This is a genomic window from Leeuwenhoekiella aestuarii (assembly GCF_004104055.1).
Classification (GTDB): Bacteria; Bacteroidota; Bacteroidia; order Flavobacteriales; family Flavobacteriaceae; genus Leeuwenhoekiella; species Leeuwenhoekiella aestuarii.
In genome coordinates this window covers 115,343-173,013 of record NZ_QOVJ01000002.1, presented here as the reverse complement: position 1 = coordinate 173,013, position 57,671 = coordinate 115,343, and the positions used below count along the sequence as shown (strand labels likewise).

Sequence of the window (57,671 nt, the reverse complement as noted above, 5' to 3'; positions counted from 1 at the left end):
CGGGTATGCTTGTGCTTAAGAATTATAAAAATCACACCAATACAGTTTACACTTTAGATGGACCAAAAGCTATTGATTTTAAAGAAATCGCTTTGATTCTAAGCAAGATTACTAATGAAAAAATTGCATTTGTTTCTCCAGATTCAGAAACCTTTAAATCTACTATGGCTTCATACGGTGTTCCTGAAGAAGCTATAGGAATAATGCTCGTTTTCTCTCTTGGAATTGCTGCCGGAGAATTCAATTCAGAATCTAATGATCTTGAAGTATTATTGGGTAGAAAACCAAAACCTGTATCTGATTTATTGGAGCAAGTTTATGGGTAAGTACCAAAAAAATGCACAAAAAAGCTCTCAAGATTTTGATAGCTTTTTTGTGTTTTAGCATGATCTAGTTACGCTCCTTAACCTCCGGCCCGCCTTCTTTACCTACAATGATCAGGCTGGTTGTGTCTAAGAAAAGTCCGGTTTCTACGATTCCGGGGACTTTTAATAATTGAATCTCTAGACCTTGAAGATCATCAATTCCCGAAATATCAATATCTAAAATAGTGTTGTTCTCATCTGTTCGATACGAGGCATCTCCTTGCATACGCTGCAAGGGTTGTAACCCTTCGGCTTCTAAATAAGTCAAGATTTGTTTGGTTGCAAACGGAATGACTTCAACTGGAAGTTTAAAAGCTCCCAGCTTATTCACATCTTTACTACTGTCTGCTATAATGATGTTGAATTTGGTATTCCAGGCAAGAATCTTTTCGCGCAGCAAAGCTCCTCCTCCACCCTTGATCAGTTGAAATTTTCCATCAAATTCATCAGCACCGTCAATGGTAACGTCAATTTTATCAATCGCATCGAGGGCGACGATTTTTATACCCAATTCTTTTGCCAACTTTTCGGTAGCTATAGAAGATGGAACGCAAGTCAGGTTCATTCCGTCGGCAACTAATTTACCTACGGCTTCTATCATATGCTTAGCCGTAGAACCCGTACCAAGGCCTACAACCATATTGTTTTTTATGTATTTTACAGCTTCTAGCGCTGCTTGTTTTTTTTCCTGATCAGCAGTCATTATTTTAAACTTATGGTGGTTTAGCGTTTAAAAATAAGTTTATTTTTTCAGCAAACGGGCATAATCTTCAGGAGTATCTATATCCTGTATTTTATCTTGAGCATCAAGAGCGATTACCTTTTCTTCAGTCGCATTCAATAAATTTTTAGCTCCCTGATCTCCTTTTAAACTTAAGAGTTCTTCAAAATAAGTCTTTGGAAAAACTGCCGGAACTCCATTTCTAGTTCCATAATCTGAAGCAATACATTTGGTTTTATAGTGTACTGAAGTTTCAATAAGCAAATTCAAATAAAAGGTATCTATTTTAGGTTGATCTGCAAGCATAACTAATATAGAATCAAAACCCATCAGCCTAACCTTTTCAACCCCGCATGCAATACTACTGCTCAACCCATCTTGCCAACTTTTATTATGAATAAAGACCAGATCATTATTAATAATTTTCTCTATAGTTTCTGCATTTGCTCCCAGCACACAAAAAACCTGTTCAGCTACAGAATTTTTAGCTTGTGCTATTGTGTGCTCTAATAGGGTTTTAGTTCCGTAAGGCAATAATTGCTTCGCTTCTCCCATTCTGGTAGAATTTCCTGCGGCGAGTATGAGTATTGCTATTTTTGTCATTGAATTTATTAGCGTTTAAAGCTAAATAAATACCTACATATATTGCAATGCACACAAAATCCTTTTTTGAACGGGTATAAATTAGATGCTGTCAAATAGAATATCTTAAGATTTCATTAACTTAACACAAACAAAAAGAACAGTGCTATGCCGGTATATAATTTAATGGTAAACGGTAAATCCCTAAGTGTCGAAGCCGAATCGGACACTCCGTTATTATGGGTTTTAAGAGATGAATTAAACTTAGTAGGAACAAAATTTGGCTGTGGAATAGGTCAATGTGGAGCCTGCACAGTTCATATTGATGGTACTGCAACACGCAGTTGTCTACTTCAAATTAGCTCACTCGAAGAAGCAAAAATCACGACAATAGAAGGACTTTCTGAAGATGGTACACATCCTGTTCAGGTCGCGTGGAAAGAGCATGATGTACCTCAATGTGGATATTGCCAGGCTGGTCAAATTATGACTGCTGCATCTTTTTTAAACAGCAATGCTGCTCCTTCGCAATCTGAAATACGCGATGCGATGAGTGGTAATCTCTGTCGTTGCGCATCTTATAATCGTATAGAAAAAGCTGTAGCAGATGCTGCAGAAAAAATAGCTTAAAAACCTGCGTTATGAAAAAACAGACAAAAACTACATTTAGCAGACGCGGGTTTATACGTACTTCTGCCCTTGCGGGTGGCGGTATGTTGATAGGCTTTAATTTTTTAACGGCTTGTAAAGACGAGGTGAAACCTCCTGTAGATATCGCAAACCTTAACTTTAATGATTTCAACGCCTATATTAAAATTGCAGATAATGGGTATGTAACTATCTTTTCACCCAATCCAGAAATTGGTCAGGGTGTTAAAACTTCGATGCCTATGATCGTAGCTGAAGAATTAGATGTACCGTGGGAACACGTGCACGTTGAACAAGCCGGACTAGATACTGATAACTATCGCGGGCAGGTAGCTGGTGGTAGTCAATCTATACGTCAAAACTGGGACGTTTTACGTCAAACCGGTGCTACAGCAAAACAAATGCTTGTTAATGCTGCAGCGGCTAAATGGCAAATTGATGCTTCTGAAGTATCTGCAAAAAATGGAATAATCACAAGCAAATCTGGTAAAACCTTAGGCTACGGTGATGTTGTTAAAGAAGCGGCGGCTCTTGAAGTTCCTGAAAATGTACCATTAAAAGAACCTAAACATTTTAAAATAATAGGTAACGATGCCTTAAATGTTGATCTGGATAAAATAGTAACCGGGAAACCCCTTTTTGGACTTGATTATAAAAAAGATGGCATGCATATCGCTTCAGTGATGCGCCCGCCGTCTTTTGGTCAGACTTTAAAAGATTTTGATGATACCGAGTCTCGAAAAATAACCGGTGTTACTGATGTGTTTCAATTTGGTGATAAAATCGCTGTTTTAGCTAAAAACACCTGGTCTGCTGTGAAAGGTAAAAAAGCTTTAAAAGCAAACTGGGAAGACAATGCATTAGAAAGCACTGAGAAACATGACGAACTTTTACTAGGCTTGCTAAACAGTTCTGAAGGTGATGTTCGCAGAGAAGATGGTGATGTTGATAAAGCTTTTGCGGAAGCAGATCAAATAATTGATCGTATTTATGAATCTCCATTTTTACCGCACAACTGTATGGAACCAATGAACTTTTATGCAGACGTAACATCTGAAAAAGTACAGTTAGCCGGACCAATTCAAACACCTGAAGGAACTGCTAACCGCGTTGCTAACTTACTGGATCTCGCCCCTGAGGAAATTGAAGTAGAATTAACTCGTATGGGTGGAGGTTTTGGTCGTAGACTGTATGGAGATTTTGCTCTTGAAGCAGCCGAAATTTCAAGCAAAGCCGGCAAACCGATTAAACTCGTCTATTCGCGTGAAGATGATATGAATGCCGGAATTTTTAGACCTGCAATAAAATATCGTATTTCCGCATCTCTAAAAGATGGCAAAGTAACCGGATATAAACTGAAAGAAGCTGCTATAAACAGCAATATGTATGGACTGATTCCTAATTTTTTTCCGGCAGGAGCCATTCCTAATTTAAAAATAGAAAGTGCTAATTACAAAAGTAATATTACAACAGGTGCATGGCGAGCTCCTTACACAAACTTTCTTGCTTTTGCAGAACAAAGCTTTTTTGACGAAGTAGCAGAAGCTTTAAATCAAGACGCCGTACAGCTCCGTCTGGACCTATTGGACAATGTAGATGAGGGTGCAGATGATCGCATTCAATATTCTGCTTCTCGAATGAAAGAAGTCATCAAATTAGCCGCAGAAAAAGGCGACTGGAATAACACTCCAGATGGCATTTACAAAGGTTTTTCTGCTTATTACAGCCACAATACACACGTTGCAGAAGTTGCAGAAATCAGTATCCAAAACGGAATGCCAAAAGTAGAGCGTGTTACTGCTGCTGTAGATTGTGGAATTGTCATAAATCCAACCGGTGCCAATAATCAAGTTGTGGGTGGTGTTCTTGACGGGATTGGTCATGCAATGTATGGTGATTTTACCTTTGAAGCAGGAAAGCCTTCTGCAAGTAATTTTGACACCTATCGTTTAATAAGAATGAATGAAACTCCAAAAGTTGCTGTTCATTTTATAGATAGTGAAATTGCTCCTACAGGACTTGGAGAGCCCGGACTTCCTCCAGCGGGTGGTGCGGTTGCTAATGCAATTAAAGCTGCTACCGGCAAACGTCTTTTGAAACAACCATTCACAAAATACCTCGCAGAAACAGAAAGCGAAGTAAAAGGTTAAATCATAAGATTCTCCCATAAAAAAAGCCTCTTTGTACTTTATACGAAGAGGCTTCTTTAGTTAATCAAATTTATATTTAAGCGATATTAACACCAAAAAAGTGTCCGATTATAGCGGTTGCAACCATAGCTAATGTTCCCCAGATAGTAATTCTAAGTATTGCAGTAATCATATTAGAGCCGCCTGTTTTAGCAGCCAGCGCACCCAAAACTATCAAGAATAAAATTGCACAAGCGTATTGAATATATTCCATATACTCCACCGGGGCTAAAAAAGCTACAAGAACTGGTAATCCTCCACCCACGGTAAATGCTGCCCCGCTAGACAATGCTGCCTGTAAGGGCTTTGCCTGCGTTATTTCATGCATACCTAATTCATCACGAGCGTGTGCTTCTAACGCATTGTGTGCAGTTAATTGTTTGGCTACTTCAAGAGCTGTTTCTTCAGTGAGACCACGATCTATATAAACATCTTTAAGTTCTTGTAATTCTTCCTCAGGCATTGTAGCCAGCTCGTTTGCTTCGCGTTCCAGGTCGGCTTTTTCTATATCACTTTGTGAGCTTACAGAAACATACTCACCGGCAGCCATAGACAAAGCACCGGCTACGATGCCAGCTACTCCTGCTAATACTATAGGTTCGCGTGTTGTACTTGCAGCAGCAACGCCTATTACCAGACTCGCTGTTGAAAGTATCCCGTCATTGGCTCCTAAAACAGCTGCTCTCAACCAGCCACTACGTTGCGCATAATGTTGTTCGTTTTGCATACAACTAATTTAGAACAACATCGGGCCCGAGACAATGATAAAAGTCACTTTAGATAATTTCCAAATAGTAGCTTCCGGTAGTTTTAAATTCAATTTTAATAACTTGCAGCTTCCCAAAAAACTAATCAAATGACACTGATTTTCGCTACGCATAATCCTAATAAACTCAAAGAAATTCAGGCTTTAATGCCTGACTATATTCAGCTTAAAAGCTTAACTGATATAGGTTGTAATGAAGATATTATTGAAGATGCACCCACAATTGAAGGCAATGCACTTATAAAAGCCCGTTATATAAAAGAAAAGTACGGTTTTGATTGCTTTGCAGACGATACCGGTCTTGAAGTCAAATCCTTAAATGGTGCGCCGGGAGTTTACAGTGCACGGTATGCCGGTGAACAAAAAAATGCTGAAGATAACACTCAAAAACTACTCGCTGAGCTCAAAGTTAAAACCGATCGCAGTGCGCAATTTAAAACTGTAATCGCATTAATCCTTAACGGAAAAGAACGTCTCTTCGAAGGAATTTGCAAAGGAAGTATCATAAAAGAGAAAACCGGTGATGGTGGCTTTGGTTACGACCCGGTATTCAAGCCTGAAGGGTTTCCCTTAACTTTTGCCGAAATGCCACTTTCAGAAAAAAATAAAATAGGGCATCGCGGCAAAGCAACGCAAAAGTTATTAGATTATCTCAAAAAATAGGCTTAACTCGCGGAAGCTTCTGTATCAATAGCTTACAAGAATTGAATTAAACACATTTTAATTCTTTCAAACAATTGATTTACAATTATTTAAATCAATTTAGTCAATGCTCTGTTCTTACCTCAATTAACTGTATCTTTGCGCCCTCTTAAATCGACGTTGATTTAAGATAATTATTTTATATGAATACATTTAAAGCGTTAGGACTTAATGATGCCATCTTGCAAGCTGTAACCGATATGGGTTTTACAGAGCCTTCTGAAGTGCAAGAAAAAGCCATCCCGGTCCTATTACGCGAGGCAACAGACGTAGTTGCACTCGCCCAGACAGGTACAGGTAAAACGGCAGCATTTGGTTTTCCGCTTATTCAAAAAGTTGATGCAAACAACCGCAAAACACAGGGGTTAATTATCTCTCCTACTCGCGAATTATGTTTGCAGATCACAAACGAATTAAAAAATTACTCCAAACACGTTAAGGGTTTAAATACCGTTGCGGTTTATGGTGGTGCCAATATTCAAGAACAAGCTCGTCAAATTTCTCGCGGAGCTCAGATCATTGTTGCGACCCCCGGTCGTATGCAAGATATGATGCGTCGTAATCTGGTAGATATTTCAGGAATTGATTTTTGTGTGTTAGATGAAGCTGATGAAATGCTCAATATGGGCTTTTATGAAGACATCACAACCATTCTTGCTGATACTCCTAAAGGAAAGCAAACGTGGCTATTTTCGGCTACTATGCCTAAAGAAGTTGCTCGCATTGCCAAGCAATTTATGAATAACCCTATTGAAATTACAGTAGGAACCAAAAATATGGGTGCTGAGAATGTTTCTCACGAATATTATATGGTTAATGCCCGTGACCGTTATCAGGCTCTTAAACGTCTAGCAGATGCAAACCCTGAAATCTTCTCAGTTGTATTTTGCCGTACGAAGCGTGACACGCAGAAAGTAGCAGAAAATCTTATTGAAGACGGTTATAATGCTTCAGCATTACACGGAGACTTAAGCCAGAATCAGCGTGACCTGGTTATGAAAAGCTTTAGAGCACGTCAAATACAAATGCTCGTTGCGACAGACGTTGCTGCTCGTGGTATTGATGTTGATGACATTACACACGTTATCAATTACCAGTTACCAGACGAAATTGAAACGTATACACACCGTAGTGGTCGTACTGGTCGTGCCGGTAAAACCGGTATTTCAATGGTGATTGTTTCTAAAAGTGAATTACGAAAAATACGTACTTTAGAGAAAATCATCAACAAACAATTTGTACAAAAAGACATTCCGACGGGGATGGAAATTTGTGAAGTACAGTTGATGCACCTTGCAAACGATATTCGCAATACTAAGATAAACGAGGAGATCAATCCGTATTTGTTCAGTATTAATGAAGTGCTTGAAGGCTTGAGCCGTGAAGAAGTTATCAAAAAAGTATTCTCTGTAGAGTTTACACGTTTCTTCAATTATTACCAAAAGACTAAAGATCTTAATATTGCTGTAAAAGCTGATCTTAAAGAAGAATCTGGTGAATCTACCCGTTATTTTATCAACATTGGTGCTAAAGACGATTTTGATTGGATGAGTCTTAAAGACTTTTTAAAGGAAACTACCGGTCTTGGTGATGGAATTTACAAAGTAGACTGTAAAGATTCATTCTCATTCTTTAATACTGATACCGAGCATAAAGACGCTATACTAGCTTTATTTGAAGATTTTAAACTTCAGGGAAGACAAGTACATGTAGAAATCACTAAAGACACCCGTGGCGGTGGCGGAAAACGCAAACGCAATGATCGCAAAAGCGGCGGTGGTGGCGGAAGAGGTCGTGGTCGCAGAAATGATTCTGGTGGTGGCGGTGGCCGCAGATCAGATTCTGGAGATGGCTTTAGAGGAAAATCTAAAGGTAGTGGTGAGCGTCGCGGTAAAAGCAAGGCAGAGCCCAAAGAGAACAAAAGTCCTTTTTCTGGTAAACGAAGAAGAAGAGATAGATAATCTTTTATAAAATTGAGACGGATTTGTCACGTTTGGTATGATTTTTCCGTCTCTTTTTCTAAATTGGCATCCTCTATGAAAACTATTTTATTTGTCTTGCTGTTGTTAACAGCCCCTATTTATACTTTTGCTCAGGAAAATTCAACTTCTGCTGTTAGTCAGAACGAAGATAAAACTTATATAGAAGGGACCGTTCTCAATGCTTCAACAGATAAACCTCTAGATGGTGTTAATATTATCAACCTCAACACTGTAAAAGGAACGATCACTAAAGCAGATGGTACATTTAGATTACGAGCATCCTCTACAGATACACTCTATTTCTCTTTTTTAGGATTTAAAAGTCTGCAGATACGTGTTACAAATGACTGGAAACGTTTTGGAGATGTAAAAGTAAAAATGACTGAAACAGGTATTGCACTTGAAGAAGTTGTAGTTAAGGACGTTGAACTTACAGGTTATCTTGAGATTGACGCGCGTAATGTCCCGGTATATAAAAATGTTCGCTATAGTATTTCTGGTTTAGAAACCGGTTATGAAGCCGGAGATTCTCAGCCTGGAGCCATTAACAAAGTTCTTAGTGCCATATTTAATCCTGCAGATTTTCTCAATAAAGTTTTCTCTAATAAAGGCTCGCAGATGCGAAAACTACGCCAGATGAAAGAAGACGATAACATCAGAGATTTATTGATTACTAAATTTGATCGTGAAACATTATCTGCACTTTTGCAGATTCCGCGTGAAGATATTGAAGCTATTTTAGGTCGATGCGACTATTCTGAAAGCTTTGTAAAAACAGCTAATGATTTACAGATTTTAGATGCATTGAGCAGCTGCTATGAAGAATATAGGGTACTTAACCGAGATAGAGGTTAAAACTTTACAGGCAGGCAATTTAGTTTTTCTTTACGAGCTTTTTGAAAAGGCTAACTACCGAAACAAACATCCATACGCCTTCTAAAATCATAAAAGGCCAATAATTTAATAAAACACTTGCCAAACAAGCCATGTCGCCCCCCATTGTATTCAGAAGAATAATATGACTCAGATTTAATAAGTAAGCTAGTAAAATCTAAAAATACACAAAGAGCACCCAACTAATCAACTAAATTCATGAATGTTGAGAATTAAATTGATTCACTAAAGCTTCATAATCTTTCAGATTCCGTTTAAGCCATAACGCTTTTATTTCAGTGATATCAGAATCGTTCAATTTCCAGTCTAATGCTGAATTACGCATTCTAAATGTTAACTCTTGAAGTAAAATAGCCGCACAAACCGATATATTCAAACTTTGTGTAAAACCAAAAGTGGGTATATACACATAATCATCAGCTGCTTCAATAACTGTATCTGTTAAGCCATCTTTCTCACTTCCGAAGAATAACGCAGTAGGTTGGTCTAATTTAAAATCCTCTAATTTATGTGCAGTATGATGTGGAGTTGTAGCTACAATTCGATATCCGTTATGCTTAAGTTGAGCTAATGCATTTTTTGTAGAATCATATCTGTGAACAGTTGTCCACTTTTGAGCTCCCATCGCAATCTCCCTATCGATACGTTTTCCTTTCAATTCTTCAATGACGTGCACATCCTGAACTCCAAAAGCATCGCAACTGCGCATTACCGCGCTGGTATTGTGCAAATGCCCCACATCTTCTATAGCGACTGTCAAAAAGCGCGTACGCTCCGCTAAAACCTCTTTAAAAAGCTGCTGCCGACGCGGAGTAAGATAAGATTCTAGATAGTTTAGTGTAGCTGTATTCATCTGGCAAATATTCAAAGGATTCTTTCATTACCAAAATTTTGTCTTTGTATATTTAAAAAAATATTTGGTTTGAAAAAAATAGTAGTACTCACCGGTGCAGGAATCAGTGCTGAAAGCGGTTTAAAAACATTTAGAGATTCTAACGGACTTTGGGAAGGTCATGATGTTATGCAAGTAGCCAGCCCCGAAGGTTGGTTTAATAATCAGGCACTTGTATTGGATTTTTACAATCAACGTCGCCGGCAATTAAAAACAGTTGAACCCAACGCAGCTCACCAAGCCTTAGTAGATCTTGAAGAACAATTTCAGGTTGATATTATTACTCAAAATGTAGATGATTTACACGAGCGTGCAGGAAGTTCGTCTGTAGTTCATTTACATGGCGAACTTTTAAAAGCAAGAAGTACTGTTGATGAAAATCTGGTTTTAGATTGGAGTGATGATATTTGCGAAGGAGATCTGTGTGCAAAAAAAAGTCAACTGCGACCGCATATTGTTTGGTTTGGAGAGATGGTTCCGTTGTTAGACACTGCTGCTCAACTCACTTCTGAAGCAGATTATATTTTAATCGTGGGGACTTCTATGCAGGTTTACCCGGCTGCCTCTTTAATAAATTATGCTAAAAATGATACTGCTATTTACTTTATAGACCCTAAACCCAATATTAAATCACAAGCTAATCTTAATGTTATTGCTGAAAATGCCTCAACCGGTGTACCTACTGTGGTTCAAAAGCTTCTGAATAGTTAAGTCTTGCTGCTTTTGCCCAATTTAGTAAAGCTTCAGTTTGCGCTGCATCTAGCTTAGCGTCTGTATGAATGAGCGTATATGACTCTAAAGGCATCTCACCACTTTCAACTTCTTCTATTAATTCATCCAGTTTGTGATCTTTTCGCTTCGCAGAATAGGTATCCCATTCTGAAAAATTAAGATGTCTCTTTCCATCTTTTACGTGATCTGCTAAGAAAAAACTTGCAGGAGCTAGATTAGAATACCAAGGATATTCGGTTTGATTACTGTGACAATCGTAACAAGCTGTTTTTAAAATTGTCCCAACAGCGTCACTAGGTTTTGTTTCTGCTAAAAAGGAATCAAGAGATTTATAACCTCCCTCATTTTTTTCTACGGGAATAAATTGAATTACTACCAATGCGACCAAAGCAAGTATCAAAAAACGTTTTATCCAGACCATAATATTAATTTTAGAATCTTAATTTAAAAGTCAAATTAATCAATTAAAATGACCGAAGAAAAATGGGCAGTAAAAGTTTTGCAAATTTCATCGCGATTGAGCGACCGGAAAGCTCTTGGTCAAGAAATTTCAGCTGAACCAGAGCTTATAAACTATAGCTTAAAATTCATACAACAAGGTTCTGAGGAACTTGCTACAAAAGCTGCTTATGGTTTAGATATTGCATTACGTTCAGATATAAAACTTCTCAAGCCTTATCTGGATCCATTTCTAAATGCTCTTCAAAAAAATCAGATAGAAACTGTTTCCCGCATTTTTTCAAAGATCTGTGAACTGCTCACTTCTAAATTTCTAAAAAGTGAAAAGTTATCTAAGGCTGAACGTGAACAAATACTTTCAAAATGCTTTGATTGGTTAATAGGCAATGAGAAAATTGCGGTTAAGGTTTTTGCAATGCAAAGTATTTACAACCTTTCTGAAACAGAAAGTTGGATTCCCGGTGAACTCAAAGCGCAATTAGAACTTCAGTTTGATGCGAGCTCTGCAGCTTTTCAGTCCCGTGCTAAGTCTATTTTAAAAAAGCTTGAATCTTAACTAAAACCGTTTCAATTATCTAGATTAAGTCCTTTTAAGCCCGTACAAGGAGTTTACTTCAAATTCTGGTTTGTTGCTAGCAAGTAGCTGTGTATATTTGCGCTTTTAACTATAAAAGCAACTATGTCTTTATCTTCATTAGAAGCCGTTTCACCTATAGACGGCAGATATTCAAGTAAAACCGAATCACTTTCGGCTTATTTTTCTGAAAAAGCACTTATAAAATATCGTGTCAAAGTAGAAATCGAATATTTTATCGCCTTATGTGAAATCCCTTTGCCTCAACTTAGCGAATTTCCGAAGGAAAAATACCCTCAATTACGGGCGATTTATGAAGATTTTACAACTGAAGATGCACTTAAAGTAAAAGAAATTGAAAGCGTTACCAATCACGACGTTAAAGCTGTTGAGTATTTTATTAAAGAAAAATTTGATGGCCTTGGCTTAACTGAGTCTAAAGAGTTTATACACTTTGGTCTGACATCTCAGGATATTAACAACACTGCGATTCCGTTAAGTTTAAAAGATGCGACCAACCAGGTCTACTTACCACATCTTCTTGAAGTGGTAGATCATCTAAAGCAACTTACAGATGAGTGGGAAACAGTATCGATGCTTGCTCGTACGCACGGTCAGCCGGCATCTCCTACACGCTTAGGAAAAGAGATTGAAGTTTTTGTAGTTCGTTTAGAAGAGCAAATTCGTCTCTTAAAAGACGTGCCAAGTGCTGCAAAATTTGGTGGAGCAACCGGTAATTACAATGCCCATCACGTAGCATATCCGGAGATTGACTGGAAAGCTTTTGGTAACTCTTTTGTAAGCGGGACTTTAAAACTACACCACTCCTTTCCTACTACACAGATAGAGCACTACGATCATATGGCTGCTCTTTTTGACAACATTAAACGCATCAACACCATCTTATTGGATCTTGATCGTGATTTCTGGCAGTATATTTCTATGGAATATTTTAAGCAGAAAATTAAAAAGGGAGAAGTTGGTTCTTCGGCTATGCCGCATAAAGTAAATCCTATTGACTTTGAAAATAGCGAAGGAAACTTAGGGATAGCAAATGCTTTATTTGAACATCTATCAGCAAAACTACCTATATCCAGACTACAAAGAGACCTTACAGACAGTACTGTTCTGCGTAATATAGGCGTTCCTTATGGTCATACATTGATAGGTTTACAGAGTACCTTAAAAGGGCTGAATAAATTACTATTAAACGAAAGCAAATTTGCTAAAGATCTTGAAGATAACTGGGCAGTGGTGGCAGAAGCTATACAGACTATTTTACGTCGTGAAGGCTATGCAAATCCATACGAAGCTTTAAAAGGACTTACTCGTACTAATGAAGCTATCACTCAGGATTCTATGCATCGATTTATAGAAACTTTAGAAGTGAGTGATTCAATCAAAACAGAATTAAAAGCAATCACTCCGGCTAATTATACCGGAATCTAATGAACTCAAAATATTCGCTAAATCTAATTTTAGTCATTCTGCTTTATGCAGGAATTCTTATTGCGGGCCTCGCAGGAATTCTTACAAAAACAGCAGTGCTTTTAGGTTTAGCGATTATTTTTATTGCTCTTCTTTACAATTTATGGCGCACGCGGCGCGCTTGATTGATATTATTTCATCAGGTCAAAAACCTGAGTTGCAATTGCCAATTCTTCATTAGTAGGGATTACCATCACTTTTACTTTAGAAAAAGCAGATTGAATTTCGCGAAGTTTTTTAGAACGTTGCCCGTTGAGACTTTCATCCAGTTCAATGCCTATGTATTCCATCTCTTTACACACTTTACTGCGTATTGTGCTACTATTCTCTCCTATTCCCGCAGTAAATACAATAGCATCAACACCATTCAATGCTGCTGTGTAAGCACCTATAAATTTACGTATGCGGTAGGCATTCATCTCTAAAGCTAACGCACAAACTTCATCTCCTTCTGCGGCTGCAGCCTCTATATCTCGTAAATCGCTATAACCTGTAAGCCCCAACATTCCGCTTTGTTTCAACAGAATATCGCTCACTTCTTTTACAGAATACCCCAGATGTTCTTGCATATAGAATATTACACTCTGATCTATGTCCCCGGCACGAGTACCCATAATCAATCCGTTAGCAGGACCAAATCCCATTGAAGTATCAATAGCTTTACCTGCCTTAATTGCAGCCATGCTACAGCCATTACCCAGATGTATGGTGATCAATTTTGCATCAGGTTTGCCTAGATGCTCAAGGGCTTTTTCTGAAACATACTTATGACTTGTGCCGTGAAAACCGTATAAACGTATTCGCGAATCATCCATAAAATGTTTTGGTATAGCATACTGATAAGCTTTTTGAGGTATAGAAGTAAAAAATGCAGTATCAAAAACACAAACTTGCGATGCATTTTTAAATATATCTTCTGCAACTTCAATACCATTAAGATGCGCTGGATTATGTAGTGGTGCAAGCGAAAACAAGCGTCTTATATTGGCTTTTACTTCTTCAGTTACTTGAGTTGTTTCTGTGAATTGTTTCCCTCCGTGAACGATACGGTGTCCTACCGCATTAATTTCATCTGCACTGCCAATCACCCCAAGATCGCGGTCCATTAACAGCTCTGCTATCTTTTTTAAACCAGAAGCATGATCTGGAAAGTTTATTTTTTTTGAAAAATCATTACTAGCATTCTTATAAGAAATAGAACCACCTTCAATACCTATTCGTTCAACCATTCCGCTAGCTAAAACAGAAGCCTGTGGCATTTGAATCAATTGAAATTTTATAGATGAACTTCCAGAGTTTATTATGAGTATTTTCATTTTAAGTTAAATCTAATTATAGGCCTTGGGCCTGTATAGCTGTAATGATTACTGTATTAAAAATATCTTCTACTGTACAACCGCGACTCAAATCATTCACAGGTTTATTCAATCCCTGTAACATAGGACCTATAGCTAAAGCACCGGTCTCACGCTGTACCGCTTTGTAAGTGTTATTTCCGGTATTTAAGTCTGGAAAGATCAACACACTTGCCTGACCTGCAACTTCAGAATCGGGTAATTTACTTTTACCCACAGCTGCGTCAACAGCCGCATCGTACTGAATGGGTCCTTCAATCTTTAAATCTGGTCGTTCTTTCTTAACTATAGCCGTTGCTTCTCTGACGCGATCAACATCTGCACCTTTTCCTGATGTTCCTGAGGAATACGAGAGCATTGCGATTTTAGGTTCTATACCAAACGCCAGGCTACTTTCTGCGGATGAAATAGCGATTTCTGCTAATTCTGTTGCCGAAGGATTTGGATTGATCGCACAATCTCCAAAGACCGAAACGCGATCTTCTAAACACATAAAGAATACTGAAGAAACTACCGAAACACCAGGCTTTGTTTTGATAAACTGAAGCGCCGGTCTAATGGTGTGCTGGGTCGTATGCGCAGCACCACTTACCATACCATCTGCGTGACCTTTATAAATCATCATCGTACCAAAATAAGATACATCTGCCATCCAGTCTTTTGCGATATCACAGTTTACATTTTTATGTTTACGCAACTCATAAAAAGTTTCTACATAATCCTCAAAATGCTCTGACTTCACAGGGTCTATTATATCAATTTTACTTAAGTCAAGTGGAATACTGTACTGAACTGCCTTTTCTTTAACCTTTTCAAGATCACCAAGCAAGGTTATTTTTACAATATCTAACTCAACCAATTGTACTGCAGCGCTTAAAATTCGCTCATCTGTACCTTCGGGCATTACAATGTGTTTCTTTGCAGTTCTGGCGCGTTTCATCAAACCATATTGAAACATTCTAGGCGTAATTCCTTTAGGTTCTAAGTTGATAAAACGCTCGATGAGTTTATCAAAAGAAACTTCTTTTGCAAATACGGTAAGTGAAGTATCAATCTTAGGTTTACTATTTGCATAAATCTGTGATTTAATACTACCTACCCTATTAGTTACCGAAAATGTACCGTCATTAACCGACACAATAGGAACTATCTGAGAAAGACCTTGTATCAATTTTAGAATAGGCTCTTCAGGGATCAATCCTCCTGTTAAAATTATGCCAGAAATCCTCGGGTAATTGGTTGAAATATTGGCCTGTAAAGCCCCCAGTATTATGTCTGCTCGATCACCGGGAGTGATCACTAAACTGTCTTCTTTTAAATGCGTCAGGTAATTACGTAACTGCATCGCTCCTACCCCAAAATTACCAGTCTGATTATCTAAAAAATCAGAACCGAACAAGACTTTACCATCTAACTCTGCTACAATCTCTTTTATGGTAGGATGCGCTAATTTTTCGGTAAAGGGGATGGCAAAAACCTCAACCGTGTCGGGTAAGAATTTACTCAAACCTTCTTTAGCAATTAACAGGTTTTCTTCTTGAACTTTATTAGCAACCACTGCTAAAACTGAAACGTCTTTATCTAGAAAAGTGGTGTACGCAATTTGCATACTTCCCAGCAATTCATCTTCAGTCTTCCCTACTCCGCTACCAACTAAAATAACGGGTAATCCTAGGTTTTTAGCAATTAAGACATTAGTATCAAATTCAAAAATGCTTCCTTCTCCTGTGAAATCAGATCCTTCTACTAATACAAAATCAAACCGATCTTCCAGATTTTTGTATTTAGTAATAATCGTATCCAGAATTTCGCCAGATCTCCCTTTGTTTCTTTTTTTTATGATTTCACTACTCGTGAACGCATAAGCATCTTCATAATCCAGATCTATATCAAAAAAAGAAATCACCGTACTAATATGATTGTCTTTGCTGGTATTTTTGCTGTCATCTATTATAGGTCTGAAATAACCCACTTTTGCAGTTTTACCCAGAAGTGTGCGCATCAGGCCTAGTGAAACAATAGATTTACCACTATTAGGTTCTAGTGTGGCAATGTAAATTCCTTTGTTCATGGAGTGGAGAATTTGTTTATGCAAAAATACTATTTCATAAATTAAGAAAACACTGATTTAAGTCAGTGTTTAAAATAATTCTAAATAAAAAAGAGCGCATTTAGCGCTCTTTTAGGATTGAATATTTATAATTCTATTTACTTAAAAACGTCCATTATACCTTCAAAACCACCGGTGTTGAGAGCCGCACTGCTCGTATCCATAGTTTCAGCAAAACGTACCATATCAGCTACATTCATATTATCTCCTAGAACGCGGGCTAATAAAAACCCTTTGTTGTTATCCTGAGCAAAAACAACAACCTCATCTATAGCATCTTCATCTCCTTTAATAAAAACCCGCATACGTTGCTCTGGAGTTCCTAGTTTCATGAGTTCGTCGTAATTGTCCGCATTAAGAATACCATTTACCTTATTAGTCTCAGAATTGTAAAAGCTGGTATCTTTCATAGCATAAGCTAAAAGATTTACCTTTTTTACTGAAGCGATAATGCGTTGCTGATCTTCAGAAAGGTTTTCACTTTTAGGAGCAATAAGACTTGTAGGCAGATCAACCATAATAAACTTATCGTTCTCTTTGCTGTCTATATAATATTCTTGCAGGGATTGCTTATTATTACAACTTATACAAGTTGCAATCAAGAGTAGAACCAGACTCAGTTTTAAAGCTTTCATTTTAATTTACTTTTACATTGTTAAGTTCTTCACTTCCCTTGAAGTTGATACTACTTGCTATTTTACCTATATCTTTAAGATTTATATCTCCCGTTATTTTAATAAGTACAGTATCATCATTATTGCTTTCGCCATCAATAAACATTAAAAATTCACTTACAAAATCATCACTTTTACCAGGCTTATAATAGAAATTTACATTTTTACCATCGTCTTTAATACTCATTAATTGTTCAAGACGTTGACTGGTTTTATAAGAATTAAATTCAAGTTTCATCTGCTTTGATGCATAAGAACTTTTAGTGGTAAAAAGCTTAATATCCTTAAGACTTTTGACCATTTCATTGTAATTTTTCATCTCAGAATCTTCAAGATCAAGATCCATTTTAGATAACAGCCCAAACATCTTTTGATTAATTACCATTGAGGTAACGTCTTTCATATCTTCAAACTGATCAAAGCTATTTTGTGCAAAAGAGGTAAAGCTTAGACCTACTAACATAAGGGTAATTACTAATTTATTCATCGTTTTTTGATTTTGATTATTTTATAATTTGATTTGCGGTCTCTTCAAATGTTTCCAGTTTTTCTAACTGGCCGGTACCTTTATTCATAAAGCTCCCCATCATAAAGAGCGCTTGTTTTGTTTTTAAAGCTGCTACTTCAGGATCTTTATACGTACCTAAATCATTTTCAGAACCTTGCTTCTGATTATACGTTAAAAAGAGACCTATACACAATAAAACACTGGCTGCAACAGGTATCCATTTATACGATCTTTTAGTTTCTGGTAATTCTAAAGTACGGTTGAAACCGGTTTCTTTAGCTTTCGCAAAAGCGCCAAAGATAGGAACATACTCTTTCAGGTGCGGAGCTACCTCATCACTAGTGAAGTATTCCTGTAACTGCGCTTCTTGCTTTAAGGAAGTTTCTCCCTCAAAATAAAGCTCCAGCAGGTTTTCTATTTTATTTAAGTCCATAGTTATGTTTTTTTAACAATTGTTCGCGTATGGTTTTTCTTGCTCTCGACAGCGTTACACGCACCGCTGTTTCATTTAAATCTAATTCTTCTGCAATTTCACTATTGGTGTATTGCTCTACATCCCGCATATGTAAAACCAGGCGTTGCTGTTCGGGTAAGTCTTTCATCAATTTCAATACCCAATTGACACTGTCACTATTTTCGCTGGTTTTTACCGTGTTGTAGTGCTGATCTTCATAGTTAGTGTGTACTAACTGTAAATTGCTGCTACTTTTTGCTTTCAGTTTATCGTAACAATAGTTTTTTGTCATCGTTACGGCAAAAGCTTCTACACTTCTCAATTTTTTAATCTTTTTACGATTAGACCACAGTTTAATAAGTACCTCCTGAGTTGCATCTTGCGCCTCATCTTCAGAAACCAGCAGTCGCTTTGCTAAGCGATACAAACGATCCTGAACAGGAGTGACTTTTGCTAAAAACTCGTTTTGGTTCATATTTAATTGCGGTTAGTTACAAGGATGACGATCTAAACTAAATTTTGTTACATTAAAAACCACAAATACAATATAACCCTTAAATTTAGAGTTGATAACTAAAATGCTTTGATGAAAAAAATTACCCCAATCCTTATTACGTTCTGCGCGTTATTCTTACTGAATTCTTGCGCTACAGACCGAGATGATGAAATACAACCGTTATCTGAATTAGAAATTGAAAACTTCATCTATTCAGGGATGCAGTTGTATTACCTCTACAAGCCACAAATACCAGAGCTTGCAAACGATTTTTTTGAAACACAATCAGAACTTAACAGTTTTCTAGACGGTTTTGAGTCTCCTGAAGCGTTGTTTTATGACGGACTAGTGGCCGATGTAGATCGGTTCAGCTTTATAACAGATGATTACCGCGAACTTGAGAATAGCTTTGCTGGTATTAGTAAAACCAGTGGTATAGATTATGGACTTGCACTAGATCCCGGCGATCCTAACTTTGCATTCGCTTTTGTTCGTTATGTGTTGCCTAATACGTCAGCTTCAGAAAGTGGCATTCTAAGAGGCATGCTTTTTAATACTATTAATGGTGAGCGCTTAACTACAACTGCAAATGCAAACGGGACCTATTCTCTAAGTGCACGTTCTCGCGAACTTTTAGCGTTAGATTCTTTTACCATACAAACCGGAACTTTTGATGCTAACGATGTGTTTCAACCTAGTGAAACGAATTTTGACCTAATACAAGAAGAATATATAGAAAACCCAGTTTTCATTGCTAAAACTCTTGACCTAGAAGGAAAAAAAATAGGATACTTAATGTATAATGCCTACCGAAGAAATTTTGATCAAGAGTTGAATGCTGCTTTTGCTCAATTTCAAGCTGACGGTATTGAAGATTTGGTTCTTGATTTAAGATATAATGGTGGTGGTTCTGTAGAAACCGCTATAGATCTCACCTCGATGATCACCGGTCAGTTTGAAGGACAAATTGTAACTCAGCAGCAATGGAATCCTGAAATACAGGCCGCTTTTGAAGCAGAAGACCCAGAGTCGCTTATTGATCGTTTTGATAGTACTATCTCAAATGGTAATGCTATAAATAATCTTAATTTGACTCGATTATACGTTATAGGAACCGGTAGCACGGCATCTGCCAGCGAGCTTACAATAATAGGCCTTACCCCTTACATTGATGTACAAACTGTAGGGACAACAACTGTAGGTAAATTTCAGGCTTCAATCACACTTTATGATTCTGATAACTTTAGAAAAAATGATGAAAGCTTAAATCTGAATCACAGATACGCCATTCAACCTTTAGTTTACACCTATAGCAATAAAAATGGTGTCGTGGGACCACCTAGTGGCATCATCCCAGATTTTGAACTGAGTGAAGACCTCTCAAATCTGGGAACTTTAGGAGATCCTGATGAACCACTTTTAAACTTAGCTTTAAATCAAATTTTAGGAAAAAGTCTCGTTTCAACTAAAAATAGTCATGGTACAGTCTTTGAAGTTATTGGAGAACGGGAAAACCAAAAGCAAGATTATCAACGTATGTATATTAAAAACCTTCCTGATAGTTTTAAATAATAAATGATATATTACGCAATTATCAAAAAACACCCCTTTTATATGAAAAAGAATTTTCTAATAGTATTACTAAGTATTCTAGCGCTATCATCATGCTCAAAGGATGATGATGTTACAGAAGAGCTAGTCGAAGAACCCACTACTGAAGAACCGGAAGAGGAACCCGAAGAAGTCACTTTAGATAGAGAAGATTATCCTATTCAAGACTTTATTTACCAAGCGATGAATGTTTATTATTTATACAAAGCTGACATCCCTGAATTGGCTGATGGTTACTTTACTGATACAAATGAATATGTTACATATTTATCAGAGAATCCTGATCCTGAAAATTTTTATTACGATGAGTTGATTTCAGATCAAGATCGCTTCAGTTTTATAACAGATAATTATATCGAGTTAGAAAACAGTTTTTCTGGAGTAAGCAAAAGTAATGGACTTAAATTTAGTCTAGTTCGTTTTTCAAATTCTAATGATATTTTTGGTTATGTACGTTATGTTGCTCCTAATTCTAATGCTTCAAGCACAATTATTGAGCGCGGCGATCTTTTTATGGAGGTAGACGGTACCCAGATGACTATAAATAATTATCAAACCTTACTTAATCAAGATACCTATACACTGAATTTAGCTTCGGTTTCAGATAACACCGTGAGCAATACAGGAGAAAGTGTTACACTTACTAAAGAAGAAGGGTTTACTGAAAACCCTGTTTATATTGCTAAAACACTTGATGTAGATGGTCAAAAAATAGGCTATTTAATGTACAACTCTTACGTGTCTAATTTTGATAGCGAATTAAATGCTGCTTTTGCTGATTTCAAAGCCGATGGAATTACCGATTTAGTATTAGACTTACGCTATAATGGGGGTGGGTCTGTAGCCACTGCGATAGATCTCACCTCTATGATTACAGGCCAGTTTGATGGTCAAGTCATCACTAAACAACAATGGAATGCTGAAGCTCAAGCTTATTTTGAATCAGAAAGTCCCGAGAGTTTGATCAGTAGATTCAATTCTACGATCTACACCGGCACAGATCAAGAAGAAGCTATAAACAGTTTAAATCTAAACCGCCTGTATGTTATAGGAACCGGCAGTACTGCTTCTGCTAGCGAATTAACTATTATAGGACTCAGACCCTATATAGATGTAAAATTAGTAGGATCAACGACTGTTGGTAAATTTCAGGCATCTGCAACACTTTACGACTCGTCTAATTTTGGAAGAACTAATGCAAATCCAGACCATACCTATGCAATTCAACCCTTAATTTATACATACTCAAATGCAAATGATATTGTAGGGCCTGCAACAGGTATTATACCCGATTTTGAATTGGAAGAGGATCTTACTAATCTTGGGCAGTTAGGAAATCCTGACGAACCACTTTTAAGGTTAGCTTTAGATCAAATTTTAGGAAAAAGCCGAAGCACTAAACGTCGTGCAGGACCTGCTTATCAACTGGTTGGAGAAACCGATATGTTTTCTCCTACCTATCAGAGAATGTATGATAACAGACTTCCTGAAATTAAGAAATAGAACATTATTCTTATAACTAAAAAATCCGCTGAGTTCATCAGCGGATTTTTTATGCATTAAAGTGTAAGAAATTGTTTAGTTAAAATAGAAACCGTTCGGTCCTAACCCAACGGTTATATTTTTTAATAAACTTCCATTTGTTGAATAGATCTCAACAAAGCTATCAGAAGAAAAGTCTCCTCCGTCAGCGATGTAAATACGACCATCTTTTGCAGCAAAACCATACATTGCACCATATTGAGATGTAGAACTGTATGTTAGAAGTGCATCTGCAGGCTCTGTTGTACTGTTTTGTTCCATCACATAAACCGATCGATCTACAGTGAAATAAGCTTGGTCATCTTCTAAGACTAAATTTGATGCTCCCCTCAAATCTGCAAATTCTAAGATGCTTATTTGCTCTCCATTATCTTTATTAAACACTTCATAAGAATTACTAGAAAGTGCATAAATTAAACCGTCTTCAATTTCAAAAGAATTAACTCCAAACCCTGTAGTCACCGTTTGAATAACAGTATTAGATGAAGGGTTTATCACCTTAAGAGTGTTTCCGTAACCAAAAGAAGAACCATTAACATAAATTAAACCGTCTTCTTCTTCAATTTGCTCTGTATAACTATTGGTTTCAATTGTTGATTCAACAGATAAAGTTTCTAAGTCAATTACCGCAATGAAATCATCATAACTTGATGGAGGGTTATTATTGTCATAGGTATAATCATCAAATGTGTTATTATTAGTTACATAAGCTTTACCATTATATACGACTCCATACTTTGGTACAGTTAAACCTTCATCAATTACATCAATTAACTCAAAGGTGTAACGGTCTACCACAGTAATTAAATTTGATCCATTAGAAATAATATAAGCTCTATTATTATCATCAAAAAATATTGATTGCGCATACCCTCCTAAATCGGCTGCATTAGGATTAACGCTTGCAAAAACATCTTGATTTACTGTACTTAAATCGTCACTGATATAAGTAACCGTACCTATTCCTCCCTCATTCAATACAAAAAAACCATCGGTGTAATCACCTTCAGGAACAGGAAGTGGTTCTGAAACGTCGTCGTCATTTGAACACGAGTTTAAAATAAATACGCCTAAAAGCGCTAGAATTGTTAATTTGGTGATTTTCATTATTGGTTATTTATAGTTTAAAATTTAAATACATGGTATAGTTGCGACCGGGCATCCAGCGGTTTTCAACACTTTGGTATTCGGCGTCCAAAAAGTTATTAATTCGTCCTCCCAGTTCAATTTCTTTTGATTTACCGAAGCGATAGCCCATACTGAAGTTGCCAACCGTATAGGCATCCAGATTATAAAGGCTGTTATTATCACTGCGCGTAAATACCGCTCCTAAATATAAAAATTGAAGGTTAGTATGCAGTCGTTTATAGTTATAATTCAAACCCGCAGTTGCTTTGTGAAAGGGCACATAGATCAGTTGGTATCCGGTCTCTACATTCTCAGAAACCGTATACGCATAGGTCGCATTTAAAGAAAATCGGTGTTTATTTTTAAAAATTTCAGACCAGTTTAAACCCGATTCTAAACCATATATTTGCACTTCATCTTCATTAACCGGTCTCCAAACCCCATCGCTTCCGGGCAACCATCTGATCATATCTGTGATCGCATTGTAATATCCTGTGATATTTAAACGCAACGAGCGGTAATTAAACACAGCTCCTAACTGCCCTTGTAAAGATTTCTCCGGAAGTAAATCAGGATTTCCGGCAGAAGACCAGTACAGGTCGTTGTAGGTGGGAATTCTAAAGTTTCGGGAAGCGTTAACATTTAAACTGAAAAAATCACTAAAGTCTTTTATAGCTCCAACAGAAAACAAAAACGGACTTTCATAATTGGCTGTAACTTCTTTTCTAAACCCCAATTCGTATTTAAAGTCTGAAGCCCATTGATGTTTCATCAAAAATGCTGCAGCAAATACATTTCGATCATTCTCACCTAAACTTGAACCTTCACCGGTCGTGTTGGTATTGGTCAAAACGGTATTCAGAGTTAGATTATCTGTAACCGAATAACTCAAGTCATACTTGGCTATAACGGTTTTAGCCCTTCCAAAAGTGAACGAATCGTAATTAAGATTTCCGAAGTATTTATAGTGTTCATCTAAATATGCCACTCGAGTAACCGAAATAAAATCTCCGAAGCTACTTTCCCACTCCAATAAATTCTTACTATTTAGATCTTGATATTTTGTAGCAGTCTCTGAAGCACGTATTAATGAAAAATGGCGCTCCCCGTCAAAAAGTTCGCTAAAAATTCTGATGGAATTCTTGTTATTAATCTTAAATCCCAGACCTACGTTTAAAGCTGTATTTTCAAATTGACCATTTAAATTCTTACCGCCATTTGGGTAATCATAGTCATTATCGCTGCTGTTTCGGGACAATGCCAGATTTAAACTCCATTGGTCTGTACCTAATTTAAAATTGTATCGAGCATCACGAGTATTATAGCTACCATATTGAAGAAAGAGATTATGTTCATGTAATTTTTCAAAGCTTAGTGTCGTGTTTAAATGCACGCTACCGCCTATTGCACCCGTACCATAAACAACACTTCCACCACCACCACGCACTGATATTTCATTATATGCACCGGTGTTTATCGTATTAAAATCTAACTGACCGTTAAACTGAGAATTGATATTGATCCCATTCCACAACACAGCAGTTTGCGATGCAGTTGTTCCCCTAAATGATGGTGATGAGACCATTCCCAAGCCATTTTCTTTAAAATATATCGGCGTGTTATAATTGAGTGTATTGGTTAGTAAAGCTCTGTTTTGGTACAAAATCGAATCTGAAAGCGTCAAGACATCGCGACCGGTAGAATATTCTTTTAATTTAGAATCTGTTAAATACACAGAATCCAGAGGCGTCACCGTACGCTCTTGCGAATAAAGAAACCCTGTACACAACAGAATCCCTACAAAAATGTAGTTAAATCTAAAGTTCATAAGCCCTTTGACCTTTACCCCGAAAGTCTTCAGTTTATAGTTACTTCTGGCAGGTCTCCTGGCTCGCGTATAAAAAATCAACCTTCCCATCGTAAAGACAGTGGTGTAAGAGCGATTTTTACCGTTCGGTTAACCGAACAAAGCTTACAGTTGCGGGAACAGCTCAGGAATATTAAAAAAATTAAGCACCTGATTCCCTTTTAAGGTATTTCCTTTAGTAGAAAATAACCACCAAAATTCAAGCGCGAAGTTAATCAAATCACTTAGTCTACCTTACTTTTTTTAATTAATCTTACTTTTGAATTTCAATTACTACCTAAACACCAAATCAGACGATTTTGATAAAAAACCTATTTACAACTGTATTTCTCTTCTCTTTTTTAGTCTTTAACTCGTGTAAAAACGAGTCAAAACCTGAAGTTTCAGAGAATCAAGAAACGAGTAAATCTCAAGTAGAGTTTGCGACCGGATTTGATATTGAGGACTACGAAACCTATAAAATATTAAGTGTTTTTCAAGCCTGGCCGGGAAGTACAAAAACCTTCAGATATGCATTACTCAAAGAAGGACAAAATCTACCAGATAGCATCGAAGCAGACGCTATACTAACAATCCCGATTACATCAATCGTGGTAACTTCAACAACGCATATTCCTGCACTAGAACTGCTTGGTGTTGAAGAAACTTTAAAGGGTTTCCCAAATCTTGATTATATTTCTTCGCCCAAAACAAGAGCGCTTATCAAGGCTGAAAAAATTGAAGAATTAGGACAAAATGAATCTATAAATACAGAGAGAGCGATCGATTTAAATCCTGATGTTGTGGTGAGCTTTGGCGTTGAAGGTGAGAACAAAAGCTTAAACTCGTTGCAACGCGCAAATATTCCGGTATTGTATAATGGCGATTGGACGGAAACTTCTCCTCTTGGTCAAGCAGAATGGATTAAATTTTTTGCTGCACTCTACAATAAAGAAAAACAAGCTGATTCTATTTTCAACTCCATAAAAGAGAACTACAATTCTTTAAAAAAAGAAGCCCTTAAAGCGAAGAAAAAGCCTACAGTTTTAAGTGGTGCTATGTTTAAAGATGTATGGTATTTACCAAAAGGTGAAAGCTGGGCCGCACAACTGGTAGCTGATGCAAATGCTGAGTATTTATATAAAGACACCAAGGGAACCGGAAGCCTTTCTTTAAGTATTGAAAGTGTTCTGGATAAGGCACAAAATGCTGAATTTTGGATTGCTCCTAATGCTTTTGAAAGCTACCAATCTTTAAAAGAAACAAATGATGCCTACACACAATTTGCTGCTTTTAAAAACAAAGCTATTTACAGCTTTGCTGCTGCAAAAGGAGAAACCGGTGGAATGCTTTATTATGAGTTGGCTCCTTCTAGACCAGACTGGGTTCTTGAAGATCTGGTAACTATTTTTCACCCGGAACTTAACAGTAATAAAGCCTCTCACTTTTTCACACCACTTGAATAGTACCGGTAAACATAGCGTTCAATTTGTAATTCTAGGAACACTTTTGATTTTGCTGTTCGTAGTCAATATTGCTTTGGGTTCAGTACTGATTCCATTAAAAGCTATTATTCAAATTATTCTTGGAGACGATACTGTAAAAGAAGCCTGGCAATACATCATTCTCGATTATCGAATTCCAAAAGCCTTAGCGGCTATTATGACTGGAAGCGGACTAGCTGTTGCAGGTTTAATGATGCAAACGCTATTTAAAAATCCGCTGGCAGGACCTTTTGTATTAGGAATTAGTAGTGGTGCAAGTTTGGGTGTTGCTTTTTTTATTTTAGGAGGAAGTGCTCTGGGCTTATCTGCATTTGTTGTGCCTAATGGCTGGGGAACCATTCTCGCTGCCAGCTTGGGAAGTTTTGCTGTTTTGAGCATTGTATTGCTTGTTGCCTCAAGAGTTCGCGATGCGATGGCTTTATTGATTATAGGCTTAATGTTTGGGAGTCTTACTGCTGCAGTGGTAAGCATACTCGCGTATTTTAGTCCGGCAGAAGAATTACAGCGGTATATGTTTTGGTCCTTCGGAAGTCTGGGAGACATCTCTTGGGATGCACTAATAATTCTTTCGTTTTGCTACTTTATAGGAATGATTTTAGCTTTTTCAGTTACAAAAAGTCTCAACAGTCTATTACTTGGTGATCACTATGCTCAAACGCTTGGTGTTTCCTTACAAAAAAGCAGATTTATCATTTTAATAGCCACCAGCATTCTCGCAGGAAGTCTAACTGCTTTTGTAGGACCAATAGCCTTTGTCGGGCTCGCCGTTCCGCATTTGATCAGACAATGGTTTACAGCTTCTAATCACTGGACGCTGATGCCGGCTTGCGTTTTAGGAGGTGCTGTATTGATGCTTTTTTGCGATACATTGGCACAAATGCCTCTATTTGAATTCTCGCTACCCATAAACGCTATTACTTCAATTATAGGTGCGCCGGTTGTGATCTGGCTTTTAATTAGGAAGAAAAAACTCTTATTTTAAGTAATGTCAGATTTTAATAAAATATTGCTAAGCAGTTCAAAACTTTCCGTTGGATATAAAAATGGACAGGAAAAGATTATCATTGTTGAAGATGTGAATCTTTCTCTTAAAAAAGGAACATTTACAACAATGGTGGGTATTAATGGCTCTGGTAAATCTACATTATTACGCACACTAGCCGGACTTCAGAATCCTATTTCCGGAGAGGTTTTACTTGAAAAATCACCTATTAAAACTCTTGATGCTGAAATAAAAGCTAAACAATTGAGCGTAGTTCTAACCGGACAATATATTTCAAAAAACCTAACAGTTTTAGAGTTGGTTTCATTAGGAAGACAGCCGTACACTAATTGGTTAGGAAAACTTTCAGAAGAAGATAAAGTCCATATTTTAAATGCTATAAACGCAACTGAGTTAGAAGCTCTTAAAAATACAGCTTGTCATGCACTAAGCGATGGGCAATTTCAAAGAGCACTAATTGCTCGGGCATTAGCCCAAAATACGGAAGTCATTTTGCTTGATGAACCCACAACTCATCTTGATTTACATCACAAAGCTTCTATTTTTTCTTTACTGAAAACAATCGCTCACGAGCAACAAAAAACGATCTTAAGTACATCGCACGATATCGAATTGGTTTTAGGGATGTCTGATGAAATGCTGGTGATTCACAACGGAAAAGCAACGCAAGACACTCCGAAAAACTTGACAGAGTCTGGGATTTTTGAACAGTTATTCCCAGATAACATTATTGGCTTCAACAAAGAAAACCAGCGATTTTTTATTCGGTAATACCAAAGCCTTATCCCTATCTTTGAGTAAACTACGTCGGGGCAAGCCTACGAGTTATTTATTAGATATAATTTTTCAATATAAAGGCAAGACTCGGGGTATTAAACCCCTTGGGGGTGCCAATAAATCCCAGTTGCATGAATGATAGTCTCATCCTGATAATTAGTATTATAGTATGCTTAGGTATAGGCTTTTTTTTAGGTCAACTAATTACTGGTCTAAAAAGAAAATCTGAAACTGCGCGCTTACACGAAAGATTACAACTCAAAGAACAGCAACTAGAAGGTTTTGAAAAAGAAAAAGCTGATTTGCTCAAAAAACAAGAGCAACTTCAGGACGATAAAGAGTTTTTTCAAAATGAACTAACCAGCCGTAATGTAGCTTTTGAAAACTTAGAACATCGTATCTCAGAAAAATCTGCTGAACTAGAAAAACTTCAGGAGAAATTCACAAAGGATTTTGAGATTGTTGCTAATAAAATTTTGGAAGAGAAGTCTTCTAAATTTACATTTCAGAATAAAGAAAACCTAAACTTAATTTTAAAACCCTTACAAGAAAAGATCAACAGTTTTGAGAAAAAGGTTGAAGACACAAATAAGGAAAGTTTAGGCAGACACAGCGAACTGAGGCAGCAAATAAAAGGTCTGGCAGAACTCAATTTACAGATGAGTAAAGACGCAGAAAACCTTACCAATGCATTAAAAGGCGATACTAAAATGCAAGGTAACTGGGGTGAGCTAATACTCACTCGAGTTCTCGAAAAATCTGGACTTGAAAAAGATCGCGAGTACACGCTGCAAGACAGCCATACTGACGAAACCGGAAAACGCTTTCAGACTGACGTATTAATACATCTTCCTGACGGAAAAAAAATGATCGTAGACAGTAAAGTCTCTCTTACAGCCTTTGAACGATACGTTTCTGAAACTGAAGATAATTTAAAAAACACCTTTCTTAAACAGCATATCCTTTCGGTAAAAAATCATATTAGTACCCTGAGCTCAAAAAATTACCAGGCTCTTCTAGAAGAAAGCCCAGATACGATTTTTATGTTTATTCCCATCGAGCCCGCTTTTGCTATTGCTTCTGCCCATGCTCCGCAACTTTATGAGGAAGCTTTTAGTAAAAATGTAATCATTGTTACTCCTTCTACCCTGCTCGCCGCTTTAAAACTGGTAGAAAACCTTTGGCAAAACGATCGTCAAAAGAAGAATGCTATAGAAATTGCAACGCAGGCCGGCAGACTTTATGACTCCTTTACACTGTTAACAGATGAACTCATCAAAGTAGGAACGCAACTGGGAACGGTACAAAACACCTATGATCGCACGATGACAAAACTTACAGGAAAAGGCAATCTCATCAACCGTGTAGAACGTCTAAAAAAGCTTGGAGCCAAAACCAGTAAAGACATAGATCAAAAATTATTGAACAGCGCTACAGAAGATGACTCTATTGAAGCAGCTAATGACTAAATTTGAACTTAGACACTGTATTTTATGAAAAAAAATTTAGCTTTTGTTTTGGGCGGAATCATACTTATCGCCATTCTGTTTTACTCGTTTGTTTACTTCGTTCCTTATAGTGAAGGAACGCGTGCAGGCGAGTTGATCAAATTCAGTAAAAAAGGTGTTCTGTCTAAGACTTGGGAAGGTCAGATTAGTCAGGGTATTAGTGGTGCTCAGATCTTTGATTTTTCGGTGATGGGAAGTGAAGATGAAGTTATTCAAAAACTGAAAGATTATCAGGGAAGCTATGTGAAGTTGACTTACGTTGAGCGCTATGCAACCTTCATTTTCTGGGGCGATACAAAATATTTTGTTACTGATATCTCCAAAGAAAATTCACCACATTTTAATCGCGAATAAACAACCCTCTAAACCAAACCACTTGGAATCATTTAAAAATATTGAACAATCACAGGTAACTATTAGCGAACTGATGTTGCCTTCTCATACTAATTTCAGCGGAAAAATTCACGGAGGGTATATTTTGTCTTTGATGGATCAAATTGCTTTTGCTTGTGCTTCTAAACACTCTAGCAATTATTGTGTTACAGCCTCGGTTGACACTGTAGATTTCTTAAGACCCATTGAAGTAGGAGAACTTGTGGTGATGAAAGCTTCTGTAAATTTTGTAGGTAGAACCTCTATGGTTGTAGGTATCCGCGTTGAATCTGAAGATATTCATAGCGGTATTATAAAACATTGCAACTCTAGTTACTTTACCATGGTTGCTAAAGATGACAAAGGTAAAAGTGTTCCTGTCCCGGGACTTATATTAAAAACTGAAAAACAAGTAAGACGTTTTCTTAAAAGCTTGAATCGACAAGAAATGAAGAAAAATCACAGACAGGAAACTTCGAAAAAAGAAGAACTAAAAATTGAAGATCTTGAGATCTTGAGAAATTCTCACAAAGTACAACTCGAATATTAAAACAAAAAAAGGAGCCTTTAAAAGGCTCCTTTTTTATAGAACTATTTTTATAGAACTATATATTTTTTTAGTCTTTTATTAATTTTTGAGTAAAAGAACGCTCTCCATTATCTATCTGAACCAAATAAACGCCACGCTTAAGTCGGCTTACATCCATACCACTTTGCAACATATTAGAGTCGATAGAATTCCGTTTTACAAGCTTTCCTAGTACATCGTAGAATGTAATTTCTACTCCGTTGGAAGCTTTAGGATTCTTAAAAAATATTCTGTCTTTTACAGGGTTAGGATAAATCTTAAAGCCATCTTTAGTCTGCGATAAAGTAGATTTTGATTGGGTTACACGAATAGTTCCTTTCAAATCTTTATTTACAGCGCTCTGAAACGTATAGATACCTCTTTTTGCAAAAACATATTCATATATGGACCCCTTAGCTAAGACCTGCTGAATTCCAAAATCTGAAGATTCACCTAAAGAATTACCAATTAAATTCTGCGGTGTTGACTCCCCAAAAACCCATTGCACTTTATCTCCCACTTGAACCTCTAGTGGAGCTTGGAGGTCATCAGTCCCAGAAGCCCACTTGATTATGTGTGTCTCTTGAGCGCTTATAGATGCTCCTAATATGAATATAAAAATGTAAAGCCAAGTAAATTTCATGCCATATTACTGTGTTTGAAGTCTTTATGTAAAGATAAAATAAGTATAACTTAAAAATGCTAAAATTTTCTCATAATTATACTATACTTTACATAAAGACGTTGATCACAGCATTATGTTGCAAAAATTATTTACTTAAATACATTTTTCTTCTAGCGTATAAATCATAAAATGCGTCATCCTTCAAACTATCTATAAATAAGATACTTTCACCTGTACTTTTCATTTCTGGGCCTAAGGCTTTATTCACATTTGGAAACTTGTTGAAAGAAAATACCGGTTGTTTGATTGCATAACCGTCTAATTTTGGTTTAAAGTCAAAGTCGGTAACCTTTTTCTCTCCTAACATTACTTTAGTTGCATAATTAACATAAGGCTCGCCATATGCTTTTGCAATAAACGGTACCGTACGAGAAGCTCTAGGGTTTGCTTCTATGATATAAACTTTATCATCTTTAATAGCAAATTGAATATTGATCAACCCTACCGTGTTAAGGGCTAAAGCAATTTTATGAGTGTGATCTTTTATTTGCTGAATAACAAGATCTCCTAAATTGAAAGGAGGCAAGGTTGCGTTAGAATCCCCTGAGTGAATACCACAAGGCTCTATATGCTCCATAATACCGATGATGTATACATTTTCACCATCACAAATCGCATCTGCTTCGGCTTCTATTGCTCCATCTAAATAGTGGTCAAGAAGTAATTTATTGTTCGGTATTTTACGTAAAAGATCAACAACAGTCTCTTCTAATTCGTCTTTATTGATTACAATCTTCATTCCCTGACCTCCTAATACATAAGATGGTCTTACAAGAATTGGGAAATCTAAACGATCTGCCACAGCTAAAGCTTCTTCTGCAGTTTCTGCAACATCAAACTCAGGATACGGGATATTATTCTCTTGAAGCAATCTTGAGAAACTACCACGATCTTCAGCTAAATCTAGTGCTTTATAACTGGTACCGATGATCTTAACACCGTATCTGTCTAATTTTTCAGCTAATTTCAAAGCAGTCTGCCCACCCAACTGAACGATTACACCTTCCGGTTTTTCGTGACGGATAATGTCATAAATATGCTCCCAGAATACCGGCTCAAAATAAAGTTTATCTGCCGTATCAAAGTCTGTAGATACCGTCTCAGGGTTACAGTTGATCATTATAGTCTCATAACCACATTCTGCAGCAGCTAAAACACCGTGTACACAACAGTAATCAAATTCGATTCCCTGCCCTATTCGGTTAGGTCCAGACCCTAAAACAATTACTTTTTTCTTATCGCTTACTTTGCTTTCATTCTGTGCAAAACGCTCTCCGTTTGCCAGCTGCATATCGCTTTCGAAAGTAGAGTAAAAATAAGGTGTTTGCGCCACAAACTCAGCCGCACACGTATCTACCAATTTGTAAACACGATTGACTTTAAGTTCATCTCTTTTATTGTAAACATCACTTTCTAAACAATCTAGCATATGAGCAATCTGACGATCTGCAAAACCTTTTTGTTTAGCTTCTAATAATAAATCTCTTGAAAGAGTGTCTATTTTAAAGTTTGAAATCTCCTTCTCAAGAGCATTTAATTCCTCAAATTGCTTAAGGAACCACATATCTATCTTAGTAATATCGTGAATACGACTTAATGGAATACCCATCTGTATCGCATCATATATAGTAAAAACACGATCCCAACTTGCATTGGTCAGTTTTTCTATAATAGTATCGTAATTAGTATAACCTTTACCATCTGCTCCTAAACCGTTACGCTTAATTTCAAGCGACTGGGTTGCTTTATGTAAAGCTTCTTGAAAAGAACGACCTATACCCATCACTTCTCCAACAGATTTCATCTGTAATCCCAGAGTGCGGTCACTTCCTTCAAATTTGTCAAAGTTCCAACGAGGAATTTTTACAATTACATAGTCTAATGTTGGCTCAAATAAAGCCGAAGTAGATTTTGTGATCTGGTTGTCTAACTCATCTAATGTATATCCTATAGCTAATTTTGACGCTATTTTTGCAATTGGATAACCGGTAGCTTTAGAGGCTAATGCAGATGATCTAGACACGCGCGGGTTGATCTCAATAGCAATAATATCTTCTTTCTCATCAGGACTTACAGCAAACTGCACATTACATCCGCCTGCAAAATCCCCTATAGAACGCATCATGTGTATTGCCATATCACGCATTCTCTGAAATGTAGTATCACTCAAGGTCATTGCCGGAGCAACTGTTATTGAGTCTCCGGTATGAATTCCCATAGGATCCATATTCTCGATAGTACAAATAATAACTACGTTATCATTTTTATCGCGTAATAACTCCAATTCATATTCTTTCCACCCCATTAAAGCCTTATCAATCATCACCTCGTGAATAGGTGAAATCTCTAAACCATGGCTTAGTTGCTTATCAAAATCTTCAGGTTTGTAGACAATAGAAGCTCCTGCTCCACCTAGTGTGTAAGAAGCTCTAATTACTAATGGAAACCCAAACTGTTGAGCAATCTCCTTACCTTGAAGAAAAGAAGTAGCAGTAGCTTGAGGTGCCATACCTATACCTATCTTCAACATCAATTCACGGAACTTCTCACGATCTTCCGTAATATTAATTGCATCAATATCAACACCTATAATCTCAACATCAAAGTCTTTCCAAATTCCCTTTTCATCAGCTTCAATACAAAGGTTTAATGCTGTTTGCCCACCCATTGTAGGTAAAACAGCATCAATTTGAGGATGTTCTTTTAAAATTTTTACGAGTGATTTGGTTGTCAAGGGCAACAAATAAACATGATCTGCCATAACAGGATCTGTCATAATTGTTGCAGGGTTTGAGTTTATCAGAATGGTTTCTATACCATCTTCACGCAATGAGCGAAGCGCCTGAGACCCTGAGTAATCAAATTCACATGCCTGGCCTATAACGATAGGACCAGAACCGATAATTAAAATAGACTTAAGTTTATTATTTTTTGGCATTATACTGAGATTAGGAGTATTATCTAAAAATTCGGTTGTAGTATTTATAAAAAAAGGTGTTACTTATAAAAGTAACACCTTAATATTTTTAACAATGATAAATCACCAATTATCTTTTATGTCTTAATTCTGAAGATACAGACAATCTCTTTCTACCCTTAGCTCTTCTACGAGCAAGGACTTTACGACCATTAGCGCTAGCCATACGCTCGCGGAATCCATGTTTGTTTCTTCTTTTTCTTTTTGAAGGCTGAAAGGTTCTTTTGCTCATTTTATATCTTCTTTAATCCTTTTACTTTTCGATTATTAATTTGAGAATTACCTTCTCAAAAGCTGGGCGCAAATATACAAACAGTTTCTAAATCAACAAATAGATTCTATAAAATATTTTAGATTGTTTTTATTACATTTGCACGCTGATAAAAATAACATCTAGCTACTCTATAATTAGAGTTTTTTAATACGAATATTTATGTTCAATAAAAATATAAAATTAGTACTTGCTGCACTTGTTCTTGGTCTTGCGATCTGGCAGATTATAGATAGATCTATAGGTAATGGCATTATGCTAATTTTACTTGCTGCAATCTTTGTGCTCCTATATTTTAAAAATGAAATTCTTATCTTAGCTTTCCTTCGCCTAAGAAAACAAGATTTTGCCGGTGCTCAAAAATGGTTAGACAAAATTAAAAATCCTGAAGCTGCTTTGGTACGCAAGCAAAATGGCTATTACAATTATCTCAATGGATTGATGTTGTCTCAAACCAATATGATTCAGTCTGAAAAGTACTTTAAGAAAGCTGTTGAACTGGGCTTAAATATGGATGCAGATCTTGCCATGGCTAAAATTAATCTCGCCGGCATAGCAATGACTAAAAATCGCAGAAGAGAAGCAGATAAACTTCTTGCTGAGGCTAAAAAATTAGACAAAAACAATATGCTTGGTGAGCAAATTAAAATGATGAAAAAGCAAATGAAGCAAGCTGCAAATATGCCACGCCAACAATATGGTCGTGGTGGACGCAGATAATTTTTTCAACTCATCAAAAGCAGAAACATAAAAACCTGACAATCAACCCTAAAAATTAGTTTTTAATAGTCTTTAATCGGATTCTTAATTCCTTTTAACGATATCTTTTTTTTGCTTTTGTAGCATAAGGTAACTTTGACTTACGACCCCAAACGAACCTTATGACAAGACTTTTACTTTTCTTTTTTTTATTGAGTTTCAGTATTACAGCGCAAGAGGAAAGCGAAAAACTTTTTTTCTCTGAAGCTCTATCTCTCAATCTAAACAACTACAACACTAAAGTGGATAATGCTTTAGAACGTGGAGAATTTCATTATGCTAAATCTCTTTTTGATTCATTAGTTAAAAACCATCTTCAGGGAAGTTTTATTGATCCTTTAAAATTTGAAAGACTAAGTAGTTCTATCTCCTCGACAGAAGAAATAGAAAAACCCACTATTATTTTAACTTATGCATCCTGGTGTATTCCTAGTGAAGGTGAAATTCCTGTTTTAAATAAAATGGCTCAAAAATATGGCGACATGGTAGATTTTGTTGTGCTTTTTTGGGATCAGAAAAAAACCGTACGCAAATTAGCTAAACAGTTTAATACCAATATACATATTGTATATGTTGACGAAGTACAAAACAACCACATGCAAACAGTTAAACTTTTAAAACACGCACTGGGAATTTCTTTAAGTTTTGTTCTTGCTGCTGATGGTGAGATCCTAGATATCAATAGACGCCCTCCTAATAAAATGAATCTTAGTGAAAATCAGATTTTCAACCAAAATATCAATTTTTTAAGTCGTCAAATTGCAGCGATTAATATAGACTTGAATATCAATATCAATGAATTACCTGAATCTATAGCTACATTTTAATTTAACAGCTAAATAAGTAAATAAGGGAGCCAGCTGGCTCCCTTGTTTATTTATTTAGTTATGATTACATTTTTTTTATTACTGCCCCATACCAATATTAGCATTATATACTCCTTCTTTAGGGATCTCAATATGATACAATTTTCTTGATGCATTATTTAGATGATCTTCACGCAACCACGGATTATGCAGCTTTAAAATCTTATAATTAATACCAAAACTCTGAGCAAATTTTACAAAATCAGTCACCGCCGTATCCACTTCAACTTTATAAGAAGCTACATCTTTATATAAATCATCTTCAGTAAAGTTAAAACCAAAGGTTTCAGGATCAGACAATATTTGTTTTAAAGCAAGTATTCTAAAAACATAACGACCGGTCTCTTCGCCCAACAACAAATCATAATAGCCATTTACATCTTGACTATCTAACCTTCTACTTACACCTGCATTTCCTGCATTATAACCAGCAGCAGCAAGCGTCCAACTACCTAAATAAGCCTTTGATTTCTTTAAGTACTTACACGCTGCACGAGTTGAAAGTTCAATATTATAGCGCTCATCTACATTATCATTAACCTCAAGTCCTAGCTCTTTACCTGTACTGCTTAGTATCTGCCAGAAACCAGTAGCGCGAGCCGGAGAAACAGCCTGAGTCAAACCACTTTCAATCACAGCTAAATATTTAAAGTCATCAGGCAAACCTTCTTCTTTTAAAATAGGCTCTATTATAGGAAAATATTTCGCAGCTCTTTTGATCAGCAACAAACCGTTAGACTGCCAGTACGTATTAACCAAAAGCTCTCTATCCATACGCTCTCTTATATCAGGATTATCTAAAGGCACAGGTTCTCCTGCAAAATCTAAAGTTTCTGGTAACGGAATCGCATAAACATTATAATCGTTTACTAATTTTTCTTTTTTCTTTATTTCGGGATCCGAAGGTTTCTCTTGTTGTACAGCCTGCACACAAACAGCAGTTGTAGCAACTAAGCCAATACCGGCCAGTACATTTTTAAAATTTATCATAGCGCATTAGTTTTGAAGTTTGTAGCAAATTACCAATTAATTCTCAATAATTTTAGGCAGGTTTATGTTAAACCACTTGCATTTTGTGATGATCATTGCGTGTGTTCCTCCAGGGACGGGAATGCAATTATTTATATATCTATACGGAAAAACCGGATCACTGGTTCCGTGTATGTGTACTAGTCTGTTATCATAAGTTATTTGATCCCAACAGAGCATCTGCTCTAATGCCCAATTCAAATAAACAGGATCTGTAATCGATAAATATTTTTGATAAAGTGCAACTTTATGCTTAAACTTATCGCCTACCGCATAATTAGCCAGTGTATCTATATTGCGAGCTAGACTTACCGGTGCCAAACGATATAAACCTAAAGCAGCGCTGAAGCGCATTCGTTTAGGCAATTCAGATTTAGACTTAACACTGCTAACAATTATGAGCTTTCTAAATTCAATTTGCTTAGCCATTTCTTGTACAACAACCCCGCCAAAACTCACTCCTAAAAGCACCGGATTTTTTTCGGTTACTTCTTCAAGCATTCTCTTTGCATAATCTGAAAGTGACTCAGCCGTCTCAGGAATTTTCCAAGAAAGAGGATGTAACACAAACTTTTCTTTAGGAAGTTTTATATGCTCAAAAATACTGGGATTCGCCGCCATACCCGGCATTAAATATACGTGAATCATATACCTCAACATTAATGGTTTAACAGTTTAAAGCCCGAAAAACTGCTTATTTTTTTGTATATTTACGTTTATACGATGCATTTTCTTACAATTATGTTCAATGTTTATCAAAAGCTTTTTAGCAAAACTAAATAACTATTCGGTAAATGTGCGCAACATAAGTCGAGATATATTGAATATACCATTTTAATATCTCTATTATCGAGTAAACTATTTTCTTAAAACAATTTTATATGGATGTAATGACAGCAATTGAATTAACAGACAACGATTTTTTAAGACAATTTGAAACCACATTTGATGGTAAGTTGGCTAAAATTGAATATTCACTTCAGGATAGAAAAATCTTTTTAACTAAGATTCATATGCCGGAAGGCACTGAAGATAGAATGAACGACTTCATCGTTGCTGTATTCAAAGAAGTTGAAGATCGTAACATCAGACTGGTTCCTACAAGCCCAGAAATTGCGAAATTCATGAGGTCAAATCGTAGAAAGTACAAAAATTTACTACCCGTGGGTATTAATATTTAAAAGCTGCTTAATACATAAAAAAGTTGAACCTGCTCTAAGAGCAGGTTCAACTTTTTTATGCGATTTCAGGTTCACTTGCATATTCAAATCGTACTAAACCATCTTCATCTATATCACTCAGATTTATATGGTGCGTCGTATTTATTAACGCAGGATCCCAAGGCGTTTTAACTTTTACATAGTTTTCGGTAAAACCGTGTATGTATCCTTTTTTGTTTTCACCTTCAAAAAGAACCGTTCTATCAGTTCCTAATTGAGATTCATAAAAAACCCTTCTCTTTTTTGCCGAAAGTCCACGCAGCATCTTACTTCTCTTTTTACGCGTTTTAAGAGGTACTACACCATTCATATTTGCAGCTTTAGTATTGTCACGCTCAGAATAAGTAAACACGTGCAAATACGATATATCAAGCTCATTTAAAAACGTATACGTATCTAAAAAATGTTCGTCAGTCTCTCCTGGGAAACCTACGATCACATCTACTCCAATACACGCATCTGGCATAAGTCTTTTAATTTCGTGAACCCGATCAACATAGAGTTCACGCTTGTAACGACGGCTCATTTTACCCAAAATTTCATTATTACCACTTTGCAGTGGGATATGAAAATGCGGTACAAATGCTCGTGATTCAGCAACAACTTTTATGGTTTCATTTTTGAGAAGATTAGGCTCTATACTAGATATACGCAAACGCTCAATACCTTCAACCTGATCAAGCGCTTTCACAAGATCTAGAAAGGTATGCTCATGTTTTTTATTACCAAACTCTCCCTTACCATAATCTCCTATATTTACTCCTGTTAAGACAATCTCACGTATACCTTTCTCAGAGATCTCTTCAGCGTTTTTAAGAACATTCTCTAACGTATCACTACGCGAGATTCCACGTGCCAGCGGTATGGTACAATAGGTACATTTATAATCACAACCATCTTGAACTTTTAAGAAAGCACGTGTGCGATCACCTATAGAATAAGACCCCACATAAAAATCTGCATCTTCAATCTCACAGCTATGAACCTCTCCCATATCATTTTTAGAAAGATCATTGAGATAGTCTGTAATCTTAAATTTTTCAGTAGCTCCCAAAACAAGATCAACACCATCTACATCAGCAAGCTCTTCTGGTTTTAATTGTGCATAACACCCTACAGCAGCAACAAAAGCATCGGGGTTAATTTTCTGAGCTTGCTTAACAATAGTTTTAAAACGCTTGTCAGCATTTTCAGTAACACTGCACGTATTGATCACATAAATATCTGCTTCATCCGTAAAATCTACCCGATCAAAACCTTCATTTTCAAAACTTCTGGAAATGGTTGCGGTTTCAGAAAAATTGAGTTTACAACCCAACGTATAAAATGCGACTTTTTTACCTGCTTCGTTCATTAGAATCTTCTTCACAATTGGTTACTTTTGTTTTGCTTTCGCGAAAGCGAAAAATAACCGCATCTATTAAGGGTGCAAAGTTAACTACAATAATCCTATTGCTCAAGTCTGTAAAGCGATTCATACAACTGGCCTTGTCAATTAAAGAAATTTATTTGGCAATTGATGAAAGGAAGATACTTATGACCCTAAATAACAACCACCTTTTTACTTTTTTCCAAACGCGTTACAGGTATATGCTTTGGGCTATATTCTTTGTAGTATTCAGCTCTTGTAATTCTGAAAAAAACACTAAGAATGAACTTAAAGTTTTTAGATACAATGAGCATTATAATGTTGCTACTTTAGACCCTGCTTTTGCCAGAAACCCACCTATAATCTGGCCCACTAATCAATTATTTAATGGCCTAGTACAACAGGATGATAGTTTAAATATAGCTCCGGATATAGCTAAGAGTTGGGTTGTAAGTGAGGATACCAAAACATACACTTTTACCTTACGTGATGATGTTGTTTTTCACAAACACGCACAATTTAAAACAGCAGACAGCACACGCAAGGTCACAGCATTAGATTTTGTGTATAGTTTTGATCGCCTTAAAGATCCCAAAGTCGCTTCACCGGGAAGCTGGGTGCTGAGTAATGTGGAAACTTACAAAGCTGTTAACGACAGTACGCTTGTTATTAAACTAAAAAAAGAATTCCCGGCTTTTATGGGCTTGTTAACAATGCGGTATTGCTCAGTTGTACCAAAAGAAATTGTAGAATATTATGGAAATGATTTCAGAAAACACCCAATAGGCACTGGTCCTTTCAAATTTAAACGCTGGGAAGAAGGTGTGAAATTAGTGCTTCGGAAGAATTACAATTACTTTGAAACAGACGAAAACAGAGTTAAACTCCCCTATCTCGAAGCTGTAGCTATCACTTTCTTACCAGATAAGCAAAGTGAGTTTTTGCAATTTGCTCAGGGCAATCTCGATATGCTCAACAGCCTTGACCCTTCTTACAAAGACGAGTTACTCACTGCTACCGGAAAGCTAAAAGACAACTATAAAGATCAGGTAAAAACGATCACAGGCCCGTTTTTAAATACAGAATACTTAGGGTTTTTCTTAGAAAGCTCTTCAAAAGAAGTACGCTCTCCTTTACTTAGAAAAGCTATTAACTATGGATTTGATCGTGTCAAAATGATCAAATACTTGCGTAATGGGATAGGAGAACCTGCTAATTCTGGCTTTATCCCTAAAGGATTACCCGGTTATGGTGCTAAAGGATTTGAATATGATCCTGTAAAAGCCCGTAAATTAATTGAAACGTATATTAAACAAACGGGAAACCTAAATCCTATTATCAGCATAGGGACAAACAGCCAGTATCTTGATATTTGCGAATACATTCAACGGGAGCTGGGAAAATTAGGCTTGACCGTTAATATCGATGTGATGCCGCCCTCTACACTACGTCAATTGAAGTCAACTGGAAAACTGGATGCCTTCCGCGCCAGCTGGATCGCAGATTATCCAGATGCTGAAAATTACCTCTCTCTGTATTACAGTAAAAATTTTACTCCCGGGGGACCCAATTATACACACTTCTCTAATGAAGAGTTTGATCAACTTTACGAAGAAAGCTTTAAAATTTCAGATATAGAAAAGCGAAAAGAACTCTATCAAAAAATGGATTCTATTCTCATCTCAAAAGCTCCTTTTGTAACCCTTTACTACGATCAGGTGATCAAGTTTGTTCATAAAAATATTCATGGACTAAAGGCAAACCCGCAAGATTTTCTGGTTTTGAAACATGTTAGAAAAGATTAATGAAGGATTTTAAAATAGCTCCAACGTTTTTAACACCCAAAAACAGTAACATTTTTTAATTATAGTTAACGTATATCGTAAAGATAACTATGAGTTTTGGAGGTTCAGTTTCAGCAATGCTCGCCTCACTTAAACACAATAAGCGAGAACGCAAAACACGTTTTAATGCTAATGGACTGCACCATAAAGGTACCCAGAAACCTTTTGTAGATCATAAAAAACTTAGCCAAATTGAAGAGGTGCAACTTAAATCTCAAATTCAATTCAAAGCAAAACAACATCGCAAAAAAAACTTAGCTTATACTTTCATCGCCTTTATAACTTTGGGGTGTTTAATTTGGTGGCTTTTCTTAGACTCTGACAAATCTCTATTTTAAAGACTAGATTATTTCTACTATTTTCAGAATTTCGAAAACGTTTTCTGTTAAACAAGTGTTTAAATGTAATTAAACAAACGTTTAATTTAAACAAACGTTTAACTTTGTCTAACATTTTAAAAATGTTATGGAGTTAAACGAAAAACAATTACAAATTATAGCAGTTGCAGAAAAACTGTTTGCAGAAAATGGTTTTACTGGTACTTCTGTGCGCAACATTGCTAAAGAGGCAGGTATCAATATCGCGATGATATCTTATTATTTTGGCTCAAAAGAAAAATTACTAGAGCATTTAGTAGTGTACCGTATGGCAAACTTTAAGATCGATCTTCTAAGTGTTATCAATAAAGATGATGTTGATTTTAAGAAACGTCTAGACCAGCTTGTGAACTTATTTGTTATGCGCATTCATGAAAATCAGCGTATTTATAAAATAATTCATACTGAATTATCTAAAGAGTCCGGCTGTCTCACCTTTGAACACTATATCAATCAGAAAAAAGAAAATTATAAGACTCTTGAATCCTTTATTATTAAAGGTCAGCAGGCTGGTATTTTTAAAGAAAACATAGAAATTCCATTGATCATACCTACACTTATTGGAATCTACTTTCACTTCAACTACAATCAGGAATATTTCAATCAGATCTATTCTATAAAAAGCAAAAGACAAACCGATTCTTTTGTAAAAACTACCCTCACTAAGCACATACAAACTACGCTTAAAGCTCTATTGACTTATGAAAACTAAATCTATATTGGCAGTTCTACTCGTGCTGCTAAGTATAAAATTTACTCAGGCTCAGAATTCTGAAAATCTCTCGCTTGAAGAGGTTGTGCAACTTGCACTTCATACAAGTGATGCTTCAAAAATAAACGGATCTCAAATAGATCTGGCTAAAAATGAACTCACCATCACTAAGAATATGCAATATCCAGACTTGAATATTTCAGGTCAATATCGGTATTTGACAAATGCAAATGTCAATCTTCAGATTCCGTTAAGTTCGTCAGAAAGCAGCGATGGCTCAACAGAACAGGCCAGTTCTTCTCCTGATGTAAACGGATTATTAATTGGTTCGGCAGACGTATCCTTACCTATTTTTTCTGGTTTTAAATTAAAGAATAGTGTTTCCGCAAGTGAAAACAAGTTACAAGCATCCGTATATAATGCTGCTGATGAGCAGGAAAAACTCGCATTACAAGCTATTCAAATGTATCTGAATCTTTATAAGGCTAATGCTACTATAGATTTAGTAAAAGACAATCTTAAAAGCGCAGATCAACGGGTTAAAGATTTTACGAATATGGAAGAAAATGGTCTGCTTGCTCGTAATGATCTTTTAAAGGCTCAATTACAACAGGCCAATATAGAATTGTCACTGGCTAATGCTAAAAAAAATGCCCATATTCTAAATTATAATCTCAACGCTTTATTAAAATTGCCTGAAGACACTACAATTAATACAGACGTAAGTGCCATCACCCCTATTGCTGCTACTTTACCCAATATTTCTCAGCGTAATGATCTTCAGGCTTTAAATTATCAGGAAGAAGCTTTACAAGACCAAATAAAAATTGCAAAAGGGGACTATTACCCATCTCTAGCTCTGGTGGGCGGCTATATAGCTCTTGATCTAAATAATGCTCTTACTGTAACTAATGCGATGAATGTAGGTGTGGGTTTATCTTATAATGTTTCGTCACTTTTTAAGACCAAAGCCAAAGTGAAATTAGCAGAAAGTCAGGCTCTAGAAATGAATTATCGTATTGATCAGGCTACTTCACAAGCAAAAGTGAATGCTCAAAACGCATTAGCTGAATATAATCTGGCTTTAGAAACTTTTGAAGTCTATGAGGTTTCTGAAGAACAAGCTGTTGAAAACTACCGTATTGTTAAAGACAAATACGACAACGGTTTGTCTGATACTAATGATTTACTTGAAGCAGATGTACAACAACTGCAAACACGTATCAATCTCGCTTATGCGAAAGCAGATATTACCCAAAAATATTACGAATTATTAAGCGCTGAAGGCGCGCTCACCAATCAATTTTCTCAAAATTAATCCCCTCAAAAAATGGAACAGAAGAAAAAAACCAATAAAAAGTTTATCATCATTATCTCGGTTCTTGTGATACTTGGTGTTGCTTACGGAGGTTATAAGTTTGTACATTCTCTTTCTCACGAGGAGACAGACGACGCTCAGGTAGAAGCAAATATGAACTCGATCATTCCACACGTGGGTGGTTATATAGATAAAATTTACGTATCTGATAATGATATTATTAAAGCTGGAGACACGCTTTTTACTATAGATCAGCGTGATTATCTCGTTCAGCTAGAACAAGCAAAAGCTAATTTGGCTGCTGCTCAAAGTCAGGTTGCTGTTGCAGAATCTTCAATAGGTTCATCACAGGCTAATGCAAATGCATCCTATGCTCAGGTTTCTTCAACTTACGGAAGTATAGAATCTGCAAAAATTCAACTTAGAAGAGCTACAGATGATTATAGCCGTTATAAAAATCTTTATGACAATAAAAGTATTACCACACAACAATATGAGCAAGCATTAGCCGCAAAACAAGAAGCTGCTGCACGTCTTTCGGTTTTAGAAGATCAGCAGAAAGCTGTAAGAAGTCAGAGCCAGGCTGCTACTTCTCAGAGCAAGGTGACCGAAAAACAAGTAGCAGTTGCAGAAGCTAATGTTAAAAGTGCACAAGCCCAGGTAGATGCTGCACAACTCAATCTGGATTATACAGTAGTAACTGCTCCTATAGATGGCCAACTTTCTTCGGTTGAAATGCAGCAGGGTCAATTTGTGCAGCCAGGACAGGCTTTATTTTATTTGGTAAATACACAAAACAAATGGGTGGTTGCAAACTTTAAAGAAACGCAACTGAATGATATGAAAGTAGGTCAAAAAGTAGGTATTACCATTGACGCTTTTCCTGATGTAGAATTTGAAGGGGTTATTAGTAATTTTTCTCCGGCGACAGGAGCACGTTTCTCGCTTTTACCTCCTGATAATGCAACTGGGAATTTTGTCAAAACGGTTCAGAGACTTCCAGTGAAGATCAACTTTACAAATGCAAATGACGCAGCAAAACTGGCGCAATTGCGTGCTGGAATGAACGCCGAAATAGATGTTCATCTAAATTAAAAAATCATGGCTGAGGCTATTGAAGCACAAGACAGTCTGGTTGAGTACGGTTTTAGACGCGTGATTATTACGATTACCGCTATTCTTTGTGCCCTACTGGAAATAGTAGATACAACCATTGTAAACGTTGCGTTAAACGATATGCGCGGTAGTCTGGGTGCAACTTTAACAGATGTTGCCTGGGTAATCACCGCCTATGCGATAGCAAACGTGATCATCATCCCGATGACAAGTTGGCTTTCTAAGCAATTTGGTAGACGTAATTATTTTGCCGTTTCTATTGTCATATTTACGTTTTCATCTTTTCTCTGCGGGAACGCCACAAATATCTGGGAATTGGTAGCTTTTAGATTTGTACAAGGTTTAGGAGGTGGAGCACTTCTCGTAACTGCACAAACTATCATTACCGAAAGTTATCCTGCCGCAAAACGGGGTATGGCACAAGCCATTTATGGAATGGGTGTTATTGTGGGACCTACTTTAGGTCCACCATTAGGAGGTTATTTAGTAGATAATTACTCCTGGCCTTATATTTTTTACATCAATATCCCAATAGGAATCATTGCGACAATTCTTACGATAATGTATGTAAGAAGTCCAAAATATGGTGAAAAATTAAGAGCAAATCAAGTTGACTGGTGGGGAATTGTATTTCTAACTGCATTTATTGGTTCATTGCAATTTGTACTAGAACATGGGCAACAAGATGACTGGTTTGAAGACCATATGATTGTTACGCTAAGTGTTGTTTCAGTATTTGGCCTGGTGGCTTTTATCTGGAGAGAATTGGTTTATAAATATCCAATTGTAAACTTGAGAGTACTCCGTAACACAAATTTATGGACGGGTACCATAATGACTTTTATTTTAGGTTTTGGGCTGTACGGTTCTACGTTTGTAATCCCTATTTACACCCAATCTATCTTGGGCTGGACCGCTACAGATGCCGGACTCTTGTTAATTCCAAGTTCGATAACTACCGGGTTGATGATGCCTATCATTGGTAAGCTTTTAGAGCGCGGTATTCCTGCAAAGTATTTGGTTGCGGGTGGTTTTATAGGTTTTTTCCTCTATAGTTTGTGGATGCACAACTTGCTCACCCCAGACACTTCTAGCGAAGCCATGTTTTGGCCACTTGTGGTACGAGGAATGGGATTAGGATTGCTTTTTGTACCTATTACCACTCTAGCTTTATCAACCCTCAAAGGTGCTGAAATAGGTGAAGGAGCAGCTTTTACCGGGATGATGCGTCAGTTAGGTGGTTCTTTTGGTATTGCTATCATAACGACAATGATCAGCAGATTGAATCAACAACACCGCGTTGACCTGATACCAAATATTAGCGCTGTAAATACTCAAACTCAAGAACAGCTAAAAGGATTGCAGCAAATGTTTATTGGAAAGGGCTTCAGTTTTAATGAAGCTCTAGATCGTGCGTATCAGGTTTTAGAAGGAAAAATTATGCTTCAAGGTACTGTACTCACATATATGGATGTGTTCTTATACTTAGGAATTTTATTTCTTATTTGCGTACCTTTTGTTTTAATGCTGAAAAAAGGAGCCGGTAAAGTAGATACTTCTTCAGTTCACTAATACCTTCTGTACTTAGCAGTTTCTTCAAAAACATGTTCTAAGATCGCCGCTTCTTGCTCATCAAATGGTATGTTGCGGCGTTCCATGACCAGTTTTGCGGTCTGAAAAGCTTTTACTGTTTTATAAGTTGTAAAACCTGCAGCTCCACCCCAACTGAAAGATGGAATAAAATTTCGTGGAAATCCGGTTCCAAATATATTGACACTCACACCGATAACCGTACCGGTATTAAACATCGTATTGATACCACACTTACTGTGATCTCCCATAATTAAACCACAAAACTGGAGTCCGGTTTTTGCAAAACCTTCGGTCTCGTAATCCCAAAGGCGCACTTCTTCATAATTATTTTTAAGGTTACTGTTGTTAGAATCTGCACCAACGTTGCACCATTCCCCCAAAACCGAGTTCCCCAAATATCCATCGTGACCTTTATTAGAATAGGCCATCAAAACCGAATTAGTAACCTCTCCCCCTACCTTACAATATGGGCCAATGGTTGTCCCAGTGTAGATCTTAGCTCCCATTTTTACGGTAGCATGTTCACACATTGCAAAAGGACCTCTAATAAGAGCACCTTCCATTATTTCAGAATCTTTACCAATATAAATAGGGCCTTCTGAAGCGTTAAGCGTACAAAAGTTAAGCTTTGCTCCTTCTTCAATAAATATATTCTCAGGATTGAGAGTTTGCACAGTCGAAGGAATTTGAGCAGACTTTCGGTCTTCAGTTAACAAATCATAATCTAACCGAATCGCATCGTGATTTTTACTGAAAATACCCCAGTTATTTTCAATCTTAAAAATACCTTCAGCGGTAACTTCTAATTGCTCATATGTATCAAAATCTATTTCTTCCTGAGTATCTTTAGTATAAAAAGCAACGATATCATCCCCATCAAAAAGCGCTTGATTTTCCTGTAGATCCAGCACTTGTTCTACCAGAACTTCCGTTGGAATATAAGAAGCATTGATCATTACGTTCTCTTCAAACTCCACCATAGGGAATTTTTCTGATAAATACTCTTCAGTAATTGTAGAAGTTGTACTTCCCAGATGTTTTTCCCACTTCTCCCGAATGGTTAAAATTCCGATTCTGAGATCTGCAACAGGTCTAGTATAGGTAAAGGGTAAGAGCTTTTTACGCGCAGGACCGTCGAAGAGAATATAGTTCATAAGTGTAATGTTTCTGGGTAAGCGAAAATAACCATTTATAACCAACTTTAGAATCTAAATATTTTAGCTGCTACAAACACGTATACAGCAACACTCATTTATTATACTGAGTAAAAAATCAATAATACTTCGTGTAGTACTTCCAATTTTCTAACTCTTTTATTTTAAAACCATAGTCAATAAGAAATGAGATGGGTATACTCTCCTTCTTACTTACAAGTCCTTTAAAAACTTCGAAATGCATATGAGGTTCACTACCAAAATTCACATTGCCCGCATAACCTAAAAGTTGCTCTTCTTGAACACGATCTCCTACTTCTACTACAATCCCATTTTTCTTAAAATGGCTGTATTGAGCAAAGGTACCATCGTCGTGATACACCAGAAGCATATTACTTTTTACAGTACACGAATTTTCTTTAATCACCGTACTTAATGTATCTATAACCTGAACCACTATACCGGCTCGCATTGCTACAACTTCCGAATCATATTCCATGCGAAAATCAACAGCATGTTGATCTTTATGTCCTAAAACCCCATTAGGCCCTTGTACCACCAAATTTGAAGCCCCTAATGCAAAAGGTAAGTGATAACTATAATGAAGGTTAGCTCTATTGTTATTTTTAAATCCATAAAAATACCTATCGTCAAAATTTAAATTCGCCGGTAAGTTATTATCTATACGCTCAAGTTTAGTTAAAAGAATCTTTTTAGCGCGTGCGGGAATAAAATAAGAAGTATCATTAGGTTTCAACAGACGCAAATTTTGAAGCTTATAACTTAAATTCAAAGTCACTGGGCAGTATTGGTAATTGTCTACATAGAGTTTTATGATTTTATCAGAATGATCAACGTGCAGTTTAAACTTTTGCTCTTGAGCATAACTTGAAATTACAATAAGAAGAATCCAATAATATTTCATCTAAAAACAAACATTTATTGCTAATATAAATAACTTATAACATAACAAGGTAAATTATGTCAGGGAAATCTAGAAACTCGAAAGCACTAGCAAAAAAAGAGAAAATCCAAGATAAGCCCAAGCTATATACAAACAGGTAATTAAATAATGAAAACGATTATGATATAAGTCTATAATGCATTGGTCTTGTGAAAATCATCAACTTTTGAGCAATAAGGGGATTATCAAATACATTTTTAAGCTTAAATAAAAAAAGCCCTTTAGCAAATGCTAAAGGGCTTCTCTATATTAAAAATGTTAGGGCTTAGTTACCACCTTTTTCCATTTTCTTTTTCAATGCTGCAAGAGCATCATTAGCGTCTCCTAAAGTAGGTGCGCTAGCTGCTGCAGAATCAGCTGCTTTCTTAGCTGCCTGCTTAACAATCTTAGCTTCCTCTTCTTTAAACAATGCAGTATGCGATGCAACTACACGTTTAAAGTCTTTATTAAACTCAATAATCTGGAACTCTGCTTCATCACCTTTTCCTAGTTTGCTACCATCTTCTTTCTCTAAGTGACGTCCTGGAATAAATGCCACGATATCCTCGTTGAATTCTACAGTTGCTCCCTTATCTACAATCTCTCCAATTGTACCAGTGTGCTTAGTTCCTACAGCAAACTCAGCTTCATATTTATCCCAAGGATTGTCTTCAATCTGCTTGTGACCTAAGCTTAGTTTACGTCCTTCTACATCAAGCTCAAGAACTACAACCTCTAGTTTATCACCAATGTTTGTAAATTCTGATGGATGCTTGATTTTCTTAGTCCAAGAAAGGTCTGAGATGTAGATAAGACCGTCAATACCTTCTTCTAATTCTACGAATACACCAAAGTTAGTGAAGTTACGTACAATACCAGTATGACGAGATCCTACAGGATATTTAGTAGTAATGTCTGTCCAAGGATCTTGCGATAATTGCTTGATACCAAGAGACATCTTACGATCTTCGCGATCCATAGTAAGAATCTGAGCTTCAACTTCGTCACCAACATTTACGAAATCCTGAGCGCTACGCAAGTGCGTAGACCAAGACATTTCACTAACGTGGATAAGACCTTCAACTCCTTCTTCTACTTCTACGAAAGCACCGTAATCTGCGATTACAACTACTTTACCTTTTACTTTATCTCCTACGCTTAAGGTTTCGCTAAGAGCATCCCATGGGTGCTTCTTAAGCTGCTTAAGACCAAGTTGGATACGTGTTTTATCCTCATCAAAGTCAAGGATAACAACGTTTAATTTCTGATCTAGATCAACGATCTCATTAGGGTGGTTGATACGAGACCAAGAAAGATCTGTAATATGAACCAAACCATCTACGCCACCAAGGTCAACGAATACTCCGTAAGAAGTAATGTTTTTAACGGTACCTTCAAGAACCTGACCTTTTTCAAGCTGCCCAATGATTTCTTTTTTCTGCTCTTCGATATCTGCTTCGATAAGTGCTTTGTGAGAAACAACAACGTTTTTGAATTCCTGGTTGATTTTAACAACTTTAAATTCCATTGTTTTATTCACATAAGCATCGTAATCACGGATAGGCTTCACGTCGATTTGAGAACCTGGTAAGAACGCTTCTATACCAAATACGTCAACGATCATACCACCTTTAGTACGTGCTTTCACAAAACCGGTAACAATAGTACCATCTTCGTGAGCTTTATTTACACGCTCCCAAGCTTTGATTACACGAGCTTTACGGTGAGATAAAATTAATTGACCAGTTGCATCTTCACGCACATCAATTAACACCTCAACAGTATCACCTACTTTAAGATCTGGGTTGTAACGAAACTCGTTAAGAGAAATTACGCCTTCAGATTTTGCATTGATATCTATAATAGCATCACGATCTGTGATGTTGATTACGGTACCTTCTACAACTTCGTCATCAAGAGTGTCAACAAAGTTTTCTGCCACAAGCTTTTCAAACTCATCTAACTTGTCATCATCGATTGGGTCAATACCTTCCTCGTAGTTATGCCAGTTAAATTCTTTAAGAAATTTCTCAGGGTTTGCTTGTGCAGCACTTTCGTAACCTTTTGGCTCCTCAATTGCATCAGGAGTAGCAAGTTCTTCTGCTGCTGCAACATTTGTTTTAAGCTCTACTGCTTCTTGAGCTTCCGGGTTTTTGTTTTCTTCAGCCATTGCTGATTAAAAATTTGTATTTTACGCTTTCGTGGAAGCTAAACAACACAAAACCATAAAAGAGGTTTAGAATATTTGTTTTCAACAGCTAAGAATAAAATTCTTCTCTGCGCCTTTTGTGCTTCCTACTGTTGTCAAAAGGACTGCAAAATTACATAAACTTTTCATATTTTCAATTCTAAAATAAAAAATATGCAAGAAGAAATTTATGTGGAAACTTTCAAGGGACAAACTGCTAGACATGAGCTCTTTGGAAAGCTATGGAAAGTACCTAATCAAAAAGCAGTTGTGTGTATTATTCATGGTTTTGGCGAGCACCTAGACAGGTATGAGCACGTCGCTCAATTTTTCAATATAAAAAAGATAAGTTGTTATGCGGTAGATCTTCCCGGTCACGGTAAATCAAGTGGAAAACGCGGAGTGGTACGCTCGTTACAAGATTATATTCTTGCAGTAGATTTTATTTATGAAAAAGCAGTTGATGAAAACCCCGACACACCCGTGTTTCTATACGGTCACAGTATGGGAGGCGGTATTGTTTTAAGGTATCTCCTTCTTACTACTCTACCGCCTAAAGGAGCACTTGTTACTTCACCCTGGCTGAAACTTGTTAAAAATCCCGGAGCTTTTAAAATTATTCTAGGTAGAATGGCGCTCACTTTTGCATTAAATCCTGTTCAACAAACCAAATTAAATCCTGACGATCTTTCCCGCGATCCCGAAGTGGGCAAAGCATATCTTAAAGATGAGTTGGTGCACGGTGAAGCTTCTACCCGGCTTTTTTTCGGTCTGAATGATAACGGCGTTTATCTTATGGATAAAACTTTTGATTTTAAAGCTCCTGTTTTATTAGCACACGGCACAGCGGATAAAATCACAAATTACAAAGCATCTAAAATATTAGCATCAAGACATCAGGATCAAATTAAATTTAAGTCTTGGAAGGATTTGAGACACGAGACTCATAACGAACTCAACAAAGAAGAAGTTCTAACTCATTACACCGACTGGATTTTGAGTAAAGTTTGAAAAGCATAATCCTAAAATTTTAAAGCCGAACTGTTAAGCTTCAGCAGTTGCATTTTAATATTTTGTCGGGTGAGTTTAAACACCTCAACCGTATGTTTTTGATTGGGTTGCTGCCAGTTGTAATAAGATGTCACTTTTAAAAATGTAGGCTGAAACTGTTTATTTCCAAAATATTTGATATTCACCAGCCAATCACCAGCACCTAGATCATCGATCAAAAATTCTTCTGAAGTATATCCTTTTAACTTTTCATTTTTAATGCGCTCAGCATTTTGCTCTAGGGTATGATTAAAACTAAAGGGCTGATTCTGCGGATTTACAAATTCAATTTCAAATTCTGCTTCAGAGGTGTTCCATTCAAAAACTAAGCGTACGTCGTAGGTGAGCTCGCTTTTATCATCAGGCAAGGCAAATTTTGCATCGACATCTATCTGATTCTTATGCTTCAGATATAAGGCTTCCATCTCCCTATAGATCACAGCATCTACTCCACTCCCGGTTAAACCATCTTGAGTATTCATATATCCCATATACATCAACCATGCCTTTTGGTAATTTTCTACTTCAGAAAAAGCATTTCCTATATCCCGATATGATTGTGCATATTTGGGTCTTAATCTAAATATCTTTTTGTATACTGAAAGTGCTTCTTCCTTTTTCTTATGCTCTTCTAATGTATATGCTAGTATTTTTAAAACTTCAGCATTTGTTTCAAATTTAGTCTCCATATCAGACAATACAGTAATAGCTGATGTTGATTCACCGAGATCAAAAAAATAATTAGCAACATCTGCATAAAATTCAGGGTCATTAGAATTTGCCTTCAAATATTCTCTGTATAAAGTATTTGCTTTCTCAGAATCATTTATTTCTTCTAAATCTTTTAAATAATTTGGTATAGGAGTAATTACCTTAGAGATATCTAAAGCATCACCAGAATACACTTTTTTATTTCCGTAGGTTGCAGCTACTTCTTGTTTGCGTTGTGCGAAATAAGCACCTTTAGTTCGTACGACAATTACACCTCCGGAAGCTATATTTCCATACCTACTTGTTTGGCTTAATGATTTCAAAATCAGAACATCCTGCACATTTGCAATATCTATAAAAGGAGGCTCTGTATAAATCATCCCGTCTATATCCCAAATAGCAGGTACATCGTTATTAATAGAGTTACCTGCTCTAATAAAAATCTCACCTTCATTATTTACTTCCATTCCGGCAGCTCTACCATCTATGGCTCTTGCAAGATCTACAGCTGCCTGATTTAAGCTTTCACCCTTTACATAAGTCGAAGAACCTCCGGTACTTATATACCCCATTGCAGTTGGCATTTTTCGAGGACGACCATTGGGACCATTTTCTTCTTCAAAATCCTTTTGTACTTTACTCTTTCCAGTGACGGTAACCTCTTCCAAATCATTCACCTCGGGAAGTAATTTCACATTGAGCATACTCGTTACGTCTTCAACAATAATTTCTACAGTCTCAAAACCTATATATGAAAATTGAAGCACCTGTCTTGGTTTTACATTAATGGTGTAAAATCCCTTTGAATCGGTTGCTATTACATTATCTGTTCCTTTAACTGCAACCTGTGCATTGTTTAAGGGATTTCCTAAACTGGTAACATACCCTTTCACTTCTCTATCACTCTGAGAAAATAATCGATTCGAAACAAATAGAAACAACACCAAAAATAAAGGAACAATGAATTTTGTAAAATTTTCAGGTGTAGATTTATTCATAATCAGCTATTTGTCAGATTTTCAAAAGTTTAATTTAAATAAAAAATTTACCCAAAAATAATTAATGAACTAAAAATTTAGTGAAAACTATCCATTTTTAAATTATTCTTAAATTATCAAAATTTATATACCAAAAAATCAATATAAGTTTTCAAAAAATAATTATTTATGATAAACAACTGATTACAATACAACTAGTATTGTTTTTACTAAATTTAAAATACTAACTAAACTCAATTTCTGTATGAATACAAAAATTACTGTTCTAATTATATTATTTTGTTCGATAGGATTTGGACAAAAAATCCCCAAAGACAAAAAGCAGCTTATTGCTTCTGTCGAAAATCACAAAGAAGACCTCATTTCCATTAGCGACAAAATTTGGGCAAATGCCGAAATTGCTTTTCAGGAAACCGAATCTTCAAAACTCCTTGCTGATTATGCCGAAGCAAACGGTTTTACTGTTGAACGTGTTGTAGCTGACATTCCTACTGCATTTATTGCTACTTATGGTGAAGGAAAACCGGTTATTAGTGTTTTAGGTGAGTTTGATGCGCTCCCCGGAATTTCTCAAAAAGCGCAACCTACTAAAGAACCATTAGAAGCAGGTGCAGCAGGTCACGGCTGTGGTCATAACCTTTTTGGGACCGCAAGTTTAGGCGCAGCAATTGCCATTAAAGAAATGATTGAAGCCGGTGAAATTAAGGGCACCATAAAATTCATAGGTACTCCTGCTGAAGAAAAATTCTTTGGTAAACTCTGGATGTTGGAAGCCGGGGTTTGGGATGATGTTGATGTTAATGTAAGCTGGCATCCTTCTGCAGACACCAAAGCAGACGTGCAAAGTTCGCTGGCTATGGTAGACTTTATTGTAGAATTTTATGGCCAGGCGGCTCACGCTGCTGCAGACCCCTGGAATGGCCGCAGCGCTTCTGATGCTCTTGAACTTTACACAACTGGAATCAATTATTACCGTGAACATATAAAGCCTACAGTACGTATACATTATCATATACAAGATGGTGGACAGGTAGTGAATGTAGTTCCTGATTACAGCAAATTATGGGTTCGCGTACGCAATACCGATACAAAAGGAATGCTTCCGGTTTTTGAGCAGGTAAAAAAAATGGCAGAAGGAGCAGCTATAATGGCTAATGTAGATTACAAATATTCTTTAGTTTCCGGTATTCGGGAAACATTGGTAAACAGAACCGGTGGCGCCGTAATGCAAAAGAATCTGGAACTTTTAGGACCTTTAGAATACACTGAAGAAGAAATTGCTTTTGGTAAAAAAATTCAAGAAATGACAGATAAGCCTCAAGTGGGAATGGACAGTAAAATCTATCCTTTTGAAGAAACCCGAGAAAATCCCGGCGGCGGCTCTACAGATGTTGGAGATGTGAGCTGGAATGTGCCTAATATTAATCTTGGAGTAACCGTTGCTCCTAAAGATACGCCTTGGCATTCTTGGGCGGTTGTCGCCTGCGGCGGAATGTCTATAGGCCATAAAGGAATGATAATGGCTTCAAAAGCGATGTCGATGACGATGTTTGACCTTTTTGACGATGCAAAACTGGTTGAAGAAGTAAAAACCGAATTTAAAGAACGAAAAGGTGACGATGTCTACAAGGCGATGATTCCTGACGGACCACCTCCTATAGGTAATTAAAAAAGAAAATCCCCGCTCATCACTGAACGGGGATTTTTTAAATATCTAAATTTAATTTTAGCTATTGAGTCTCATTATCGCTTTCTCATTTACAAATTCTTTAATACCAAAACCACCATGTTCTCTACCATAACCTGATGCTTTTACTCCACCAAAAGGCATATTAGGCTGAGCCAGACCAAAACTGTTGATAAATACCATACCAGTATCAAAATGATTCTTAGCCAATTCAAATGCTGCATCTTCATCTTTAGAGAAAATACCCCCACCTAAACCAAATCGACTATCGTTAGCTATACGCATTGCATCTTTATTATCTTTAGCTTTTATTAAAGAAGCAACCGGACCAAATAATTCATCATCATATGCAGGTTGACCGGGTTTAACATTACCTAAAATAGTTGCTGGATAAAAATAGCCATCACCTTCTGGTAACTTGCCTCCACATAAAATTTCAGCTCCATTGGTAACACTTTCTTCTACCTGATCGTGCAGTTTTTCACGTAAATCTTTACGTGCCATTGGTCCCATATCTACAGCGTCATCTTTAGGATCCCCGTATTTTAATTCTTTCATTCCGGCGACAAACTTCTCTTTAAATTCGTCGTAGACTTTTTCGGTCACAACAAAGCGCTTTGCAGCTACACAAGTCTCGCCGTTGTTATACGTTCTACCCTTAATACTCCATTCTACCGCAACATCAATATCAGCATCATCTAACACCAAGTATGCATCGTTAGAACCCAATTCTAAAACAGTTTTCTTTAAAGCTTTCCCTGCTTTTTCGCCTACGACTTTACCTGCGGTTCCGCTACCAGTTAAAGTTACTCCACGTACTAAATCATTCTCAATGATATCATCAGATTGATCGTGAGAAATTCTCAGAACCGTAAATATGTTTTCTGGCAAACCAGCATCTTTTATGATCTTTTCAATCAATAACGCAGAGCCAGTAACGTTCTCTGCATGTTTCAGTAAAATACCATTACCTGCCATTAAGTTAGCTATCGTATAACGCATCACCTGATATGTTGGGAAATTCCAAGGTTGTATTCCATAAATTACACCTAAAGGCGAATACGTAATTAATCCCTTACCGCCTTGCGGTAATGTACGCTCCTCATCTTTCAACTCTTCCGGGCCATTCTTTGCGGTATATTCACAAATTGCGGCACATAGGTCAACTTCCTGCTCTCCCTGACTCGTGAGTTTCCCCATTTCTTCAGTCATCAATTTTACAAGACTGTCTTTGTGTTTGGTTAAGCTTTCGCCTATTTTCTTTATAAAATCTGCTCGTTCCTCTAACGATAGTGTTTTCCACCTTAAAAAAGCTTCGTGAGTTGCTTTGACAGCGTCACTAGCCTCCTGATCAGTCATCATTTTATAACTTTGAAGCGGTTTACCCGTTGTTGGGTTTATCGTTTGAATTGAATTGCTACTTGAAGCTTTTTGCGTTGCATTAGGCTTCTCTAAAATATCTGTACTCATAATTTTCTTTTAAATAGTTTTTCGGTTTTACTTGCATTTACAAGCTGCCGATCATTTTATTTAAAGTTAATGAGTAGTATCGCTCAACCAAGTGGTTTTAATAAAGCCTTAAGCACATCTTATGGGTAATTTAGCATAACAGATTTCTGAAAATCTCTAAAACTGAAAATTCATTGTTTATGCCTCCACCGAAATAAGAACTGAAGAATAATGATCAATACCGAATAAACCAGACCTAAAATCGCAACACCTGTCCACTGATAATGCTGCCAGGCATAGGCTCCGGTAACAGTACCTAATGCACCTCCTATAAAATAGATTACCATATAAATGGTGTTTACGCGATTGCGTGCTCCTGGATTCTTTTTAAAAATGATATTCTGATTGGTCACGTGTAAACACTGCAATCCAAAATCTACGAGAAGAACTCCTATTACTAAACCTATTAATGAACTTCCTGAAAATTGAAACACAATCCACGATACGATCAAAATACCAGAAAACATATAAATTAGATTTTGGGAATTGTATTTATCATTCAGTTTTCCCGCTAATGTTGCGCCTAATGCACCCACCATTCCCAATACACCAAAAAGTCCGGCTGCACCACTACCGTAACCAAAATTAGCTTCCATCAGAAAAACCAGTGTGGTCCAGAACGCACTAAAACCTGCAAAGCCAAGTGCACCTCTCAATGCAGCAATACGTACATCAGGTTTGGTTTTAAAAAGCTTCAGCAAAGAACGCATAAGTTGCACATAAGTTCCTTTAAAATCTGTCGCAACATCAGGAAGTTTAAAATACAGGAGTATGGCGTAAATAACCATAATTCCGGCAGCGAGGTAATACATAAACCGCCAGCCATAATATTCACCTATCATTC

At 36.7% G+C, this 57,671-nt stretch carries 53 protein-coding genes and 1 riboswitch (2 of these 54 running past the window's edge); of the genes, 27 read left to right on the top strand and 26 right to left on the bottom strand.

Annotation, left to right across the window (positions count from 1 at the left end):
* On the top strand, positions 1-326 hold the 3' end of the coding sequence (locus DSM03_RS06780) for an SDR family oxidoreductase (protein ID WP_128761180.1). 562 nt of this gene lie to the left of the window's left edge; 326 of the gene's 888 nt are visible here — the last part of the coding sequence; the start codon falls outside the window, past its left edge; its stop codon occupies positions 324-326.
* 64 nt (positions 327-390) lie between these two features.
* Here the strand turns inward: DSM03_RS06780 and rpiA are convergent, their stop codons facing one another.
* Positions 391-1,068: a ribose-5-phosphate isomerase RpiA gene (gene rpiA / locus DSM03_RS06775; protein WP_128761181.1), complete on the bottom strand. Its 678-nt coding sequence runs from the start codon at positions 1,066-1,068 to the stop codon at positions 391-393.
* Positions 1,069-1,107: 39 nt separating this feature from the next.
* On the bottom strand, positions 1,108-1,689 hold the full coding sequence (locus DSM03_RS06770; protein ID WP_128761182.1) for a nucleotidyltransferase family protein: 582 nt from the start codon (positions 1,687-1,689) through the stop codon (positions 1,108-1,110).
* Positions 1,690-1,836: 147 nt separating this feature from the next.
* Here DSM03_RS06770 and DSM03_RS06765 point away from each other — a divergent pair, with 147 nt between their 5' ends.
* Together DSM03_RS06765 and DSM03_RS06760 are read left to right on the top strand one after the other, a co-directional pair.
* On the top strand, positions 1,837-2,298 hold the full coding sequence (locus tag DSM03_RS06765; protein WP_128761183.1) for a (2Fe-2S)-binding protein: 462 nt from the start codon (positions 1,837-1,839) through the stop codon (positions 2,296-2,298).
* A gap of 11 nt (positions 2,299-2,309) precedes the next feature.
* Positions 2,310-4,466, top strand: a complete 2,157-nt coding sequence (locus DSM03_RS06760) for a xanthine dehydrogenase family protein molybdopterin-binding subunit (RefSeq protein ID WP_128761184.1) — start codon at positions 2,310-2,312, stop codon at positions 4,464-4,466.
* Between the two features lie 76 nt (positions 4,467-4,542).
* Here DSM03_RS06760 and DSM03_RS06755 read toward each other — a convergent pair whose 3' ends face one another.
* Positions 4,543-5,232: a VIT1/CCC1 transporter family protein gene (locus DSM03_RS06755; protein WP_128761185.1), complete on the bottom strand. Its 690-nt coding sequence runs from the start codon at positions 5,230-5,232 to the stop codon at positions 4,543-4,545.
* 129 nt (positions 5,233-5,361) lie between these two features.
* On the opposite strand from DSM03_RS06755, the gene DSM03_RS06750 reads away from it, so the two are divergent.
* From DSM03_RS06750 to DSM03_RS06740, 3 genes are all read left to right on the top strand, one after another.
* Positions 5,362-5,934 carry a non-canonical purine NTP diphosphatase gene (locus DSM03_RS06750; RefSeq protein WP_128761186.1) on the top strand — a complete coding sequence of 191 codons (573 nt, stop codon included), beginning with the start codon at positions 5,362-5,364 and terminating at the stop codon, positions 5,932-5,934.
* Positions 5,935-6,116: 182 nt separating this feature from the next.
* A complete protein-coding gene (locus DSM03_RS06745) occupies positions 6,117-7,934 on the top strand; it encodes a DEAD/DEAH box helicase (RefSeq protein WP_128761187.1) in 1,818 nt (605 codons plus the stop codon).
* A 75-nt stretch (positions 7,935-8,009) separates the two neighbouring features.
* A complete protein-coding gene (locus tag DSM03_RS06740) occupies positions 8,010-8,810 on the top strand; it encodes a carboxypeptidase-like regulatory domain-containing protein (RefSeq protein WP_128761188.1) in 801 nt (266 codons plus the stop codon).
* A gap of 19 nt (positions 8,811-8,829) precedes the next feature.
* Here DSM03_RS06740 and DSM03_RS19345 read toward each other — a convergent pair whose 3' ends face one another.
* Both DSM03_RS19345 and DSM03_RS06730 read right to left on the bottom strand, forming a co-directional pair.
* Entirely contained in the window at positions 8,830-8,964 is a 135-nt protein-coding gene (locus tag DSM03_RS19345; RefSeq protein ID WP_476703241.1) for a CBU_0592 family membrane protein, read from the bottom strand.
* Positions 8,965-9,045: 81 nt separating this feature from the next.
* Complete coding sequence (locus tag DSM03_RS06730; RefSeq protein WP_128761189.1) at positions 9,046-9,702, bottom strand: TrmH family RNA methyltransferase; 657 nt, start codon at positions 9,700-9,702, stop codon at positions 9,046-9,048.
* Between the two features lie 69 nt (positions 9,703-9,771).
* Here DSM03_RS06730 and DSM03_RS06725 point away from each other — a divergent pair, with 69 nt between their 5' ends.
* On the top strand, positions 9,772-10,452 hold the full coding sequence (locus DSM03_RS06725) for an SIR2 family NAD-dependent protein deacylase (RefSeq protein ID WP_128761190.1): 681 nt from the start codon (positions 9,772-9,774) through the stop codon (positions 10,450-10,452).
* Here the strand turns inward: DSM03_RS06725 and DSM03_RS06720 are convergent.
* Positions 10,421-10,894 carry a heme-binding domain-containing protein gene (locus DSM03_RS06720; RefSeq protein WP_128761191.1) on the bottom strand — a complete coding sequence of 158 codons (474 nt, stop codon included), beginning with the start codon at positions 10,892-10,894 and terminating at the stop codon, positions 10,421-10,423. The genes DSM03_RS06725 and DSM03_RS06720 overlap by 32 nt on opposite strands.
* A gap of 48 nt (positions 10,895-10,942) precedes the next feature.
* Between DSM03_RS06720 and DSM03_RS06715 the strand changes: the two genes are divergently transcribed.
* Both DSM03_RS06715 and purB read left to right on the top strand, forming a co-directional pair.
* Positions 10,943-11,488: a hypothetical protein gene (locus DSM03_RS06715; RefSeq protein WP_128761192.1), complete on the top strand. Its 546-nt coding sequence runs from the start codon at positions 10,943-10,945 to the stop codon at positions 11,486-11,488.
* A gap of 123 nt (positions 11,489-11,611) precedes the next feature.
* The gene (gene purB / locus DSM03_RS06710) at positions 11,612-12,955 is read left to right on the top strand and encodes an adenylosuccinate lyase (protein WP_128761193.1); all 1,344 of its coding nucleotides are present in this window, start codon (positions 11,612-11,614) and stop codon (positions 12,953-12,955) included.
* Positions 12,956-13,125: 170 nt separating this feature from the next.
* On the opposite strand, the gene DSM03_RS06705 is transcribed toward purB, so the two are convergent.
* From DSM03_RS06705 to DSM03_RS06680, 6 genes are all read right to left on the bottom strand, one after another.
* Complete coding sequence (locus tag DSM03_RS06705; protein WP_128761194.1) at positions 13,126-14,310, bottom strand: acetate/propionate family kinase; 1,185 nt, start codon at positions 14,308-14,310, stop codon at positions 13,126-13,128.
* Positions 14,311-14,326: 16 nt separating this feature from the next.
* Positions 14,327-16,420 carry a phosphate acetyltransferase gene (gene pta / locus DSM03_RS06700; RefSeq protein WP_128761195.1) on the bottom strand — a complete coding sequence of 698 codons (2,094 nt, stop codon included), beginning with the start codon at positions 16,418-16,420 and terminating at the stop codon, positions 14,327-14,329.
* A 137-nt stretch (positions 16,421-16,557) separates the two neighbouring features.
* The gene (locus DSM03_RS06695; RefSeq protein WP_128761196.1) at positions 16,558-17,094 is read right to left on the bottom strand and encodes a DUF4252 domain-containing protein; all 537 of its coding nucleotides are present in this window, start codon (positions 17,092-17,094) and stop codon (positions 16,558-16,560) included.
* Between the two features lies 1 nt (position 17,095).
* On the bottom strand, positions 17,096-17,620 hold the full coding sequence (locus DSM03_RS06690; RefSeq protein ID WP_128761197.1) for a DUF4252 domain-containing protein: 525 nt from the start codon (positions 17,618-17,620) through the stop codon (positions 17,096-17,098).
* A 16-nt stretch (positions 17,621-17,636) separates the two neighbouring features.
* Positions 17,637-18,074 (bottom strand): hypothetical protein, encoded by a 438-nt coding sequence (locus tag DSM03_RS06685; RefSeq protein ID WP_128761198.1) that lies wholly within the window; start codon positions 18,072-18,074, stop codon positions 17,637-17,639.
* Entirely contained in the window at positions 18,061-18,570 is a 510-nt protein-coding gene (locus tag DSM03_RS06680; RefSeq protein ID WP_073098903.1) for an RNA polymerase sigma factor, read from the bottom strand. Before DSM03_RS06680 ends, DSM03_RS06685 begins: the two co-directional genes overlap by 14 nt.
* A 111-nt stretch (positions 18,571-18,681) precedes the next feature.
* Between DSM03_RS06680 and DSM03_RS06675 the strand changes: the two genes are divergently transcribed.
* Both DSM03_RS06675 and DSM03_RS06670 read left to right on the top strand, forming a co-directional pair.
* Positions 18,682-20,163 (top strand): S41 family peptidase, encoded by a 1,482-nt coding sequence (locus DSM03_RS06675; protein ID WP_128761199.1) that lies wholly within the window; start codon positions 18,682-18,684, stop codon positions 20,161-20,163.
* A 42-nt stretch (positions 20,164-20,205) separates the two neighbouring features.
* Positions 20,206-21,705: a S41 family peptidase gene (locus DSM03_RS06670; RefSeq protein ID WP_128761200.1), complete on the top strand. Its 1,500-nt coding sequence runs from the start codon at positions 20,206-20,208 to the stop codon at positions 21,703-21,705.
* Positions 21,706-21,780: 75 nt separating this feature from the next.
* Here DSM03_RS06670 and DSM03_RS06665 read toward each other — a convergent pair whose 3' ends face one another.
* Positions 21,781-22,851: a YncE family protein gene (locus DSM03_RS06665; RefSeq protein ID WP_128761201.1), complete on the bottom strand. Its 1,071-nt coding sequence runs from the start codon at positions 22,849-22,851 to the stop codon at positions 21,781-21,783.
* Between the two features lie 10 nt (positions 22,852-22,861).
* Entirely contained in the window at positions 22,862-24,700 is a 1,839-nt protein-coding gene (locus DSM03_RS06660) for a TonB-dependent receptor plug domain-containing protein (RefSeq protein ID WP_128761202.1), read from the bottom strand.
* Positions 24,701-24,731: 31 nt separating this feature from the next.
* A riboswitch (cobalamin riboswitch) is annotated at positions 24,732-24,951 on the bottom strand.
* Positions 24,952-25,038: 87 nt separating this feature from the next.
* Here DSM03_RS06660 and DSM03_RS06655 point away from each other — a divergent pair.
* From DSM03_RS06655 to DSM03_RS06630, 6 genes are all read left to right on the top strand, one after another.
* Positions 25,039-26,184 (top strand): ABC transporter substrate-binding protein, encoded by a 1,146-nt coding sequence (locus DSM03_RS06655; RefSeq protein WP_338068080.1) that lies wholly within the window; start codon positions 25,039-25,041, stop codon positions 26,182-26,184.
* Positions 26,177-27,205: an iron ABC transporter permease gene (locus DSM03_RS06650; protein ID WP_128761203.1), complete on the top strand. Its 1,029-nt coding sequence runs from the start codon at positions 26,177-26,179 to the stop codon at positions 27,203-27,205. The genes DSM03_RS06655 and DSM03_RS06650 overlap by 8 nt, the downstream gene beginning before the upstream one ends.
* 3 nt (positions 27,206-27,208) lie before the next feature.
* The gene (locus DSM03_RS06645) at positions 27,209-27,997 is read left to right on the top strand and encodes an ABC transporter ATP-binding protein (protein WP_128761204.1); all 789 of its coding nucleotides are present in this window, start codon (positions 27,209-27,211) and stop codon (positions 27,995-27,997) included.
* A 137-nt stretch (positions 27,998-28,134) separates the two neighbouring features.
* Entirely contained in the window at positions 28,135-29,472 is a 1,338-nt protein-coding gene (locus DSM03_RS06640; RefSeq protein WP_128761205.1) for a DNA recombination protein RmuC, read from the top strand.
* Between the two features lie 24 nt (positions 29,473-29,496).
* Complete coding sequence (locus DSM03_RS06635; RefSeq protein WP_128761206.1) at positions 29,497-29,865, top strand: 6-phosphogluconate dehydrogenase; 369 nt, start codon at positions 29,497-29,499, stop codon at positions 29,863-29,865.
* A gap of 73 nt (positions 29,866-29,938) precedes the next feature.
* Positions 29,939-30,433: an acyl-CoA thioesterase gene (locus tag DSM03_RS06630; RefSeq protein ID WP_420813130.1), complete on the top strand. Its 495-nt coding sequence runs from the start codon at positions 29,939-29,941 to the stop codon at positions 30,431-30,433.
* A 67-nt stretch (positions 30,434-30,500) separates the two neighbouring features.
* Here DSM03_RS06630 and DSM03_RS06625 read toward each other — a convergent pair whose 3' ends face one another.
* The 3 genes from DSM03_RS06625 to rpmH all read right to left on the bottom strand — a co-directional run bounded on the left by DSM03_RS06625 (position 30,501) and on the right by rpmH (position 34,345).
* On the bottom strand, positions 30,501-31,094 hold the full coding sequence (locus DSM03_RS06625; RefSeq protein ID WP_128761208.1) for a T9SS type A sorting domain-containing protein: 594 nt from the start codon (positions 31,092-31,094) through the stop codon (positions 30,501-30,503).
* Positions 31,095-31,221: 127 nt separating this feature from the next.
* Positions 31,222-34,074, bottom strand: a complete 2,853-nt coding sequence (carB, locus tag DSM03_RS06620; RefSeq protein WP_128761209.1) for a carbamoyl-phosphate synthase large subunit — start codon at positions 34,072-34,074, stop codon at positions 31,222-31,224.
* Between the two features lie 109 nt (positions 34,075-34,183).
* Positions 34,184-34,345 (bottom strand): 50S ribosomal protein L34, encoded by a 162-nt coding sequence (gene rpmH / locus DSM03_RS06615; protein WP_073098918.1) that lies wholly within the window; start codon positions 34,343-34,345, stop codon positions 34,184-34,186.
* Between the two features lie 201 nt (positions 34,346-34,546).
* On the opposite strand from rpmH, the gene DSM03_RS06610 reads away from it, so the two are divergent.
* A complete protein-coding gene (locus tag DSM03_RS06610; protein ID WP_128761210.1) occupies positions 34,547-35,104 on the top strand; it encodes a DUF2892 domain-containing protein in 558 nt (185 codons plus the stop codon).
* Between the two features lie 161 nt (positions 35,105-35,265).
* A complete protein-coding gene (locus tag DSM03_RS06605) occupies positions 35,266-35,970 on the top strand; it encodes a TlpA family protein disulfide reductase (RefSeq protein WP_128761211.1) in 705 nt (234 codons plus the stop codon).
* Positions 35,971-36,048: 78 nt separating this feature from the next.
* Here DSM03_RS06605 and DSM03_RS06600 read toward each other — a convergent pair whose 3' ends face one another.
* Both DSM03_RS06600 and DSM03_RS06595 read right to left on the bottom strand, forming a co-directional pair.
* On the bottom strand, positions 36,049-36,999 hold the full coding sequence (locus DSM03_RS06600; RefSeq protein WP_128761212.1) for a lytic transglycosylase domain-containing protein: 951 nt from the start codon (positions 36,997-36,999) through the stop codon (positions 36,049-36,051).
* Between the two features lie 36 nt (positions 37,000-37,035).
* The gene (locus DSM03_RS06595) at positions 37,036-37,686 is read right to left on the bottom strand and encodes an alpha/beta hydrolase (RefSeq protein WP_236638822.1); all 651 of its coding nucleotides are present in this window, start codon (positions 37,684-37,686) and stop codon (positions 37,036-37,038) included.
* A 233-nt stretch (positions 37,687-37,919) separates the two neighbouring features.
* On the opposite strand from DSM03_RS06595, the gene DSM03_RS06590 reads away from it, so the two are divergent.
* On the top strand, positions 37,920-38,219 hold the full coding sequence (locus tag DSM03_RS06590; protein ID WP_128761214.1) for a GNAT family N-acetyltransferase: 300 nt from the start codon (positions 37,920-37,922) through the stop codon (positions 38,217-38,219).
* Between the two features lie 55 nt (positions 38,220-38,274).
* Here DSM03_RS06590 and mtaB read toward each other — a convergent pair whose 3' ends face one another.
* Positions 38,275-39,612, bottom strand: a complete 1,338-nt coding sequence (mtaB, locus tag DSM03_RS06585; RefSeq protein WP_128761332.1) for a tRNA (N(6)-L-threonylcarbamoyladenosine(37)-C(2))-methylthiotransferase MtaB — start codon at positions 39,610-39,612, stop codon at positions 38,275-38,277.
* 236 nt (positions 39,613-39,848) lie between these two features.
* Here mtaB and DSM03_RS06580 point away from each other — a divergent pair, with 236 nt between their 5' ends.
* From DSM03_RS06580 to DSM03_RS06560, 5 genes are all read left to right on the top strand, one after another.
* Complete coding sequence (locus tag DSM03_RS06580; RefSeq protein WP_236638823.1) at positions 39,849-41,432, top strand: ABC transporter substrate-binding protein; 1,584 nt, start codon at positions 39,849-39,851, stop codon at positions 41,430-41,432.
* 504 nt (positions 41,433-41,936) lie between these two features.
* Entirely contained in the window at positions 41,937-42,560 is a 624-nt protein-coding gene (locus DSM03_RS06575; RefSeq protein ID WP_128761216.1) for a TetR/AcrR family transcriptional regulator, read from the top strand.
* Positions 42,550-43,878 carry a TolC family protein gene (locus DSM03_RS06570; protein WP_128761217.1) on the top strand — a complete coding sequence of 443 codons (1,329 nt, stop codon included), beginning with the start codon at positions 42,550-42,552 and terminating at the stop codon, positions 43,876-43,878. Before DSM03_RS06575 ends, DSM03_RS06570 begins: the two co-directional genes overlap by 11 nt.
* A 12-nt stretch (positions 43,879-43,890) precedes the next feature.
* Entirely contained in the window at positions 43,891-44,973 is a 1,083-nt protein-coding gene (locus tag DSM03_RS06565; RefSeq protein ID WP_128761218.1) for an HlyD family secretion protein, read from the top strand.
* A gap of 6 nt (positions 44,974-44,979) precedes the next feature.
* Complete coding sequence (locus DSM03_RS06560; protein WP_128761219.1) at positions 44,980-46,566, top strand: DHA2 family efflux MFS transporter permease subunit; 1,587 nt, start codon at positions 44,980-44,982, stop codon at positions 46,564-46,566.
* Here DSM03_RS06560 and DSM03_RS06555 read toward each other — a convergent pair.
* The 3 genes from DSM03_RS06555 to rpsA form a co-directional block, all read right to left on the bottom strand.
* Positions 46,563-47,741: a GlmU family protein gene (locus tag DSM03_RS06555; RefSeq protein ID WP_128761220.1), complete on the bottom strand. Its 1,179-nt coding sequence runs from the start codon at positions 47,739-47,741 to the stop codon at positions 46,563-46,565. The two genes, DSM03_RS06560 and DSM03_RS06555, sit on opposite strands and share 4 nt — an antisense overlap.
* A gap of 118 nt (positions 47,742-47,859) precedes the next feature.
* Positions 47,860-48,666 carry a M23 family metallopeptidase gene (locus tag DSM03_RS06550; protein WP_128761221.1) on the bottom strand — a complete coding sequence of 269 codons (807 nt, stop codon included), beginning with the start codon at positions 48,664-48,666 and terminating at the stop codon, positions 47,860-47,862.
* A 304-nt stretch (positions 48,667-48,970) separates the two neighbouring features.
* On the bottom strand, positions 48,971-50,854 hold the full coding sequence (gene rpsA, locus DSM03_RS06545; RefSeq protein ID WP_128761222.1) for a 30S ribosomal protein S1: 1,884 nt from the start codon (positions 50,852-50,854) through the stop codon (positions 48,971-48,973).
* A gap of 192 nt (positions 50,855-51,046) precedes the next feature.
* Here rpsA and DSM03_RS06540 point away from each other — a divergent pair, with 192 nt between their 5' ends.
* Positions 51,047-51,883 (top strand): alpha/beta hydrolase, encoded by an 837-nt coding sequence (locus DSM03_RS06540; RefSeq protein WP_128761223.1) that lies wholly within the window; start codon positions 51,047-51,049, stop codon positions 51,881-51,883.
* An 11-nt stretch (positions 51,884-51,894) separates the two neighbouring features.
* On the opposite strand, the gene DSM03_RS06535 is transcribed toward DSM03_RS06540, so the two are convergent.
* Complete coding sequence (locus DSM03_RS06535) at positions 51,895-53,631, bottom strand: carboxypeptidase-like regulatory domain-containing protein (protein WP_128761224.1); 1,737 nt, start codon at positions 53,629-53,631, stop codon at positions 51,895-51,897.
* A gap of 244 nt (positions 53,632-53,875) precedes the next feature.
* Between DSM03_RS06535 and DSM03_RS06530 the strand changes: the two genes are divergently transcribed.
* On the top strand, positions 53,876-55,300 hold the full coding sequence (locus tag DSM03_RS06530) for an amidohydrolase (RefSeq protein ID WP_128761225.1): 1,425 nt from the start codon (positions 53,876-53,878) through the stop codon (positions 55,298-55,300).
* Positions 55,301-55,357: 57 nt separating this feature from the next.
* Here DSM03_RS06530 and DSM03_RS06525 read toward each other — a convergent pair whose 3' ends face one another.
* Together DSM03_RS06525 and DSM03_RS06520 are read right to left on the bottom strand one after the other, a co-directional pair.
* Positions 55,358-56,788 carry an NAD-dependent succinate-semialdehyde dehydrogenase gene (locus DSM03_RS06525; RefSeq protein ID WP_128761226.1) on the bottom strand — a complete coding sequence of 477 codons (1,431 nt, stop codon included), beginning with the start codon at positions 56,786-56,788 and terminating at the stop codon, positions 55,358-55,360.
* A 170-nt stretch (positions 56,789-56,958) separates the two neighbouring features.
* A protein-coding gene (locus DSM03_RS06520) for an MFS transporter (RefSeq protein ID WP_128761227.1) crosses the window boundary here: on the bottom strand, positions 56,959-57,671 show its 3' portion. Its footprint extends 457 nt past the window's final position; only the last 713 of its 1,170 coding nucleotides appear in the window; its start codon lies off the right edge, out of view — the gene reads right to left on this strand; it ends in the stop codon at positions 56,959-56,961.

Bases quoted from the DNA above. Each gene is read 5' to 3' on its own strand.
- rpiA (WP_128761181.1), bottom strand. From the start codon at position 1,068: ATGACTGCTGATCAGGAAAAAAAACAAGCAGCGCTAGAAGCTGTAAAA.
- DSM03_RS06770 (WP_128761182.1), bottom strand. From the start codon at position 1,689: ATGACAAAAATAGCAATACTCATACTCGCCGCAGGAAATTCTACCAGA.
- DSM03_RS06765 (WP_128761183.1), top strand. From the start codon at position 1,837: ATGCCGGTATATAATTTAATGGTAAACGGTAAATCCCTAAGTGTCGAA.
- DSM03_RS06760 (WP_128761184.1), top strand. From the start codon at position 2,310: ATGAAAAAACAGACAAAAACTACATTTAGCAGACGCGGGTTTATACGT.
- DSM03_RS06755 (WP_128761185.1), bottom strand. From the start codon at position 5,232: ATGCAAAACGAACAACATTATGCGCAACGTAGTGGCTGGTTGAGAGCA.
- DSM03_RS06750 (WP_128761186.1), top strand. From the start codon at position 5,362: ATGACACTGATTTTCGCTACGCATAATCCTAATAAACTCAAAGAAATT.
- DSM03_RS06745 (WP_128761187.1), top strand. From the start codon at position 6,117: ATGAATACATTTAAAGCGTTAGGACTTAATGATGCCATCTTGCAAGCT.
- DSM03_RS06740 (WP_128761188.1), top strand. From the start codon at position 8,010: ATGAAAACTATTTTATTTGTCTTGCTGTTGTTAACAGCCCCTATTTAT.
- DSM03_RS06730 (WP_128761189.1), bottom strand. From the start codon at position 9,702: ATGAATACAGCTACACTAAACTATCTAGAATCTTATCTTACTCCGCGT.
- DSM03_RS06720 (WP_128761191.1), bottom strand. From the start codon at position 10,894: ATGGTCTGGATAAAACGTTTTTTGATACTTGCTTTGGTCGCATTGGTA.
- DSM03_RS06715 (WP_128761192.1), top strand. From the start codon at position 10,943: ATGACCGAAGAAAAATGGGCAGTAAAAGTTTTGCAAATTTCATCGCGA.
- purB (WP_128761193.1), top strand. From the start codon at position 11,612: ATGTCTTTATCTTCATTAGAAGCCGTTTCACCTATAGACGGCAGATAT.
- DSM03_RS06705 (WP_128761194.1), bottom strand. From the start codon at position 14,310: ATGAAAATACTCATAATAAACTCTGGAAGTTCATCTATAAAATTTCAA.
- pta (WP_128761195.1), bottom strand. From the start codon at position 16,420: ATGAACAAAGGAATTTACATTGCCACACTAGAACCTAATAGTGGTAAA.
- DSM03_RS06695 (WP_128761196.1), bottom strand. From the start codon at position 17,094: ATGAAAGCTTTAAAACTGAGTCTGGTTCTACTCTTGATTGCAACTTGT.
- DSM03_RS06690 (WP_128761197.1), bottom strand. From the start codon at position 17,620: ATGAATAAATTAGTAATTACCCTTATGTTAGTAGGTCTAAGCTTTACC.
- DSM03_RS06685 (WP_128761198.1), bottom strand. From the start codon at position 18,074: ATGGACTTAAATAAAATAGAAAACCTGCTGGAGCTTTATTTTGAGGGA.
- DSM03_RS06680 (WP_073098903.1), bottom strand. From the start codon at position 18,570: ATGAACCAAAACGAGTTTTTAGCAAAAGTCACTCCTGTTCAGGATCGT.
- DSM03_RS06675 (WP_128761199.1), top strand. From the start codon at position 18,682: ATGAAAAAAATTACCCCAATCCTTATTACGTTCTGCGCGTTATTCTTA.
- DSM03_RS06670 (WP_128761200.1), top strand. From the start codon at position 20,206: ATGAAAAAGAATTTTCTAATAGTATTACTAAGTATTCTAGCGCTATCA.
- DSM03_RS06665 (WP_128761201.1), bottom strand. From the start codon at position 22,851: ATGAAAATCACCAAATTAACAATTCTAGCGCTTTTAGGCGTATTTATT.
- DSM03_RS06660 (WP_128761202.1), bottom strand. From the start codon at position 24,700: ATGAACTTTAGATTTAACTACATTTTTGTAGGGATTCTGTTGTGTACA.
- DSM03_RS06645 (WP_128761204.1), top strand. From the start codon at position 27,209: ATGTCAGATTTTAATAAAATATTGCTAAGCAGTTCAAAACTTTCCGTT.
- DSM03_RS06640 (WP_128761205.1), top strand. From the start codon at position 28,135: ATGAATGATAGTCTCATCCTGATAATTAGTATTATAGTATGCTTAGGT.
- DSM03_RS06635 (WP_128761206.1), top strand. From the start codon at position 29,497: ATGAAAAAAAATTTAGCTTTTGTTTTGGGCGGAATCATACTTATCGCC.
- DSM03_RS06630 (WP_420813130.1), top strand. From the start codon at position 29,939: ATGTTGCCTTCTCATACTAATTTCAGCGGAAAAATTCACGGAGGGTAT.
- DSM03_RS06625 (WP_128761208.1), bottom strand. From the start codon at position 31,094: ATGAAATTTACTTGGCTTTACATTTTTATATTCATATTAGGAGCATCT.
- carB (WP_128761209.1), bottom strand. From the start codon at position 34,074: ATGCCAAAAAATAATAAACTTAAGTCTATTTTAATTATCGGTTCTGGT.
- rpmH (WP_073098918.1), bottom strand. From the start codon at position 34,345: ATGAGCAAAAGAACCTTTCAGCCTTCAAAAAGAAAAAGAAGAAACAAA.
- DSM03_RS06610 (WP_128761210.1), top strand. From the start codon at position 34,547: ATGTTCAATAAAAATATAAAATTAGTACTTGCTGCACTTGTTCTTGGT.
- DSM03_RS06605 (WP_128761211.1), top strand. From the start codon at position 35,266: ATGACAAGACTTTTACTTTTCTTTTTTTTATTGAGTTTCAGTATTACA.
- DSM03_RS06600 (WP_128761212.1), bottom strand. From the start codon at position 36,999: ATGATAAATTTTAAAAATGTACTGGCCGGTATTGGCTTAGTTGCTACA.
- DSM03_RS06595 (WP_236638822.1), bottom strand. From the start codon at position 37,686: ATGATTCACGTATATTTAATGCCGGGTATGGCGGCGAATCCCAGTATT.
- DSM03_RS06590 (WP_128761214.1), top strand. From the start codon at position 37,920: ATGGATGTAATGACAGCAATTGAATTAACAGACAACGATTTTTTAAGA.
- mtaB (WP_128761332.1), bottom strand. From the start codon at position 39,612: ATGAACGAAGCAGGTAAAAAAGTCGCATTTTATACGTTGGGTTGTAAA.
- DSM03_RS06580 (WP_236638823.1), top strand. From the start codon at position 39,849: ATGCTTTGGGCTATATTCTTTGTAGTATTCAGCTCTTGTAATTCTGAA.
- DSM03_RS06575 (WP_128761216.1), top strand. From the start codon at position 41,937: ATGGAGTTAAACGAAAAACAATTACAAATTATAGCAGTTGCAGAAAAA.
- DSM03_RS06570 (WP_128761217.1), top strand. From the start codon at position 42,550: ATGAAAACTAAATCTATATTGGCAGTTCTACTCGTGCTGCTAAGTATA.
- DSM03_RS06565 (WP_128761218.1), top strand. From the start codon at position 43,891: ATGGAACAGAAGAAAAAAACCAATAAAAAGTTTATCATCATTATCTCG.
- DSM03_RS06560 (WP_128761219.1), top strand. From the start codon at position 44,980: ATGGCTGAGGCTATTGAAGCACAAGACAGTCTGGTTGAGTACGGTTTT.
- DSM03_RS06555 (WP_128761220.1), bottom strand. From the start codon at position 47,741: ATGAACTATATTCTCTTCGACGGTCCTGCGCGTAAAAAGCTCTTACCC.
- DSM03_RS06550 (WP_128761221.1), bottom strand. From the start codon at position 48,666: ATGAAATATTATTGGATTCTTCTTATTGTAATTTCAAGTTATGCTCAA.
- rpsA (WP_128761222.1), bottom strand. From the start codon at position 50,854: ATGGCTGAAGAAAACAAAAACCCGGAAGCTCAAGAAGCAGTAGAGCTT.
- DSM03_RS06540 (WP_128761223.1), top strand. From the start codon at position 51,047: ATGCAAGAAGAAATTTATGTGGAAACTTTCAAGGGACAAACTGCTAGA.
- DSM03_RS06535 (WP_128761224.1), bottom strand. From the start codon at position 53,631: ATGAATAAATCTACACCTGAAAATTTTACAAAATTCATTGTTCCTTTA.
- DSM03_RS06530 (WP_128761225.1), top strand. From the start codon at position 53,876: ATGAATACAAAAATTACTGTTCTAATTATATTATTTTGTTCGATAGGA.
- DSM03_RS06525 (WP_128761226.1), bottom strand. From the start codon at position 56,788: ATGAGTACAGATATTTTAGAGAAGCCTAATGCAACGCAAAAAGCTTCA.